We start from the raw sequence: 57671 nt of genomic DNA, 5'->3' as shown, positions 1-57671 counted from the left end.
CTATGGCCCGTACTACAATCTCTGGGTTACTTGTATTGCTGTTGGCAGGACCAACGGCATTCATGGCAAATGTCCTGAATTGTTCTGTGTTGTCCTGAAAGAAGCCGTCGATAATGGACTCTAAGGTTAGCCAACGTCCTATCATAAAATTGGTATTAATCCAATCTCTGTTTCGTTGCCATCCGGCAACATCAAAAGGATCAAACAAATCCTGGCCCAACAAACCGCTATAATTTATTAGGCTACCAATTGTAGTGTCATTATAGGTAAAACTTGTTTCGTTAATAATATTTAGATAAAGGTCGAACGGACTTTTAATAATAACCCCAATCGCTTCATCGTCAAAAAAATGTTGACTTTTAAAAAGTTGACTTAAGACTGGAGCCAATTCAAAACCACTGCTTACAAAGGTATTGGTTAGCCCATCAATAATTGTCTTGGCATTATTTGCTTCATCTGTGGAGTCTGGGTGTACAAAAAATTCATATAACTTTTTACATATGAAATACCCTATTTGGTCACCTCTTTCCTCAAAAAGAATGTCGATAACATCATCATATCCCCAATTGCCGGTTCTTCCGAATATAGTTTTGTTTTCAGTATTGAATTTAGTAGCATCGAACAATACTTGTTCACAGCCGATTTCTCCCCTTTCTACATAGCCAGAAATGGCCTTGGCAGTTTCAATGATATCCTCTTCGGTATATCCGTTTCCTTCGCCCAATGTAAATAGTTCGTACAGTTCACGTGCATAGTTCTCATTGGGATTGTTACCATTGTTGTAAACCCCATCCAAATAGTAGAGCATGGCACTGGTAAGGCCTATTTCACTAACAAAGGTTTTAAAATTGCCTATAGCATTCCGCTGAAGACAGTTGATATAATAATAGAGGAATGAATTACAATTGTAGACGTCCAATTCTGTTACAAAATGATTGCTCCAAAAGAAACTTAAACGATCTCTTAGATTATTGTTCAGCAATGAATTGGTATAGGCCAGCTTAAATTCTTCTTGTTGTGACCTTATTATTTGTCCCCGTTGGTCATCATCCTCAGGATAATTGCTGTTGTTCCAATTGGCCCAAACAGGGGCGGCCAATGTGGGCATGTTCTGTGCCCCGGTGATAAGTGAATTTACCAAGGTAGTGGCATTCTGGCCAGTGGCTTGATTAATAGTCTGCACAGAGGCACTAAAACCCAATCTTCTATATAGATGTGCGGCCCTTTGTGCATCCAGTGAGGTGGTGTAGGGGGCCAAACTAGAAGTATTACAGTTTATGAAATATTCCATAATTAATTCCGCATTTGATAGGTTACTAGTAAGGGGTCATTGCATAACGCACAATTAAATTGGAAATTATGTCCAATACAAATAATTCGTTATACTGCATAAAAAATTACGTGGATTGTTGAAATTTGGCCGACATTAGGTTGAATTTTTCGACCAAATGCACGTTTTTTGGTAAATAGAATTGGAATAGTATGGGGAAGCACAACGAATTTGGCAAAAAGGGAGAGCAATTGGCGGTGAACCATTTAACTAAAAATGGCTATAGGGTAGTTCATAGAAATTATAGGTATTTGAAAGCAGAAATCGATATTATTGCAAAAAAAGGAGATATTTTGGCAATTGTTGAGGTGAAATCGAGAAGTTCGGATTATATGCAATCCATTGCCGAGACGGTTACAGAAAAGAAAATTAAGCTACTTGTCATGGCTGCAGATCATTACATTATTAGTAAAGATCTTGATGTAGAGGCTAGGTTCGATATCATTACCGTACATAAAAATGGGGCTAATTTTAATATTGAACATCTAGAAAATGCATTTTATCATTTTTAATTACTTGTTTTATTTGTAACAATTTGTTATTTTTACCAAAATTTTAAGAAAATGAAGACTATTTCATCGGTCGTGGAAGACTACATTAAGAAGAAGCCATTTTTGCAAAGTGCTCTAGCTCAAGGTATTATTAATTTAACATCGCTTTCTAGGATAGTAAAACCAGAAATTGAAGGTGAGTTGGGTAAGGATATTCGCAACGGTGCAATTGTAATGGCTTTAAAACGCCTTTCCGATGATTTGGAGTTCCGTGCGACCCACAAAATAATTAAAGTCTTAAAAAATATAGGGGAGATTACGGTAAGGTCGTCCTTGACCGATTTTACCTTTTTGGTGTCCGAATCCATTTTGGAAAATCAGACTGTATTGTTGAAGGAAGTAAATAGGAATAAGGACGTTTTCTATACCTCCTCAAGAGGGGTCAACGAACTCAATATTGTTGTCAGCAATATTTTGGATGAGGCAGTGGAAGAGTTGTTCAAGAATGAGAAATGTACCCAGAAGGCTGAAAACCTTTCCTCCATTACCGTAAAATTACCGGCCGAGAACGTTTCTGTACCAGGAATTTATTACTTTATTTTTCAACGCTTGGCTTGGGAGGGGATCGTGTTATATGAAGTAATTTCCACAACCAACGAATTTACCATAATTGTTAACGATGAGCAGGTCGACGTTGCCTTTAAAACCATTAAGGACCTTAAAACTTTGTAGGACTTCAATGTTGTAATATAGCAATTAATCAATGTAGCAATTGGTTAATGTGCCAAGGTTCCAATGTGTTAACGTGAAAATGCGATATTTTGAAAACGCACTGACTCCAATTAAGGTGTGTTATTTGTCCTCTTTTAAAAATTTCACAACCTCTTCGTAATTCTCCGGGTTGGCTACAATGCGCTTTTCCCTATCCAAAATATAATAAGTAGGTGTTTGATGTATGTTGTATAGGGTTGTATACGGACTTTCCCATTTTCCCAAAGCAATACCATGAATAAAGGCCGGTAGTTTTGTAGATTCCTTTTTCCAAGTTTCATCATCATCTTCCAGGCCAATTGCGAGTACCTTTACTCCAGAAATGTCTTTTATTCTTTTATGAAGTTCGGGCAGTTGTTGTAGACAATGCGAACATGTGCTACTCCAAAAAACAACTACATAATATTTAGCCCTCGAAAGATCAGTAAGTTTTTTAACGGTACTACCTTCATTCCAAGAGATTTCCGGAGCCTTTGCCCCAAAACGCAGTCGATTATGGGTTTCAATGTTATTTAGGATGTCAGCCTTATTGGTTTCTGTGGCCAAATTTTTAAGGTAATTCCCATAAATATCATCTGCCAGGTTGTTATAGTTGTTGCTGGTTGCCTGTGTCCAAAGACGATTGAATAACTGTACCTTATTGGTTGCACTGACATTTTCCAATACACTCGCTAATTCCTTTACATTATTCTTCATTATCACCTCTTTTTCCTCAACCGACAGCTGTTGGGGGGGAAGAGCGGTAAACACATAATTTACGACTTTATCTGTCAAAAAGCCCGATCCCAATATCATCGTATCCTGAAAGTCCAAGGCATCAAAATAATGTTGCTTTTTTTGCTGCACATAGGTTTCAACGTCTACAAATCCAGCAGGAATATAGGGGCTATTTGCCGAAATAAAATGCCCAGAGATCATCCCTGCGGATTGGGTTTCATACGATTTTTGGACAGTGGCAAGTTTTTTAAAAAGTTCTTTGATTATATTTCGGTCCTTATTGCCATTGGAATAATATTGAACAATTTGTTTCTCCAGTTCATGAACTTCTTTAAAGTACTTGGTGTAGAGTGAATTTTCTTTTGAGCTAATAAAGAATAGACCTTTTTGGGAATCAAAGGATAGTATAATATCTTCCTTGCCATTGTATATCACATCAAAATAGAATTCTTCCTGTGGCACGGCATATACCAATCTATACATGCCGGTTTTGGCGTTTGCCGGAATGCTTAGCGAAAAAGCACCATTCTCTACGGCAGTGTCGGCTATATAATTTTGATGGTCAGGATTCAATTTATAAGCGATTAGCCATTTGTAATCTTCGGCCGGGGATAAATTCCCTGAAATGGTATGTTGGGCCTCCAAAATAAAAGTGAAGCTCAGGGTGAAAAGTAATAGGATATTTTTTAATAGCATCAACTTTAGGGTGTTTTTATGGAACCGTTATCCCTGGTTTTGGGATAAGGGAATCGAAGGGTTGAATGGATTTATAGGCTTTATCAATAGAATTTATATGTTCAAAGACCAGTAACAATCGCAATCCGTTGCGGGTCTGCTTTTCTTTAAGTTTCGCAAGCTTGGCATGGGCCTGTACAAATTGTAATACGGAGGTAAAGGAACTGCTTTGGTAAAAATCCGATTGTTGGTCCGCAATAAAATAGCCGATCATTTTGCCCTTTTTCATCACTATTTTCTCCAAGCCAATACTGTTGGCTATCCATTTGATGCGGACGGAGTTTAATAAATCCTCGGCCTGGGTAGGGAGGTCCCCAAATCTGTCGACCAATTCGGACTCGAACTTTTGTAAACCTTCCTCATCGGAAACCTGGTTGAGTTCTGTGTAGAGATTTAAACGTTCGGTAATATTGTTGATATAATCATCTGGAAAAAGCAATTCAAAATCGGAATCGATCTGGGTTTCTTTTACAAAGATTTTTGGTTTGCCTCCAATTTCTTCATACAGATCCTTGAATTCGTTTTCCTTTAGTTCGTCTATGGCTTCAGCCAATATTTTTTGATAGGCATCAAAGCCAATTTCGTTTATAAATCCACTTTGTTCTCCTCCCAATAAGTCCCCGGCACCTCTAATTTCCAAATCCTTCATGGCAATATTAAAACCACTGCCAAGATCAGTAAATTGTTCCAAGGCCTGAATTCTCTTTCGGGCATCATTGGTCATTACATCATAAGGAGGGGTAATAAAATAACAGAAAGCTTTTTTATTGCTTCGACCTACACGTCCCCGCATTTGATGCAAATCGCTAAGGCCAAAATTATTGGCATTGTTAATAAAAATGGTATTGGCATTGGTAACATCCAAGCCGCTTTCCACTATGGTGGTAGAGACCAATACATCGAACTCACCATTCATAAACGCCAACATAAGGGTCTCCAATTTTTTGCCCTCCATTTGCCCGTGCCCAATGCCTATTTTGGCATCCGGTACCAATCTTTGTATCATTCCGGCAACTTCCTTAATATTTTCAATTCTATTGTGGATAAAGAAAACTTGTCCGCCTCGTTGGATTTCATAGGAAATGGCATCGCGTATAGTCTCTTCGTTGAAGCGTATTACCTCGCTTTCTATGGGATATCTGTTGGGGGGTGCCGTATTGATAACCGATAGATCCCTTGCAGCCATTAAACTAAATTGAAGGGTTCTCGGAATGGGAGTTGCCGTTAGGGTAAGCACATCTACGTTTTCCTTAATGGATTTTAATTTGTCCTTTACGGATACGCCAAATTTTTGTTCCTCATCTACGACCAAAAGGCCTAGATCTTTAAATTTTACGTTTTTGTTCACCAATTGATGGGTGCCTATAATTATATCTACTTTTCCGGCTGCAAGATTTTCCAAAGTTTCCTTTTTCTCCTTGGCGGTCCTAAAGCGGTTTACATAATCTACGGTCACCGGCATTTCCTTCAGACGTTCCGAAAAAGTCCTGTGGTGTTGAAAGGCCAAAATAGTTGTTGGGACCAAAACGGCAACTTGTTTTCCGTTGTCCACGGCCTTAAAGGCAGCCCTTATGGCCACTTCCGTTTTACCAAAACCAACATCTCCACAGACAAGTCGGTCCATGGGCCTTTCACTTTCCATGTCTTTCTTGATGTCTTCCGTTGATTTACTTTGATCCGGGGTATCCTCGTAAATAAAGGAAGCTTCCAACTCGTGCTGTAAGTAGCTATCCGGACCGTATTGAAAGCCCTTTTCCAATCTGCGTTTGGCGTAGAGCTGTATAAGGTCGAATGCAATTTTTTTAACTCGGGATTTGGCCTTGTCCTTGATCTTTTTCCAGGCGCCAGAACCTAGTTTATATATTTTTGGGGGTGCCCCGTCCTTCCCATTGAATTTGGAAATTTTGTGTAGGGAATGTATGCTGACATAAAGAATGTCCCTTTCCCCGTACATTAACTTTATGGCTTCCTGTTTCTTTCCTTCAACATCTATCTTTTGAAGTCCGCCGAATTTTCCGATCCCATGGTCTATATGGGTAACGTAATCCCCAATTTCCAGTTTGTTCAGATCCTTTAAAGTAATGGCCTGCTTTTTGGCATAACCATTTTTCAAATGGAATTTTAGATAACGCTCAAAGATCTGATGGTCCGTATAGCAGGCAATCTTTAAATCCTGATCTATAAATCCTTGATATAGCGGAAGAACAATAGTTTTATAATGGACTTCCTTTCCTACTTCATCAAAAATATCATGGAAACGTTTGGCCTGCTGGTCCGTGGCACAAAACAGATAATTGGTGTAGCCATTTTTATAATTATCGTTTAGATTTTCAATTAACAAATCGAACTTTTTGTTAAAGGAAGGTTGTGGCTTTGTATTGAACACGATGGTTTCGGGGTCACTCGAAGCTTTTGTGCCTCCATCGATCTCTATCAAACCAAAATCGGCCAACTGATGTTTTAATAAGTCGGAATTGGTGAACAATTCCATAGGTTTGGCATGCTGTATTTCTTTGGATAGTTTAGTAAAGGCCTCTTCGGCCTTTTCAAAAAATGAATCTAACCTAGCATACAATAAACTCAGGTTTTTGCTAAAAATGAGGGTGTTTGGAGATATGTATTTAAGGAAGCTTTCCCTGTTTTCATCCAAAAATTTGTTTTCTACATTGGGGATGATGGTAATCTTTTTCACTTTTAGTGTAGACAACTGGGTTTCCACATCAAAGGTTCTAATACTCTCCACCTCGTCTCCAAAAAATTCAATCCTATAAGGTTCATCATGGCTAAAGGAAAATACGTCCATGATTCCACCGCGAACTGAAAATTCTCCTGGTTCAGTGACAAAATCGACCCGTTTAAATTTATATTCGAACAAAACCTCATTTAAAAAGTCGATCGAAAGGGTATCCTCCAGTTTAATTTTTAGGGTATTTTTCTCCAGTTCTTTCCTGGTTACCACTTTTTCAAAAAGGGCGTCAGCATAGGTAACGATGATCGCCGGTTTTTTTCTGGAGTTGATGCGGTTGAGGACTTCTGCACGCAAAAGCACATTGGCATTGTCCGTTTCCTCGATCTGGTATGGCCTTCTATAACTCCCTGGATAAAACAGTACGTCGCTATCCCCAATGAACTGTTCAAGGTCGTTCAAGTAATAGGCCGCTTCCTCCTTGTCGTTTAAAATAAATAAAAATGGTGATTCGGATTTGCGAAAGATTTCAGCTATTACAAAGGATAAAGCGGAACCTGTGAGTCCTTTGATATTGGTTCGGGTTGGGGAAGTCGTAGAGGTGTTATCTTTAAAATTGGCAATACGAGACCTCAGTATTCCCAGTTGGGGAGACTGTGCGAACAGTTGTAACATTGAAGATTTTGTCAACCGTAAATTTTATTGCAAATATAAAGCTTGATTATCCTTTTTACAAAAGATGGCAGGGAATTAAAAAATGAATATGTTCTAATTCACCAATTCTATAATTTTGGATACCGTTTCTTCATTGTTTACCCCCAAGCCTTCCTGCTGATAGGCCAATTCCCCTTCCTGATCAAAAACGCTAATAATGTTGGAATGTGAAAAATCCATAGGGGATATTTTTTTGTAGTTTACCGCCAGTACTGCCGAAAATTCACGGGTGTCCCCTTCGGAACCTCTTAGAAATATATTGTCAACTGTGCCTGGGCTTGACAGGATAAAAGGATAAAAAAAAGAATTTTAAGGGGTTTCTTTATTTTCATAATTGCTATGGTTGATTTTTTCCGAGGCAAAATTCAGGCGGTTATCTTTAATGGAATATGATATTTGTCATATGGAATAAGTTGAAATACATTCTTCACCTTTTGAAACTTGCCCATGTATATTTTGGCGCATTACTAGGGATACATATATTTATGATCTTGTAATTCTGAACATACTTATGCCCAATTTTAAATTCCTTAAAAAACGACCTATTTATTTCGGAAAAGTTCACGATATTGAAGCCTGCAAATAAGGATTGAGTGAAATACTCACAATAAAATGATGATTTATAAAAATGAATTCCACCCAAATATCATTAGGGAGGAACCAAAGTTTTGTAGATTCTTTAGAAACCCAAGAAATGGGTTTAATGCTGTGGTCTTTGGGAATATACCGATGAATTGGAGGTGGACGAAAGCTGTGTTCTAGTACTTAAAAATGTTGGGCCCAAAGGATATCCCGGAATGCCGGAAGTAGGTAATATGGGATTGCCCAAAAAACTTTTGGAAAAAGAAGTCAAGGATATGGTCCGTATTTCGGAAGGTCGTATGAGTGGAACCGGTTTTGGGACAGTAGTGCTACATGTTTCCCCGGAGGCTGCCATGGGCGGTAATTTTTCGGTAATTGAAAATGGGGATCTGACAACCCTTGATGTACACAGTAGTAGCCTGACTGTAGTAGTTAGTGATGAAGAATTGGAAAGGCGCAAGAAATAGAGGGCAGTGCCTCCACCAATAGTGGACAGGGGCTATGTAAATTTATATGTCGACCATGTACAACATGAACATTTGGGTGCGGATATGGACTTTTTATAGGGAAAATCGGGAAGTTAAGTCCCTAGGGATTCCCATTAATACTATTGATTGATTATGGATTTTAAGGGTAAAGTAGCCATTGTTACAGGAGCGGGACAGGGAATAGGCTTGGAGATTTGTAAACAATTGGTGGCCCATGGGGCCAATGTTCTTCTGAACGATTTGGATGCCACTTTAACGAAGGAAGCAGTGGCGGACATGGATGGTAACAATGGAAAATGTATTGGTCTTGCTGGGGATTCCAGTGATATGCAATTAATACAAAAAATGGTAGATACGGCAGTTACAGAATTCGGGAAACTGGATGTGGTGGTCGCCAATGCCGGGATTACCCTCTTTGGGGAATTCCTTACCTATACACCAGAATCTTTCTTTGAGGTAATGAAAGTAAATTTGGGAGGGAGTTTTTTTCTGGCACAGTCCGCAGCCAACCAAATGAAAAAGCAAGGTTCTGGCGGATCCATTCTTTTTATGTCTTCGGTAACAGGGCATCAGGCACATGAGAATTTAGCGGCCTATGGTATGAGTAAGGCGGCCTTGGAAATGCTGGCCAAGAATTTGGTCATAGAGTTATCGCCCTATAAAATAAACGTCAATACCGTGGCTCCTGGTGCTACCTTGACCGAGAGGACCTTGAAGGATAAAGACTATTTTGGGACTTGGGAAAGTATTACGCCCCTTGGCAGACCTGCATCTGTCAATGATATAGCCCAAGCTGTTTTGTTTTTGATCTCCGATAATGCCAAACACATAACGGGACAGAGTTTGGTAATCGATGGAGGTTGGACCTCGGTCAGTCCGTCTCCTTATAAGAAATAGGCGTTTCCCTAATGTTTAATAAATTTAATATGACCTTAATAGGTCTAGCAATAAAATGACAATTCTTACTATGAATCCAAAAGTTGTATGTGAAAAAATAAGCGAATTGGGGGAAGGCCCGTTGTGGAACCCTTCCAGAAAATTAATATGTTGGGTAGATATCCTAAATGGCCATATTCATGAATGGTCACCCGCATCCGAAACCCTTAACACCCTTCAGGTAGGTCAAATGATCGGGGCTATGGCAGTTTGTAACGATGGAAATTATATTGCTGCAATGAAGGATGGTTTTGGATTTGTGAATTGTAAAACTGGCAAAGTTGATATAGTTGCCAATCCAGAGAAACATTTACCGGAAAATAGGTTTAACGATGGTAAATGTGACCCCGCTGGTCGCTTTTGGGCCGGTACTATGCCAATTTCCGAGGATGAAGATTCAGGCAGTCTTTATATGCTGGGCGCTGGAAATAAAGTAGAAAAAAAAGAAAGCAATATTAGTATTTCCAATGGCTTGGCCTGGAGTATGGACCATAAGGTTTTGTATTTTATAGACACGCCCACGCTAAAGGTGGTAGGGTATGATTTCGATATTGAAACTGGACATATTTCCAATAAAAGAACCATAATCAATGTGCCTAAGGAGGAGGGATTCCCAGATGGAATGACCATAGATAACGAGGGAATGCTTTGGATAGCCCATTGGGGTGGATGGCAAGTTACCCGCTGGAATCCTATTACCGGGAAAAAATTATCAGCCATTAAATTACCAGTTTCCAACGTTACCTCATGTGCTTTCGGGGGCAAATCCATGGAGGATCTGTACATTACTTCGGCAAGGAAGGGGCTCAGTAAAGTGGAATTGGAAAAGCAACCCCTGGCCGGGTCGTTATTTGTTGTCAGACCATCTGGTTTTACTGGTGTCGAGGCATATACGTTTAAGAATTGAAATATGATAGATTTCTAACCATACCTAAATATTACAGTTTAAATAGTAAAACCAACTAAACCAAATTATAATGAAGGGATTGGACGTTCTGGATTGGGTCGTGATCACAGCCTATTTCGTAATACTACTTGGTGTTGCCTGGTGGGTAATAAAACAAAAGCAAAAAAATACAGAGGACTATTTTTTGGCCGGACGGAACATTGGGTGGTTTATGGTAGGGGCCTCTATTTTTGCTTCCAATATTGGGTCCGAGCATGTAGTTGGATTAGCAGGTAATGGGGCAGGCGATAAAATGCCATTATTGATTTATGAAATGCACGCCTGGATCGTTTTAATGTTGGGTTGGGTGTTTTTGCCATTTTATGCCAGAAGCGGGGTTTTTACAATGCCCGAATTTTTGGAAAAGAGATTCGATGCTCGTTCACGTTGGGTCCTTTCCATAGTATCTTTGATTGCCTATATCCTAACTAAGGTGTCCGTAACCATTTACGCAGGTGGGGTAGTGGTTTCGGCTTTATTGGGAATACCTTTTTGGATCGGTGCGGTAGCAACCGTGGCACTTACGGGTCTGTATACCATTTTGGGAGGAATGCGGGCTGTAGTCTATACGGAGACCATACAGGCCATTGTATTGGTGCTGGGGGCAGGAATCCTTAGTTTTATGGGACTTGAAGCCGTAGGGGGCTGGGGAGAGTTAAAGGAAACCATTGGGGTGGATTATTTTAATATGTGGCGGCCCAATTCGGATCCGGATTATCCATGGCTTCCATTATTTCTTACCAGTACCATCGTTGGTATCTGGTATTGGTGTACCGATCAAGTTATTGTACAAAGGGTGCTTACGGCCAAAAGTATAAAAGCTGGTAGAAGGGGCAGTATCTTTGGGGCACTTTTAAAACTAATGCCGGTTTTTCTTTTTCTGATTCCCGGAGTTGTGGCTTTGGGACTTAAAATGCAGGGAAAATTACATTGGGACAATCCTGATGAGGCCTTTCCAGTATTAATGAGCAACCTTTTGCCTTCCGGTCTCCGTGGTTTGGTAGCGGCGGGACTACTGGCGGCCTTGATGAGTTCCCTGGCTTCCGTATTTAATTCCTGCTCCACTTTGTTTACCTTGGATATCTATAAAAAACTGAAACCTGATAAACCAGAGGAGGAATTGGTAAAAACCGGTAGGACGGCAACTTTTTTCGTGGTTGGATTAGGGCTGTTGTGGATACCTGTAATTACAAGGCTCTCGGACGGACTTTATGAATACTTGCAGAACGTACAGGCCTACATTTCGCCACCGATAACTGCGGTATTCCTGTTGGGAATTTTTTACAAACGCATTAATGCCAACGGAGCCATAGCCACCTTGGTAGGTGGGTTGATTATAGGCTTTTCCAAACTGACCCTGGAAATTATGAAATCCAGTTTTATCGAGGGCAGTTTCCTGTTCAACTTGGCCGACATTAATTGGTTGGTATTTGCGGCTTATTTCTTTGCCCTCTGTATTGCCATCGCTGTTATAGTAAGTATGTTTTATCCAGCCCCATCGGCTGCACAATTGTCCGGCCTTACCTTTGGTACGGTTACGGATAAACAGAAGGATGAAAATAAGGCTAGCTATAATATTTGGGATATTATGGCCTCGGTACTGGTAGTGATCATAGTGGTGTATATTATGATATCTTTTAGTACGCTTTCCCTGTAATAACAGTTATAGTCCAAGCGATCAATTATTTTGCAAATTGAAATTGATCGCTTGGATCAATAAAGTGTTATTAAAAGTATTCTGACGAATCAGAAAGTTTTAAGTGCTGTTTATAGGCTTTCGTTCTGATTGGCCTTATCCTAGCTTTTCTTTAAAAAAATCGATTGTCCGTCCCCAGGCCAATTCAGCAGCTTCCCTGTCATACCTAGGTGTGGTATCATTGTGAAAACCATGGTTTGCATTGGGGTAGATATAGGCCTTATATTCTTTGCCATGTTTCTTTAAAGCTTCCTCATAGGCTGGCCAACCTTCATTGACGCGTTTGTCCAATTCGCCAAAATGGAGTAGCAAGGGAGCGTTTATTTTTTCAATACCTTCAGTTGGTTGTCCGCCGTAAAAAGGGACAGAAGCCCCCAAATTTGGCACTTTGACCGCCATCATATTGGAAATCCAACCACCAAAACAGAATCCTACTACACCAACCTTGCCGGAACATTCAGGGTGGGCTGTCAAGTGTTTAAAGGCCGCTATAAAATCTTCCAACATCTCATTGCGATCACGCTTGCCCTGTAGTTCGCGGCCGTCATCGTCGTTGCCGGGATAACCGCCCAAGGGCGTCAAGGCATCGGGAGCCAAGGAGATAAACCCTGCAAGTCCGGCCCTGCGTCCAACATCTTCGATATGCGGATTCAATCCACGGTTTTCGTGCACCACAATAATTCCTGGAAGTTTTACCTTGGCATCAGCGGGTCGTGATAGCAGACCCTTTATGGAACCTCCGCCTTTGGGCGAATTATAATGGATAAATTCCGATTTTAATTTGGGATCATTGGGCTGAATCTGGATTTTTTTCACATAATCTGGAGAGATAAAACTTAGAAGCGACGCCACCGTGAGCCCTCCGACCGCATAGGTGGATAATTTATCCATAAACAATCTTCTACTTACCCTATCGTGGGCATAATCATCATAAAGGTCAAAAACCTCTTGTTTAATGTCTTCTTTTTTTAATGGTTCCATGAGTGTAGTTTTATAATTGAACGTCCTTTTGGCCTATTTATAGTGTTGAGTACGGATGCCGAGCCAAGGTTTTGAGCAGAAGTTAAAGAACTTAATTTATTCTTTAACACCATGGGGAAAATTTGTAATAGGAAGGTCGCCATAAACCTGAACTTATTAAAAGTATAAAAATAGTTCCAACTATAGATGGAAATTATAAAGACAAGTCAACTTTTACCCATAATGATTAAAAAAATAGGTGTTTTGAACAGTATTCAGTCTTTATTCCATTCAGAGCCTAGTCAAAATTAACCTTGGTTTTGCAGGTAATTCCTTTAAAATAATTAAAATTAAAAAATGATTTATGAGATTTAATTTTACTTATATTTGGTTTTCAGTTTATTATTAAGCTGGACCTTTAAAACTTTCCCCCCAAATAGATTTATTGCGTATTGAGCTGTGCTTCCTTTCTAGCGCATGCTTTAACTATTAATAGCTTTTAATTTGCTTAAACGATTACTTTTAAAATTTGTCAAATACTACCTCCCAGTACTTATACTGAGTGTTTTTGCAGTTTTATGGATTTATCAAAAGGAGCACAACAATTTAACGTCCTTACAGCAAAAAGAACTTTCCAATAAGAAGCAACTGATCGTTGAACTTTTAAAACCCATGATAGCCAACCTCTATTATTGGGAACAATACCATTTTGATGAAAAGGACTTTGATCCGGAAACTAATGCCCATTTGGATAAAGAAATAGGTGATTTTTTAATTGGAATGGACAGTTACAGTCAATTTAGGCTCATTAACTTGGACGGAAAGGAAGTGTTTAGGCTAAATCGTAAAGAGAACGGGCAAATAGTCAAAAGTATTGAGCTCCAAGACAAGGCCGATCGTGATTATTATCAGGTGACCAGAAATCTAAGCAAAAATCAAATCTATTTGTCCCCATTAAATTTAAATCAAGAAAATGGCGTACTGGAAGTGCCATATACACCCATGATCCGTGGGGTAGCCCCCATATGGGATGGTTCAGGCAATAAATTGGGCATAGTTGTTATAAATTTTAGTGCAGTAAAACTCCTCGATTTGCTGAAAAAAGACAACCAATACCCGTTTATGTTGTTGGACCACCAAGGTAATTATTTGGTAAGTAAAGACGGGACCAAAGAGTTTGCACATTTAATTCCCGATGGCCGGAATATCACATTTAAGGAGGATCGCCCACAGGTATGGGATTCCCTGAATACCGAAGAATCCAAAACCTTGTTTCATAACGGAGATTTGTGGGTAAAAACCGGATTGGATTTTCCTAATGAACTTTCCCAGACACCCTTGTTTCAACACAAGTTTGCGGACATTAAAACCAACAATAAATGGGTGCTGTTAAAACATATAGATTCCCAGCTTTTAAATGTAGGAATTAAAAGGGAAATCTTCTCAGTATTGCTGATCAATGCATTGGTAATATTGGCCATTTTTTGCATGTCCTTTCTTGAAACAAAAACTGAAAATTCCGAAAGGGAATATTTTAAGGCGCTGGAATTGATGAACAACGAGCTGGAGATTAAAAGCTCGGAATTGGAAAATAAAAACAAGGCCTTGGCAATCATTCAGCATAAGCTGGAGGTGCGCAATGCCCAACTATTGGAGTATAACAATATTGTTGCCCACAATTTAAGAGCTCCCACAACGAGTGTTTCTGCCTTGGTGTCCATGCTAACGGAATCTAAAAATTACGAAGAGGCAAAAAGTTATTTTCCCAAATTGCATAAGGTAACCAATGCTATAAACACTTTAGTGGACGATCTTTTGGTGTATGTTAGGATACTTAATGATGACGATCAGATTAGATTGGAAAATATAGCTCTGGAACCGCTAATAATGGCCACCCTGGATCTATATGTGGAAACCTTGGACAAAGAAACCATTGAGGTGAAGACGGATCTTAGTGGATGGAAAGAAATAAAATTTTCAAAAATCTACTTGCAGAGTGTTACTCAGAACCTAATATCGAATGCCATAAAATATAGGGATCCGAACAAAAAGTCTGTTATTCATATCCGAACCTTATTGGAAAACAATAGGAAAGTATTGGTATTTGAGGACAATGGCATTGGGGTGGACCTGAACCGTTACGGCAGTGACATTTTTAAGCTATACAAAAGATTTCATCGTGGACTTTCCGGAAAAGGGATGGGTTTGTTTTTGGTGAAAACACAACTGGAATCGTTGAATGCGAGCATTGAAGTAACCAGTGAATTGGGTATAGGAACTACGTTTAAAATAATATTTGACAACTATGAATGAATTACATTTTTTTCTAATCGATGACGATGAGATTTTTCAGTTTATTATGAAGAATACAATTGCAGAAGTCAACCCGGATATAAAAATTCAATTTTTTTCTGATGGTGAAAAGGGCATCGATTTCTTAAAACAGAATCTGGGAGCTGCAAATAATCTTCCGGACATTATCTTATTGGATGTAAACATGCCTTTTATGGACGGATGGGAGTTTCTCAGTGAGTACAAGTCGTTCCAAACCGATATAAAGAAGGATATCAATATTTATCTTCTTACCTCGTCCAATAACCCTCAAGATATAGCCAAGGCACATGAAATTAGTACTCTTTCGGGTTATTTGGTTAAGCCGATATCGAAAGATGGAATCAAAAACCTAATTAGTCATTTTCCAACAAACGAGTGGTATCAAAACCAATTTTAGGTTTTAATACATTATTCTCGTTTGTGTGGATTTTGGTTGCATTCCAGGTGATAGGCATTGCCGGAAGTTCAATGGCCAAATAATCTATGAGTTGTTTTTTAATTGTTTTGTATTGTGGAACGGGTTATTGCTTTTTAGTTCAACTAGCTTCTGAAATTATATTATAATCCCAAAAAAGGTTCATTTTACGAAACTTTCTAGTATCGGCGAAAAAATGGACCTTTTGAACGCTTCCTAGTTAGAATTTTTATAAATGTAAAATTCAATTGGTGTATTTGTAATTAAGTTTTAAATCTTCTCATATTTACAGCGAATAAATTTACCACCAAAAATAGAATCGACAATTTGTTGTATAATAGATGTCAACTTAGTCTCGCAATTCGTGTCAAGATATTGTATAGAAAAATTCATTTTCTAATTGTAGGGATATAGTTTGTAACTGCGGAAGCGGTCTTAAACATGTCTGCGAATCCTTTACATAATGAAGAAGATGTGCCGTATTTAATATTCCTCGATTCGGTCATTCACTGTATGGACGGTTGGGAATTTCTCGATAAGCTAAAGACTGGTAGTAATATTTTACAAAAAACTAACATTTATCCTCTAATTCGTATGACCGGGCCAGTGCTAAGGAGCATGCGATGATAAAAGGGCATTTAGACAAACCACTTTCCAGAAGTATTGTGGAGAAGTTTCTGTATTCAAGAAAGTAGTAAACGAATAGTTTTTTGGGAACCGTACATTTTAGAATTGCAAAATAGCGTAAACTGTCATTAGAATTAGGAATAAATAATCTGTTTCATTATTCGGTTACTCAACATAGTTTGGAGATTCACACTTTTGCCAATACTCAACTATTGTCTTCATTGTACTTTTTAAACCTTGAAAACTCGAAGGCTTGACAAAAAACCCTTGAATAGATTTTGAGTATGCGTCAACAACCGCTTCTTGTTCAGCACTTGTTGTAAAAAATAAGTAGGGAATAGTTTTTAATCGTATATTCTCGTTTTCATGAATTTGCTTTCTTAGCTCCATGCCATTTAGCTTTGGCATATTGATGTCAGAAATAACAACGAAAGGCTCTACGGTTTTTCCGGTCAAATAGGTAAGTGCTTCTTGTCCGTCATTAAAAAACACAATTTCATTTTTATAATTAAGTTCTTTAAACACTTCACTGAACATCTCTTGGTCATCAGTGTCATCTTCAACGATAACAATTGCTCCGTTCTTATTCATTTTATTTTGTTTAAAATTTAATGTACAAATGTAATGTTTATTTTTTGCAGGGAGTTTCATTGAGTTTAGTAGTTTGTCCATGCATGACGACCAATCTGTTTGTATATGTTGAAAAATAACGGATGCGAAATAATCTATTCGGATATAGCGAGTGGTACTCGGGACGATAGAAAGGGTTTGAATGAAATGCTGAAGTATATGAGAAAAGGGGATACTATCTTGACCTATAAAAATGATAGGGTATTTCGTTCCCTAAAAAACAAGGTACAACTTATCGACCGGTTCAATGAATCTGGAGTGCATTTTAAAAGTCTTAGCGAACCCGAATTTAATACTAATTCTGCCAACGGTAAATGTTTACTTCAAATTTTTGCTGCTGTTGCAGAATTCGAGCGTAATCTTATAAGTGAGAGAACAAAAGTCGGCTTGAACAATGCCCGTAAACGTAATAAGCTTTTGGGTAGGCCTACTGTCTCTTACCTTATTGTGTTTTTTGTTTTCCTATATTGCCTTTATGAAGCGCGAAATACGATCTAGGAGATAGTGGGTTGCATGCTTATGGGAGGTGTACTATAAAGATAAATATTCTTTTTGTGGTACTGGGGGTTGCTTTTGCATAGCTGATCCCAGCTGTCTTGGATTGGTTATGGCTTATCGTTAAATTAGGATAACACGGATTGTCAGCAAAATATAAAACCCTGCGAACGTAAATTCACAGGGTTCATTTGTTGTACTCGAGGTGGGATTATTGTAAAGCTGTTCCGAACCATATTTATAAGAATTATAAAAGACTGGATTTGGAGTAAATATTGAAACCGTGGGCCATATTTTCCAGCTTATACTAACCAATTCTGTTTCCATGATAGAAAAGGGTTTTGTAGCGGAGACTGGAGGTGATTTTTTTAAGGGTGATATTCATTTCGGATTTAATATATCTCGGGCATTTCAGATAAATAAAACTTAGTCATATTTGTTTCACGCACAGGATACAGTTACTGAATGCGTGTGTCCGTCTCCTGAGGTAGAATCTACAGATATTGAACTGTTACTTTTTAATGAATTAAAATTTGCCGCAGTCAGGGTTACTTCATGATTATGACCTGAACTTCCCTGAATAGAATAAATTTTCTGTGCGCCAGCCTGTATATCGGCTGTTGATACAGTTAAACTGTGTCCGTGATTAGTGGCAATAGTACTTTTGGTTCCGTTAGCCAAACAGTTACCTTGTGGGTCTGGGTCTGGGTTTGGATCGGGATTCGTATCCGAATCATTGTCCGAACTAGAACAGCCGATCAGCGAATAAGCGGGTAAAGCAATAAGCATGGCCCCCATTGTTTTTTGAATAAAAGCTTTTCTGTCCATCTTTTCAAATTTCTATATAAGATACAAAAAATTAGCCAATTGAAAGGTTGTTATTGACTGAAATTAGGCTACTTAGGGACATGGATTTGTTATAGATAATATATTATTTAAATAATATGATCTTGACCTCCAAAATCCTTTAGATTAGCTTAATTGGATATATAAGCTAATCTAAAGGTATTCTATGGACTATCCATAACTTTACTGCGCAAGGATCCTATGGGATTTCTTTAGCGTTCAGATAGATAAGCGTTATGAAGAAAACCCAACGGGCGCAACTAAATGGATAATAGGTGTAACTAATTCAAATTAAATCAATGAGTTATCTGATAATATTGATCTAGTCATTTTATCGTTTTGTAATTATTGATTAGGTTGTGAGTACAAAATGTCTTCGGGTTTTAAAGGACTAAATAATTAATAATAATTTAATCACGAGGTGTCTTCAATCGCCTTTTTGTTTTTAAGAGATATAACTTGAGACCAGTTATAAACAGAGTTATTGGAATTAGACCAGAAATAAAAACCAGGATCCTACCCCATAAACCCGCAATTTCACCTATATGAACAGGATAGAATTGGGCAACGATCCGATTACTATTGGAATCTGTTTGAAAATCCGTCAGGCTAGTAATAGTTCCTTTTGGATCAATTTTCAATTCCTTGGTTTTTCTTGGCCCTTCCATTAGGAACCTATCCTGAATATATCTAAAATGATATCCGTCCTGGATATTTTTGGGAAGGATGACAGCACGAAGGTCGTATTCCTTGTCCGGATTACGCAAGTAATCTTGATAGGGTTTGGCGCTACTAATGGTCTGCTCTTCTAGGTCCAACTTGGTTTTATTGGAATCATCGAATATGCTAAGTACCGTTTTGTAGTAAGTACTATATGTAAAATAGGCACCGGTAAAAGCTATGACCATATGAGGGATAAAAAAGCTCGCTCCCAAAACCTTATGAAGGTCATAATTCAATTTCTTTTTCTTAGCTTTCCATTTTATTTTGAATCCCTTGGTAAAATTAGTACTATAGGTTTTCCACCACAAATAGGCACCAGAACTTAACAATAATAGAAAAAATAATATGGTACTGCCTCCAGTAATATATTTTCCAATTTTCGGAATCCCTAAGGTGCGGTGAAAGTTCAATAAATTTTCAAAAAATTCAATGGAACTTGATTTTTTACCCAAAAAAAAGCCAGAAATGGGATGATAATATTGGGTCTCACCATTCTTGTAGACAAGGGAAATAGTCTGTTGCTCCCGATAGGGCAGGTTTATTTTGGCTAGACTATCCCCGTGTTGTTCCATTAGATTGTAGGCCGTTGTGTACAGTCTAGTATCGGGTAAAGGGTTATTTTGCCCGATTGTCAATAGCTCGGGATTGAGTAAAGTTGTTATTTCGGGCTGCCAAATATATAGCGAACCGGTCAACCCGGAGATCGACGCGATCAGGCCACATGTTAGACCCAGCCAAAGATGTAAATTCCTGATAAGCCTGTTAAAAATAATCAAAGAAGATATTGTTTAAAATAGGCCCCATGTTTGAGAATAGTCAAACACGGGGTCCATGGTTTAAAAATTGTACCTGAGTCCTAGTTTTGCATTGGCTCCTTCCCCTGCTCCTGTAAAGGTTTTTAAAGGTGCGGCCCATTGCGATCTAGCAGGTAGATAGTATTCGTTCAATATATTGTTGACCCCTAAGGAAAGCGATAGGTTCGATTTTAATTGATATGCCATAGAAAGATTCAGTAAAGTATACCCACTCACAGGGAACTGTGTATGTCTATAGGCCCAAGTATCGTTGGCATCGATAAAGGGGTCAAATCGGTTTCTGTCACCTAGATGGGTCATTCTAAGCGATGTGTTTAATTTTTCTGTGGGCTGCCAGTTAATATATGTAGTCCATTTTGGAGCGGCTATAACATCACCTCCCAAGTAGGTCAAGTTATTTTCGTCACCCACACTATGTGTCAGCCCCTCTACGTAAGAATATGAGGTTCCTATTTGCCATTTTTTGTCCCAACTAAAATAATCCACGGATATCTCACCTCCATAAATTCGTTGTGGTTGTTTTGAGGGTACAAAAGAATTGATCTCATCCACAAATATAACGCCTGTGCCCAGATTGGAAGTACTGTAATAGCCCACTGCCTCCAGCTGAAAGTTATTGAATCTGGATATGAATCCAAATTCATAATTATTGGTGACCGCGGGTTCCAGCTGGATATCATTAATGTTCTCGGCTACGGCAGACCTTAGTATTGAGCCTAGATCAGCGATTGAAAATCCTTGGGAATAGCTTATGTAAGGGGTAAATTCTTGGTGCTCTATATACCGAACCCCTAAGTTAAAGGCCAGATTGTTGAAATTAAGTTTTCCTCCTTCCACAGCTACGGATGGACTGAAATTGCCATCGCTTTTAGCGGAATAGGGAAGGGTATTGTAATCTACGATATCCATATTCATATGGTCATATCGCAAACCTGCTTTAAGAACCCATTGGTTGTTAAGTTTTATGGTAGATTGCGCGTAGGGTGCCCAGTTGATCAATTCAATATTTGGCACCCACAATCTCCCATCCAAAAGCCCTTGATTTGTTTTGTCCTTTAAAAGGTCTACCCCATAGGTCAAGGATATATTTGTTGGGCCATATGAACCAAAACTGGTATTGAAGTTGGGTCTGATACCATATTTTTTGGCATTTATTACGGATTGTCCGCCATTTTCAAATTTGTCGGAATAGAAAAATACGTTCTCAGTGTTTTGATAATAAAGGTCCGTTTCAAAATTGGTAGTTCCCTGGAATATATTGTTGAGACTATATTTTAATTGTCCATTTACCAAGGTCGTCCCAGTAGGTTCTTCCCCGACAATGGTCCCCTTTACGCCGTAACCTGGAACAAGGGAATAATCCCCATCCTCATTAAAGACTTCTACCTCTGCCGCTACCGGAATGAAGGGGCTATCTTGAGCGGAATGGTAAATATTACCGCTAAGGGTAAGTTTTTGCCGATCTGATAATAAATATTCCAATTTTCCAAAGCTGCTATAGATGTCGGTGTTGTCAAACCCGTATGTTGGGAGTACGGGAATTCCATCGGCATCGTATTTGTTGCCGGTTTGTTCCAAACTACCGCTGATGTAATAGCTGAATCTATTTAGGTTGCCCTTGAGGGACTGATGTATGCCCCAGCCCAAGGCGTCATTGGTTTTGACTAAATTGGTTGATCCCCAGATATTGGTAGTGCCCTCAATTTTTTTCTCGGAAGTAGGATTTTTGGTAATATAGTTGATAAAACCACCATTGCCCCCATTACCGAAGATGGATGTGGCCCCTTTAATTACCTCTACACGGCTTATGTCATTAGGGTTTACGGATTTTACTCCCAATTGCCCATTTCTTAAAGGGGTAGATTGCGGAATGCCGTCGACCATGACCAATAGCGAACGCCCTCTTAGGGTTTGCCCCCAATTGGAAAAGGTACCTGTAGAAATGGCAAGTCCTGGAACAGTGAATTCCAGTATTTCGCTTATATTGGAGGTAGATTGTGTAAACTCTTCCAATTTAGCTAGTCCTACAACAGTTACTGAAGCAGGAATTTCCGAAAGATATTCGGAATGCCTACTAGCAGAAACCACGACTTCATCCAAATTGTTTAAATCTTCTTTTAAAACCACATCATAGGTCAAGGAAGCCTCTGGTCCAATGGTGATTTTTTTAGTTTGCAATTGGTATCCCAACATTCTCAGGATAATTGTCCATGATCCTTCCTTGATGTCCGAAATTTCGTATTCACCATTAAGGTCGGTCATGGTGCCTTTCTTCAATTCCTCAATATATACGGTGGCACCGGTAAGAGGTTGATTGGATTGATCAGTAATCTTACCTTTAATACTGGTTTGTGAGAATGCGTTAGAAGAGAGAAATAGGGCTACGGCCCAGGTCATGATTTTCATTCTATTCTTATTTAGATTAATTTAAAATAAGAGCAAATATAGAATCCAAATGAACAGTGACAAAGTAATTTTAATTTTTATTTTTCAAGTGAGGTTTTATTGTTGAAAGGGGAATTATTGCAGAAAGTTAAAAATGTATTATAATTTGAGGTATTTGTGGTGCGTAATTATTTATATGATACTATGTTAATTGGTATGAATTGACTCTTCGTTAAAATGTAGTTTTAGTACTGGTACCAGTCAATGGTTTCGGAAAGTTATCTGAGTCAGGCGCTATACAGGAAATTATGTTGGATTTAAATCAAAAAAAAACCGGGATGTGTATCCCGGCTTTTACTAAGTACTCGAGGTGGGAGTATCAAAAAACAGGTCTAATGCCATATTCTAGGGCATTCCCATTAATACGGTTTGGAGTGCGACCGAATTGCTTACCTTTAACAAAAGTTTAATATTTTTTGTTGTTTAGAGAAATAATATGAGTGGAAAATAATGACAAATCCTTTTCTGTAGGTTGTATTTTATCTTAATTGGAGTTAGTAATTAAGCCATTTTTTGAATTCAGCAACTTTGTTCTTGCTTATAACTATAGTTTTACTTGATGCTGGATTTAATTTAATCTTTAACTGGTTGTTGCCATATCTAAAGATTTCATAAATACCTTTGACTGAAATAATAAATTGTCTATTTGCCCTAAAGAAATATGAAGGGTCCAAGTTATTGATCAGTTCATCCAAGCTGGAAGTACTTGAATGTTTTTGACCATCCAAGCATGTAATTGTGGTCAATGAATTTTCAGTATTAATAAACGCAATTTCATCTACTCTAACCGAAATAAGTTTGTCTTTAGAATAGGTTAACAAACGATTCTTTATTCTGCCATCATCCTCCCCTTCGATATTTTTATCGTTTTTTTCATCTGTTTTGTTCAATTGATTTTTTAGATGGTACAGATCTGAATTCAATTTTGATAAGTTTAACACTTCTTCTGCCAATTTCTCATTTTTCAGCTCCAAAGATTTTTCGTAATAACTGCCTAAAAAACGAACCATTAGCAGGGCTAGAAGCGAAATTACAGAACTAGAAAGTAAATAAATTAGCAAAAAATTTAATCTTAGACCTCTTAGTTGTTCCTCAATTTTATCTAGATTGGTATGTGCAGCCATTATCCAATCAGAATTCTTTACGGGATATAGATAAATTATTTGTGAATTAGCATTTCCAATGGAAGTGTCAGTTTTTCGATTATTCTGTTTCTTATTACTGATAAGATCGTAAAATTCACTAGGATCTATTTCACTGTCCAAAGCTCTAGTATAAGATACATCTGGGTTATTTTTTTCACCGATTTTTTGCGGATCTGGATGGCAAATTTCCACACCTGACCAGTCCAACATACAGACAAACCCGGTTTCTAGTTGGGTTCCTTCTATATTTTTTTGGAAGTTATTAATTACTGTTTGTCGATCTATTCCATTATCCAATTGTGTAGATACCAGTCCAGCCAATTCCTTTGCTTCTCGTTTACTGGATTCTATCTGTATTAAAAGAATTTGGCTAGTACTTTCATTAAGCATATACCTCATGGCAAAATAACCTATAACGAACACTATAATTGAAATAGCAAGTAATGTAAATAAATATAGATTGTCTTTTTTCAAAAGAAGGGCGAACTTTTAAAGTTAATTTTTCCGTTTCAAACTCATTATTTTCCTCTTCACATAATTTTATTTGAAATTGAGGAATGTGGAGGGTAATTTACTTCTCAAATTAATCTTAACACATCACAAATTATGAAAAAAATACATTCCTTATGGTTCATCCTAAGCATAATGTGTATTGGATGTAGTAAAAATGATGATGGAGACCCCGATCCAATAGAACCAGAACCAATTGCCAATACGGTAAAATTGGCCACTAATGCTTCATTCGGCAAAATATTGACAGATTCCGATGGCGCAACCCTTTACTTTTTTTCCAAAGATACCAAAGCAACCTCGGAATGTTCAGGCGGATGCTTAGGAGTTTGGCCGATATTCTATACAGAAAAAATAACTGTAGATGTTGGTTTGGAATTGTCAGACTTTGCAACCATTACTCGTGTTGACGGGTCCAAGCAAACAACGTATAAAGGATGGCCGCTTTACTATTATTCAGAGGATGGTACTGTGGGAGACACTAAAGGTGACTCATTTAACAATATATGGTTCGTTGCCAAACCTGATTATTCTCTCATGTACGTACAGTCACAATTGGTTGGGCATGATGGAAAAAATTATCTGGATGATTATTCGGAAGGTGATGGGAATACTTTTTACCTTACAGATATTGAAGGGAGAACATTATATATTTTTATAAACGATACCAAAGACACTAATAGTTTCACAAATAACGATTTTTCGAATGATGCGGTTTGGCCCGTAGCAGAAATTTCGATGGAGAATGTTCCCAGTATTTTGGAAAGGACCGATTTCGGATCAATCGACGTATATGGAAAAACTCAGATTACTTATAAAGGATGGCCATTATATTACTTTGGTCAGGATACTGAACGTGGAGACAATAAGGGAATTAGTTTTCCTGCCCCTGGAATTTGGCCAATCGCCAATACTGATACTCCATTGGCTCCAGAACCACAACCAGTTGAAAATTCGATTAAATTGGCAGATAATGCCACTTTTGGTAAAATATTGACCGATTCCAATGGAGCCACACTTTATTTCTTTTCTAGGGATACTCAAGACACTTCAGTTTGTCTAGGTGGTTGTTTGGATGTATGGCCTATCTTTTATGCGGAAGATCTAACATTGGATGCTGGATTGGAAGAGATGGACTTTGCTACCATTGATCGCACGGACGGTTCAAAACAGACTACTTACAAAGGTTGGCCATTATATTACTACTCCAGTGATACTGCAGCTGGAGACACTAATGGAGATGCTTTCAATAATGTCTGGTATGTGGCAAAACCTGACTATTCCCTGATGTATGCCCGTGCTCAATTGATCGGGCATGACGGAAAAAATTATTTGGAGGATTATTCGGAAGGGGAGGGGCTTACATCATACTTAACCGACGACAATGGCAATACCCTATATATTTTTATAAACGATACTAAGGATATGAATAGTTATACAAATCCTGATTTTTCGAACAATTCGGTCTGGCCAATTGCGGAAATAGATTTGGAAAGTATCCCAAGTATTTTGGATGTAGGAGACTTTGGGTCAATTGAAGTATATGGAAGAACGCAGATCACTTATAAAGGTTGGCCTTTGTATTACTTTGGGCAGGACAGTTTACGTGGTGATAATAAAGGTGTAAGTTTTCCTGCTGCGGGTGTATGGCCTATCGCAAACGTAAATACAAGCTTAGCTCAATAATATAAGCTAATTGTCTGTGGGAGATGGTTGTATCGTCGATAATTACTAACAATAGGATTGGATGATAAGTACTCGGTACAATCATGACCAACACTTGTCTAACTGTAGGCAGGTCAATTAAAAAAACCTAATTTAAACAGATGAAAAAATTACTATCCATAAGAATTATTCTTTTCTTGGCAGTTGCACAAGCATCTTGCGAATACAATTATGAGGAAGAAACCGTGGATGGGGGGGTAAATAATTGTGATATAGAAGTTTCATATAAAGATTATATAAGGCCGTTGATCAATAACAATTGTATGCCCTGTCACAATGGTGACGGAAGTGAACCTTTTGCCCCTGATTTAAGAACGTTCAATGGTGTAAAGGGCATAGCAGAGCTTGTTAAAGAGGTGACTTTGAGCAGAAGAATGCCGAAGAGCGGCAGTCTTACGAATGAGCAAATAGCGTCCATAGGTTGCTGGGTAGACCAAGGTGCATTGAACAATTAAAGTTGAGATTAATGTCAGGTAAAAAATTTAATATAATCCTTAGTTTATTCATTCTGGTCATTATAGGTTTGGTTGTTTCTTTTTTATATTATAATAAACCCCATACCAATATTGAAAAATCGGAATACGATTATAGTTTAAAGGCTGAACAACTTATTAAGGAATATAAGGAACAAGGAATAGAGGCCGAAAAGAAATATGCTGAGCGCATTATCCAAGTTAAAGGGGAAATAAAAAACATTTCTACCCATAAAGGCAATAGTGTAATAACACTTATGGCATCTGATTCGGAATCAAGTGTAATCTGCCATATGTTGCCCGAGGAAAATGCAAAAGTTTTAAAACTGAAGAACGGCCAAGAGATTAATGTGAAGGGCAAGTGTACAGGATTTTTACTGGATGTTATTATGGTTAGATGTATCTTAGTTGAGTAAGAATATGAAGGAAATTTATATAATAATTATCAATTTATTGCTGCTAAATTGTGTGTCCGCCCAAGGAAAATTCCTTACTAAAGATGGTTATGTTTCATTTTTTTCCCATTCCGTTGTGGAAGATATAAAAGCAGATAATAATCAGGTCCTAAGTATTGTGGATAGTGAAACCGGCGAAATCGCGATTCAGCTTCTCATGCGATCATTTATGTTTAAAAAGGCATTGATGCAGGAGCATTTTAATGAGAATTATGTGGAATCATATAAGTATCCTAAAGCAACTTTTTCTGGAAAAATAATGAGATTTGATGAGTTGGAAGAGTTAGAAGGTGAAACGCAAATTGTGGGAACACTTACTGTTCATGGTCGTGACAAGGAAATTAGCGCAAGGGTCAATGTCGAAATTAATAAAAATGAGATTATACTGATCGGGGACTTTTATGTGGAAGTTGCAGACTTCGATATAAAAATTCCGGCAATTGTGGCAAATAACATTGCTAAAACCATTAAAGTTAATTTTGAACTTCGACATAAACCATATAAGATGTGATTAAAATCAATCTTAAAATTGAATTGAATTAGTTGCGAATTACATTTCGCCAATAACAAAACATAAATTTGAAAAGATGAAAAAAGCCTTATCATATATATTAATTATGCTTTGTGCCTATAATGGCGTTGCCCAGGATTTGGGGGATATTCTTGACCAACAAACATCGGATACGACTCTTTTGGTTGCAAGTACTTTTAATGGTACAAGGTTGTTGAATGGTCATTCTGTAGAAACCAGAAAGGAAGGTGTACTGGAATTTTTGATATCCCATCGTTTCGGTCGTATTAACTCCGGGTTCGAGCAGTTATTTGGATTGGATGACTCTAATATAAGGTTTGGTCTTGAATATGCAATTAACGACAGGCTAACTATGGCATTTGGAAGGAGTTCTTTTGAAAAAACATTTGATGTCTATGGGAAATATAGATTATTACAGCAAAAAACCGGACAAAACCCATTTCCTTTTGGTCTAACAGTTTTTGGAAGTGCCACACAAAAAACTATAAAAGATTATGAACCAGACGATAAACCTTCTTTTAGTGATCGATTGACTTATACAGGACAGCTATTGATAGCGCGAAAATTCAGCCCCAGCCTTTCTGTTCAATTGGCCCCAACTTTTGTTCATTTCAATACTGTTCCAGAATCTGTTGATCCCAATGATATTATCTCAATTGGCATAGGGACGCGTGTAAAGATTAGTAAAAGGGTTTCTCTCAACGGCGAATACTTTTACAATGTAAATCCATTTGAGTCTGTTAATGTTAAAAATTCACTGGCATTTGGTGTAGATATTGAAACAGGGGGCCATATTTTCCAACTTATTCTAACCAATTCAGTTTCTATGATAGAAAAGGGCTTTCTTGCAGAGACTGGAGGAGATTTTTTTAAGGGTGATATTCATTTTGGATTTAATATATCCCGAGCATTTCAGATAAAAAAAACGGATAGGCCTTAAATAGATTAAAAATTATTTAGGTTGCCAAAATCTCCAGACTTTGCGCTAAATATTTATGAATGCAATAGCCCTTTCATCACAAGGGCTATTATTTGTCTAACATAACTTCGTAATATGTGCCTTACGCACATGATACAGATACTGAATGTGTGTGTCCGTCTCCAGAAGTAGAGTCAACTGTTATTGAACTATTACTTTTTAATGAGTTAAAATTCGCAGCAGTGATCGTTACTTCATGATTATGACCTGAGCTTCCTTGAATAGAATAGATCTTCTGTGCACCGGCCTGTACATCAGCAGTTGATACAGTTAGGCTATGCCCGTGATTAGCGGCAATTGTACTTTTGGTTCCGTTAGCCAAACAGTTACCTTGTGGATCCGGATTAGGATTAGGGTCAGGATTAGTATCCGAATCATTATCAGAGCTAGAACAGCCGATCAGTGAATAGGCAGGCAAAGCAATAAGCATGGCCCCCATTGATTTTTGAATAAAAGCTTTTCTGTCCATCTTTTTATTTTCTATATAAGATACAAAAAATTAGCCAATTGAATGGTTGTTAATGACTGAAATTAGGCTACTTAGGGAGATGGATTTGTTATAGATAATATATTTATGAAAAAATATGACCTCGACCTCCCAAATCTTACCATAACTTAACTGCGCATGGATCCTGTGGGATTTCTTTAGCGTTCAGATAGATAAGCGTTTTGAAGAAATCCCATAGGGCGCGACTAAATTGGTAATAGGGGTAACTAATTCAATGATTTATCTGATAATATTGTTCTAGTAATTTTATCGTGCGTAAAAAATGTGTTGGGATTTTAAAGGACTAGATGATTAATAATAATTTAATCCCGAGGTGCCTTCAATCGCCTTTTTGTTTTTAAGAGATACAACTTTAGACCAGTTATAAAGAGAGTTATTGGAATTAGACCAGCGATGAATACCAGGATCCTTCCCCATAACCCTCCAATTTCCCCTATATGAACGGGATAGAATTGTGCTGCAATGCGGTTCCTGTTGGGATCTGTTTGAAAATCCGTCAGACTAGTAATAGATCCTTTTTGATCAATTTTCAGTTCCTTGGTTTTTCTTAGCCCTTCCATTAGGAATCTATCCTGAATATATCTAAAGTGATATCCTTCCTGTTTGTTTTTGGGAAGAATGACAGTGCGTAGGTCATAGTCTTTATCAGGATTTAGTAGATATTCTTTATGGCTGATTGGGCTTCCAATTTTAAGTTCGTTTTGCACTGACTTCGGTTGTGCTGAATCATCAAATATGCTTAGTGCCGTTTTATAATACGTATTATAGGTAAAGTAAGTGCCGGTAAAAGCTATGGCCATGAGAGGGATAAAAAAACTTGCACCTAATACTTTGTGAATGTCGTAATTTAATTTTCTTTTCTTAGCTGTCCATTTTATATTGAATCCCTTGATTAAATTAGTCCTATAGGTTTTCCACCACAAATAGGCACCAGAACTTAACAATAATAGGAAAAATAAAAGAGTGCTGCTTCCAGTAATATATTTTCCAATTTTCGGAATCCCCAAGGTTCTGTGAAAGTTCAATAAATTTTCAAAAAATTTAATGGAACTCGATTTTATGCCCAAAAGTGAGCCAGAAATGGGATGATAATAATAGGTCTCGCCATTGGTGTATTCCAGGGAAATAGTCTTTTGCTCCCGATAGGGCAAGTTTATTTTGGATAGACTATCCTTATGTTGTTCTACTAAGTTGTAAGCCGTCTTGTAGAGACTATTTTCATCAAAAGGTTTAATAGGCTCAATGGTCAATAACTCTGGGTTGAGCAGTGCGCTTAGTTCAGGTTGCCAAATATATAGCGAACCTGTCAACCCGGAGATAGAAGCTATTAGGCCACATGACAGACCCAGCCAAAGATGTAAATTCCTTATAAACCTGTTAAAATTGATCAAAGAAGCTATTGTTTAAAATAGGCCCCATGTTTGATGATAGCCAAACAAGGGGCCTATGGTTTAAAAATTGTACCTAAGTCCCAGTTTTGCGTTGGCTCCTTCTCCCACCCCTGTAAAGGTTTTTAAAGGGGCGGCCCACTGAGATCGGGCAGGTAGGTAGTATTCGTTCAATATATTGTTGACCCCTAATGAAAGGGATAAGTTCGATTTTAATTGATAGGCCATAGAAAGGTTCAGTAAAGTATAACCACTCACAGGGAATTGTGTATGTCTATAGGCCCAAGTATCGTTAGTATCGATAAAGGGATCGAATCGGTTTCTATCGCCCAGATTGGTCATTCTAAGCGATGTGTTTAATTTTTCTGTGGGATGCCAGTTAATATATGTGGTCCATTTTGGGGCGGCTATGACATCACCACCCAAATAAGTCAGGTTGTTTTCGTCATCTACACCATGGGTCAACCCTTCTACGTAAGAATATGACGTTCCTATTTGCCATTTCTTGTTCCAACTAAAATAATCCAAGGATACTTCGCCACCATAAATTCGTTGTGGTTGTTTTGAGGGCACAAATGAATTGATCTCATCCACAAATACAACACCTGTGCCCAAGTTCGAAGTACTGTAATAGCCGACGGCCTCTAGTTGAAAGTTATTGAACTTGGATATAAAGCCAAATTCATAGTTATTGGTTACCGCTGGTTCCAACTGTATGTCATTTATGTTATCGGCCACCGCAGACCGCAGTATAGAGCCTAGGTCGGCAATGGAAAATCCTTGGGAATAACTTATATAAGGTGTAAATTTCTGATGCTGTATATACCGGGCTCCTAAGTTGAAGGCCAGATTGTTGAATTTAAGTTGACCACCTTCCACAGCTACGGATGGACTGAAATTGCCGTCGCTTTTAGCTGAATAGGGAAGGGTGTTGTAATCTACAATGTCCATATTCATATCATCATATCTCAAACCAGCCTTAAAAACCCATTGGTTCTTAAGTTTTATAGTAGATTGCGCGTAGGGCGCCCAACTCATCAAATCGATATTTGGAACCCATAACCTTCCATCCAAAAGCCCTTGATTGGTTTTGTCCTTTAAAAAATCCACCCCGTAGGTCAAAGTTATATTTGTTGGTCCATATGAACCAAAACTGGTATTAAAGTTGGGTCTGATGCCATATTTTTTGGCATTTATTACGGATTGTCCGCCGTTTTCGAATTTATCGGAATAGAAAAATACATTCTCAGTGTCTTGGTAATATAGATCTGTTTCAAAATTGGTAGTTCCCTGGAATATATTGTTGAGACTATATTTTAATTGTCCGTTGACCAAGGTCGTCCCAGTAGGTTCTTCGCCAACAATGGTCCCCTTTACGCCATAACCAGGAACAAGCGTATAATCCCCATTCTCATTAAAGACTTCTACCTCCGCCGCTACCGGAATGAAGGGGCTATCTTGAGCGGAATGGTAGATATTACCACTTAGGGTCAGTTTTTGTTGATCCGTTAGTAAATATTCTAATTTTGCAAATGTGCTATAAATATCGGTGTTATCAAATCCATAAGTAGGGAGAACGGGAACTCCATCTGCATCGTATTTATTACCTGTCTGTTCCATACTTCCGCTGATGTAGTAACTGAATCTATTCAAGTTGCCCTTTAGGGACTGATGTATGCCCCAGCCCAATGCGTCATTGGTTTTAGCTAAATTGGTTGTCCCCCATAGATTGGTAGTACCTTCAATTTTTTCATTGGAAGTTGGATTTTTGGTGATATAATTGATAAAACCACCATTACCCCCATTACCGAAGATTGATGTGGCCCCTTTGATTACTTCTACACGGCTAATATCATTGGGATTTACGGATTTTATTCCCAGTTGTCCATTTCTTAATGGGGTGGATTGGGGAATGCCATCGACCATAACCAATAGTGAACGCCCTCTGAGGGTTTGCCCCCAATTCGAAAAGGTACCTGTAGAGGCGGCAAGACCCGGGACGGTAAATTCCAGTATTTCACTGATGTTGGAGGTAGATTGAGTAAACTCTTCCAATTTGGCTAGACCTACAACGGTAACGGAAGCAGGAATTTCAGACAGATATTCGGAATGCCTGCTCGCAGAAACCACTACTTCATCCAAATCGTTCAGATCTTCTTGTAAAACTACATCATAATTCAAGGAAGAATTCGTCTCTATCGTGATTTTTTTAGTTTGAGTTTGGTATCCAAGCATTCTCATGATAACCGTCCATGATCCTTCCTCAATGTCTCCAACTTCATAATCACCATTTAAGTCGGTCATGTTGCCCTTGTTCAATTCGGAAATATAAACGGTTGCACCTATAAGTGGTTGATTGGCTTCATCTGTAATTTTGCCTTTGATGCTTGCTTGCGGGAACGCGTAAAAAGAGAGTAATAAGGCTACGGCCCAGGTTATAATTTTCATTCTATTCTTATTTAGATTAATTTAAAACAAGGAGCAAATATAGAACCCAAATTAACAACGTCAAATTATTTTTAAATTTTATTTGTCTGAAGGGAGTTATAAAATTTTATGTGTGTGAAATTGTTTTAATTACAACCGAAATGTTAAAAGTCGGAATTACGGCACAGCTATGGCATTCTAAATTTATGCTGGTTTAATGGATCTAATACTGATAACATTTTTATTAGGTATTAAAAGCCTACTTTGTAATCTGCGACCGAAATAAAGCGTTCGCCCTATATCAGATACATAGTTCAATTGTTCATGGTTACTGCTGACAAATATTAATAATTCTGTTAGTTCCTTTAATCACGCTATTGAATAATAATGAGTGGTATTTTGTTAAAGCAGGATATTGAATTGGGATTTTTAATGTAAAAATTTGCATTAATAGGGGAGGTTCGGGTTGATTTACATTAAAAATAGTACAGTGTCGCTAATTAATATTTCAATTTGGCGTTAAAAATAAGGCATAATAAACCGTAACACCGCCTTGGCGTGTTACCCTCTTGCTTTACATTTTTCACTCAACTACGTTCGTTTCAAAACGTAAACATCCAAAAGGAACACCTACATTTCATAAAAGATCACAAACTAAAACTATCATATTATTCCATTGCCCTTCCCTCCTAAATTTTTTACTTTTTCGATACACTTCTCCCAACCGATATAGACTTAAAGAGGGTTTAAAAAGTAACGAGGAACAAGCCCGGTTATGCAATCCGATTATTAAGAAATCACACAAATTAGGTATCGGAAATGGAAAGTATAAGATTAAACTTCCCCATTGTACAAAGACAATTATTACGAATAACCTAACTTACCATTTGATGTCTTTTGATTGATTTTGACAAGAGCACTAACCACATAACCAAATCCAGAACAAGCAATGGGACAAGTGTTGGACAAGTTGTATACCCACACCATCCCAAAACGAGGACAAGCAATGGACAAGTAGTGGTACCATATATAAACTATATAAAACATTAATAAACAAAATAAAACTTATATAAATGGTTGGGCATTTTTTTTAAAAACGCCCACTGCCCCAATATTGAATTTTCATTTAAATCTTATATATATACATAGCCTTTTTTGGGATTTTAAGCATGATTTTAACGCTTTTCACCAGTGGTTAATAGTAGAGTTCATTTAGCTCCTAATTAAGTCGCCAAATGGCCTTAAAATACGTAATTAACTGACTGTCAGTGCGTTAATAGCATTTGTTGACATTTGCCTTCATTTGGTATGATATTAAATTTTTATAAAAAATAGGCAGTTGAAAAAAAAAACTGTTGAAAAACTGAAGCGGACTTAAGCCGTTTTCTTTTTCAAAAACGGCTTGTGTCCAAGACTTTTTTACGATGCGCTTTGGTCGAAATGTAATGGAGGGCAATGGGCGGAGATTCGCATTAAGCCCCTAATAAAATAAATTGACAATTTTCATGCACTAAACATTGAACTCTTATAATGTTAACAATAATTAGCTTAATGTCGACTGGGAGTAAAACTGCCCCCATAAATCATTCTTTTCTAGACTAATTTAATTTTGAAACAAATGGGCCTGGACAATATTCTCTACTGATAAGAAATTGTTCAATAACAAGTTTTAAATTTCATTTTAAATAAATATCTATCTACCTCTTATTGTTCCCTACATTAGTTAAAGTTTCAAGTACCTCCGAAACAAGCTTAAACTCCTCATCTACAAATTTGGTATCATAGGCATGTACCTTTTCATTCGAACTTAGTATAGCGTTCTTTACAGCTTCGTGATCACCATCCTTGTATCGGGCAACTGCCCATTCCAAATATTTGTTATCCCCAAGTTCTTTGGATATCTTTTGTAATAATTGTTGGATTTCATCTTTCCTTTTATACTTCTCAAGTACTATTAACTGGTAGTACAATTTTGAGCTTTCATTTAGGTAATCCGGAGTTTGATGTGACATAATCCTTTCAAAATACTTTTCAGCCTCTTCCGGCTCTCCTTTCTTCTTATAGGCCAGGGCCAAAAGATAATTATCCAGTCGCTCGTCCACATCGTAATGTTTCCCGACCCCCAGGTTTTTAGGCCATAATTTAGCTTTCTTAGCGTAAAGAATAGCCTCATCGTAGTCATTGGCCATCAAAGCCTGCATTGCTAAGCGCACACAGGTCTCATGGTAGACCGTCCTCCCCTCCGTCGCCCCTTCAAAAGGCAGTACATTAAAGTTTTCAAGAAAATGAAGGGCCGCCTTATACTCCTTTAATTCTAAAAGAATTTTTGCATAACGCATTCCCAATACCGCCTTCTCGGGATATATGGACAAGGCCTTTTTTGTCAGTTTTTTAGCGTCCTTCCATTGATCTGCTTCCATGTAACGTTCTATCCATGCAAGCTGCACCCGCCAATTTTCCTTTTCTAAATCAACTGCACGTTCTAGGGCTTCAAGTCTAGTAGACGCACTATCAGTGTACAATTTGATCTTTGCCAAATAAAAAGGAACATAATCTGGTTCATTGCCACATTCCATAAGCAGTTTCTTGGCCACTTCTATATTCCCCTTGCTCCATTGCTGTAATGCCAGGTAATACTTTAATTTCCAATGACTGTCTTTCTTTAAGAAGCTCCTTAATACCTTACCGGTCTCAGTTCTATGGGGAAATACCAAATCCGCATCCATAGCTAGCACCTCTTCCAATAGGTTTTGCTGATCTTCGCTGGCCAAATGGGCAATGAACAAGGCTACAATTGGATGTTGGGGCGACATTTTAAGTATTTGTAATGCATCCTTATGTGCCCCATAGGACATATATTGCAATGCTGCCTCTAAATAGGATTCATATGGCAGTTCGTTGGTGATCTTTGCCTGAACTTCTTTCTTGGTCAAAGCTCCCAAAAAGTAATTTTCGAAAGCATGGAATAAATTGGTGGCATCGTTCTCATAGATCTTGGCCAGTACTCTTCTCCCACCTTCTTCATTGTCCATTTTCCGGAACAATATGGCCCGAAGTTCCAATGCGGAAATGGTATTGGCATTATAGGTTAACGCCTTTTGCGTATATTCCAGCGCTTTGGCATGTTGCCCTTCTTTCAATAAAAGTTTTGCCAATTCTGTATAGGAGGCCGTTCTCAATGCTACTGATTGTGTGGCGATGGAAAATCCGCTTTTGGCATCTGCATGGTTGCCCAAAGATATATTGGCAAGTCCGTATAGGTAATTCGCCAAACCGTCATAGGTATCTACTGCCAAGGCCTTTTTGGAGAATTCCAATGCCATTGGCCAATCTTCCGATCGGTAGTAACTCAATCCCAATCTGCTCAAGGTAGGGACATGGGTAGCTTCTTTTTCATAGCTTTTCAAATAAGTTTCATGGGCTTCGGCATACCTCCGTTGTTTTTCCAGTTCCAATCCCTTTACATACAGTCCATAGGCAGATTCCCAATCGAATGCTGTTTCCGATTTATACGGACGATCTAGAAGAGCCAAAGCTTCATCGGAATTGTAGGTCAATAGATTATTTCCCAGAACCACTTGGATTTCCTGATCCTCTTCAATGGTCAAGGTCTCTGAATAAAGGTCTAGCGTGCTTAGCTGCAGATCCCTTTTAAAATGCGCTTTAGCTCCTGTACGGACTTCCATATAAGTGTCCAAGGGCTGAAGGGCACTTAAGCGAATTTCAACACTTGTTCCCTTTCTCATCACATTAAGCACCCCATATTCAGAGGCTGCCACCATCCCTTTGATCCCTTTAAGGGGAAACCATAGTTCCTTGGCTATATCCACATCATAGGGCATAAATTCGCTATGCTTGAATGGTGTAAAGGTGCTGCTGTTGGCGGCTTGGTTAAAGAGTTTTCCGGACTGATATTCTATATATTGTCCATTGGAATCGGTCAGCAGGTCTTCCCATATCATCCCTTGATCGGACAATCCCCATATCCAAATCTTCTTACCGGGCTTCTCCTCATAATTGGCATAATGCCCGAACCCAAAATCATCTTCGTGCCAGTAACCACCAAAATAGTCCGCATAATTATCTATTATATGGTACGACTTGTAGATTCCAAAATCGTTGTTTTCATATTTTGAAATATCCCTGCCAGAATCTAGGGGCCAATCCCCCAATTCTCCTCCATGACCTATCCTTTTGTTACCGGGGTAGATAAACTCCAGATTACCATCTGCTTTGGCCGCGGCATTCATCCAATGGTAATACGTTACCGGAACCTCGCTGGTGTTTGCCCATGTGGCGGTGGTTTCAAAATAGGCCCTGTCCGGGTGCAGTTTTATTTCCACGTTCCATTTGGTCCTGGAGGGCAGGTCCAGTGCACCGACCACACAGGATACACTTCCATCAGGATATTCCTTTAACGCGTAATCCACGGGGGTGGCACAGGTGGGGATATGTCCGATATCCCCAAAATTGTATTCCAATCCACCAGAGGTCCATGCTCCACGCATAGCTACATCCCTGAATTTTACTACCTCGTTAAAATACATGAATTCCTTTCCAGTGGATTTTTCTATGGCTCCCCATATCTTCCCCCCTACTTCCGGGGATACATAGACTTTGATATGGTCATTCTCCAACACCACCATTTTCCAATCACGATACTCCCCTTGGTCCGTATAACCGTCAAAACGAAAATAGGGATAGATACGGTTAATATTGGCCACAGGATCGGGGTCTCCAAACATATAGGTTTTCATGTTCAAATTTTCTTCCCGAACAGTTGCTTTTTGGGAATATAAGGCCTGCATTATAAAAAGTATAAAAAAAAGTAAATTCAAAAATTTCATGTTATTGTGATAGTTAACTCCTTATAAATGTCAATTTATGTAGCGCTATTACACGCTCTTTGTGACTTTGTTATTTCACTTACATTTAATAATACTCTGGAGACTATAGAAATCGAATAAGATATTCTGAATACACTCATTTAGAACATCCAAATGTCATTAATATTTACCCAGACTGCCATCCAGGTTTAAAACCTTCCCAGCATTCAAATCAAAACGAATTACCTCCTTATGATAGCGAATTTTAACAGTTTGATTATGATCAGATTTTAACACTAGCTTGTTTAGTTTGCCATGCGACCATTCAATATCCACTTCTATTCCCCCACGAGCTTTCAAGCCAGAAATCTTTCCTGTGGGCCATGCTTTTGGGACTGCAGGTAAAATGTGAATTTCTCCTGAATGCGATTGTAAAAGCATTTCAGCCATTCCTGCCGTAGCCCCCATATTCCCGTCTAACTGAAAAGGAGGATGTGTAGAAAATAGATTATTATATACACCTCCGCCATCTACCATATTTACACCATCAACCTGGGTTAGCTGCATGGCTCTATTGAGCAGTTTGTAGGAACGATCGCCATCTAACAAGCGTGCCCAAAAATTGATCTTCCAACCAATGGACCATCCTGTACCGTCATCTCCTCTGGCATTTAGGGATACTCTGGCAGCATCAACCAAATCCGGTGTTCTAACTGTGTTCACTTGAGTTCCCGGATATAAAGCGTACAGATGGGACACATGGCGATGTTTATTTGTAGGGTCATCAACGTCTTCCTTCCATTCTTGTAATTGCCCCCATTTTCCAATTTTTAATGGTAATAGCTTTGATTTTGCGGCAGCCAACTTTTCTTTAAATCGGTTGTCCACTCCTAGCTCTTCACAAGCCTTGATTGAGTTAGTGAAAATATCCCAAGCAATCTCGATGTCCATATAGGCCCCAGTGGAAATCCCACCATGTTCCGGAGAATATGAAGGAGAGGAAACCAAAAACCCGTCTTTATCTTTCGTAAGGTAATCCAACCAAAATTGGGCCGCCTCCTTCATTATAGGATAACCTTTAACTTTAAGATACTTACGGTCTCCCGAAAACTCGTAATGTTCCCACACATGTCGGCCATACCAAGCTGCACCACCCGGAAAAAACCCCCAAGGAAATCCCCATCCTGGAGCGGTATAGCCAAATGGATTGTTCATGGTATTGACTATCCATCCATCAGCATTAAAAAAATCTTTAGCCGATTTACGGCCTGGAGGCCTTAGCCTATCTATGTATTCTATAAGTGGTTCATGGCATTCGGATAAATTGGTGACCTCCGCGGGCCAATAGATCATTTGTATGTTGATATTGGCGTGGTAATCACTGGCCCAAGGAGGGTTTCCCATATTGTTCCACTTTCCTTGTAAATTAGCAGGCATGGTCCCGGGACGGGAACTACTGATAAGCAAGTATCTCCCGTATTGAAAGTACAAACTTTCCAAGGTGTGATCCTCTTCCCCATTTGCGTACAGCCTCAGCCTTTCATCTGTGGGTAAATTATCTTTATCCGCACCATCCAAAGTGAAATTTACTCGCGAAAATAAATTGGAATAATCCGTTATATGTTCCGACAAAAGCACGTCGTACCCCTTACATAAAACTATCTCAATTGTTTTTTTGTTCAACTCCTTATACTTTCTACCTGAATAATGTGGATATTCATTTATATAATCGGTAGAAGCGGTTAGGTACAATGTGAGGGTATTGGCAGCTTTCACAGTCAATTTCCCATCAATAAAAGGAAGGATTTTTCCATCAGATTCTACAACTAGCCTACTTTCAAATCCCATCCCATTGTTTTCAAGATACCCAGACATTATAAGCTGTCCACCTTTGAACGCCATGTCCACATTTTTATGTTCGGTTGTTTGTCTAAGGACGTAGTCAATCCCTTCTGGCTTATCATTGTGAAAACGGAAAACCAATGTTCTACTGGGGTAATTAGCAAAGTATTCCCGTTTATGATGAACACCATCATTCATATATTCAACGCTGGCAACCCCTTTATCAATATTAAGTTCCCTACGGTAGTTACTTACTGTTCCTGATGATTCAGGTCGTACATAAAGATCTCCAAATGGTTGATACGCCCCATAACCTTCCCATTCACTATTTCCTTTATCTGCTTTGATTACACCCGTGAGTTCCCTGTTCGCAAGTTGGTGCGCCTCTTCGTATTTTCCCAGGTCGAGCAGTCTTCTAACCTCGAGTAAGTGCTTATGTGCACCTTCCTTGTTTCCACCATTATATTCGTTCCACTCCCCCTTTCCCCCAGTCCAAAGGGTCTCTTCATTAAATTGGATATGTTCCTCTTCTACTCCTCCAAAAAGCATGGCCCCCAAGTACCCATTACCAATAGGCAAGGCTTCCTTCATCCAGGAATTGGCCGGTTGTTTATACCATAGTTTCTGATCTTTCGATTCCTGCCCAAATGAAAATACGGCATTTAGGAAAATAACAAATATGGTTAGAAGAAAAGTACATGTCGTTCTTTTTAAATTGCTGAATATCATATTAATTTACAGTTAATTATATTGACCTATGGCGGTTATTTTTTTATAAGAGTTATATTATCGTCAACTTCTGTTTCAAAAGTCAAGATATTTCCTTCTTTTTGATGTTTAGCAGAACTTTCAAAGCTATCCGTAAAGGGGTTTTGAACTTTTAGGGTACCACCTTTTAGGGATTTGATCTCTACTTTTTGAACCTCACCTGATTTCATTTGCGCTGAGACCAAAAAAGCGCCTTCAGTTCTTAGTTGATCAAATCCCACATTTTTCCAGTTTTCGGGAATGGCCGGAAAGATCTTTACCACACTGGTATGACTTTGAATTAGCATTTCTTGTATACCGGCTGCGAAGGCGAAATTCCCTTCTAACGTAAAAGGCCTATAGGTAAAATTGGATTTTCCAGTTCCCGATTGATCTCCATTTACATGAAAACTATTTGGAAGTACGAACGAAGTAGCAAAATCCTTAAGAGCCTCGGCCGCTCCTTCTCCGTCCAGAGCCCTTGCCTTAATATTCCCCAACCAACTAAAAGAGTACCCTGTCCATTGACTACTACCTATAGCCTCTAAATTTTCAATGGTTTTCTGAATTATCTCCATATCTTCCTCCCCATTGGAAGGGTCTATTAATCCAAGTGGATGAATGGCCATTAAATGTGAAAAGTGACGGTGTGATTCCTGATAAGGTAAATTAGGTGAGAACATAAGTCCGCTATCATCCACAGCATAATCCGGCCATGCTTTCAAATCGTTCTTCCATTTTAGGGCTTCTTCCTTAAGGCCTAGCTCCAATGCAAGTTCTGCCGCGTGCAAATACGTCCATCTGACAAGTGACAGATCAAAATTGGTCATTTCTCCAAACCAAGCTTCACGCGAATTGTTATGGATTTCCGGGCTTGAGCTCAAAGGGAGCTTTCTTTTGCCATCATCGCCTAAAACGGACAGTTCATTGAAATGTACTGCCACCTCCTTGATCCAGGGATAAGCTTCCTCTTTCAGAAAATCACGATCCATACTATAGCGCCAATGCCAATATAAATGCTGACCCAGCCATGCCCCTACCGTTGGACCAAAAGAATATTGTATCCATCCTCCCATTGGTTCCCCTGTCAATGTTGTAACCCCAGGCACATTGAGACCATTTGTACCGTAAAATTGTCTGGTAAATTTCTTAAACGTAGGTTTATACTCAATTAGCCAATCTATAAAACCCTGTTCCAAATCCAAATGATTTCCAGAATAGGTAGGCCAATAACTAAGCTGTGTATTTAAGTCATGATGAAAGTCCCCTTTCCATGGTGGAAGTTTTCCATTATCGGCAGTCCAAACACTCTGTAAGGATATTGGCGCAGCCCCTTGTCGGGCGGCAGATCCCAATTTGTACATTTCCATGTACCACTGATTCTGTAATATGGTATCGGGAATAGAAACACTAGATCGATTCCAAAATCTATACCACCATGATAAATGTGTCTCCATTGTATCTCCAAAATCCTTTAAAAAGGAATCCTCTACTATTTCTGTTGCTGGTGTTACAGTTTCATCATTTGTTTTTCGGGAACTAATACTCCAACTTCCCACAAGAGAGTCCAATCTGTTCTCCCATTTCGTATACACTTGAAATTTAAACTCGTCCCACCCTGTTTGATCATAGGTTATGGAATTGTCTTTATATAAAACCGTTCCTTCCTTATACCCCAATCTCCTGAGGTCTTGACCACTAACGGGATCGACCTCTGTGGATTCCTTAGCATCGAAATATGGAGGAGGCACAATAGTTGGGTGAATAGGTGTTGCTAAATTTTCAAATTGATACCAACCTATGGGTTCTGTGGCATGCACAAAAGTTTTTAGAATTGTTCCATTTTTCCATTCAACAGTACAAGTAGCAGTTGCTAGGTTAAGCTTAACGTTCTTAATTTCCCCAAGCGCGCTGATATCAAACTCTATTGCCCCACCTGGTATCTTGGACGGCGCAGGTGAGTTATCATAAGGGGCATCATATTTATCTTGAACATTTTTATAGGTTTCGTTTTTCCATTGATCATGCACCCACTTAAAGTCGAAATCCAGAAAATTCAAATTTTCCATGGGACGGAGATCCCAAAGGTCCGAGCGATCAAGTGAAAATCTAAGCTTTCCATCATTTTGCCATACCAATGCTCCCAGAATGGCGTTTCCCAATGGTATTCCTTCATCCCAAGTAGTTGCCAACCCATCAAACTCCAGCTCGTAATCGGGAAGTCTGTCGGGCTTAGCAGTTCTTTGCCGGTCTTCGGTACAGGAAGTTAATAAGGCCAAAGTCAATAGGCAATTTATAATTGTATTTAATGGCATCTTTCTAAGCATCTCTTAGTTTTACTATTCAACAATAAATAGCCAGCCTTTGGTTGGCTCGATTGGAAATTCTTCATCTTTTGAAAATGTTTTTTCGGGTTGGAAATCTTCAATTTTAGGAGCGATAATTCGAACCTTACCTTTATCTAACCCTACAGCTTGCCAATCTATATTCAACTTTACATCTACGGTTTCTTTTGCCCAACTTGCCACCGATATTAAAACCTTACCATCTTTTATATAAGCTGTGGCTTTTACATCGGGATTGGTGGTGCTTACCACAGTATTTTTCTCCCAATAACCTATCATCTTGGCATCGGCAATCCCAAATCGGTCCCACACCTTCCAAATATTTCGAGGGTCGCAGGATACACCCTCTGTGAACCATGGATATCGAACTGTCATGCCATAGACCATACCGCGCCATGGGTTGCCACCTGCGTGAAGCATATCGCCCATGTGCCCGAAAGGGATACCGGATACTTCCACTAGCCAATTTTCAGGGGGCATTGCATCATAATGAAATGATTCCCCGAACCACAATTTATCTAAATATGGGAAAAACTCTGCATATTGGTTGGCCGGGCCTTTAGAAAATCCAGTATTGGAATGAAGATCGATCATAGACCCGGGCTTCTCCCTGTCCAAGATTTTGCGCATCCTTTTTAAGATTCGTCTATCGTAAGTAACATCATCCAGATATAAACCGTCTATATCCATATTTTGCAACAACCAAGAAAGACCTTCCAAATAATAATTATACCAACGTGAATCCCCTGGAGCATTTATTATTGACGCATCAATACCATTTTCTAATGGAGAATACCATTGTGTATTATAATCGGTGACCAAATGCTCTTGCAACCAAGGGTATCCACCACCTTTTCCAGTTCCAAGAATTTCGTTGCCCAAACTTCTCAACGCCCATATTTCAGTGGCGTGGTTGGACAATTCCCTTATGGTATAATAAATCTTCACCTTAAGGTCCTTCTCATGCATTTCATCCACAAAACCGCGCATTTCCTTAGTGTTGATAAAAGGATAATTGATGAAGGGATTGTATTTATTGGCATGATGGACATTGATGATTTTCACCCCATCCGTTATCTCTTCCTCTTTTGGTTTGGGAGCCAAACCGTTATGGTAATATCTATTTGTAAACTGTGCCTTGCTGTCTACTTCCTTGACGGGTGTAATCAAAAAAGATAGTTCAAAAACCAATTCCTCTCCTTTCGTAAATGTCCGTTTTCCAGTAAATACGGTAGCAATGGTTTCTTCTTCTTTCTTCTCTATAGAGAATCCACCCTTACCATCATTATCCCAACTTTTGGCCGGTTCTGGCTTATAAAGATTTAATAATGGACCATGGTACTCCCCTCCACGTAGCTCAACATGCAAACCTCCATAGGTGTTTCCTACCCAAAAACTATCTTGGGGCCCACTCCATTTCGCTCGGTGTTGCCTAGGGACTTTTGTTCCCGGTAATCCCATACCCATCATATACTCCGCTACAGAGGACTGAAAGGGTATCTGTAATTTAATGTCTTCTAGGTTAACATCCGATTTGGCAAGTAATTTTATCTTATAATTAATATGCCCATCAAATTCTAAAGTGGATTCTGTTTGAATATCAAAATGCTGGGTATTCGATGAATATTTATTTACCGCTACTCCCGATTTGCTGATTTTGGATAATCGTTTTTCATTCTTAATATGCTCCCCATCCAAAACAAACTTAATAGGACCGGCTAATATTTCCGTGTCCCAAGCCTTTATGGCGGTCGGTAGCCCACCGTCACCGTATTCGATATTTTTACCCAAGAGCTTCACGGTATTGTCTTTCATATCCGTGCCAATGGGTGTATATGAAACAGTAGGCTCATCATCGATCCCAATGGTAGAATTTAACCAGCGTAACCTAGAGTGTCTCCATGGTTCATCATCACCACGATTAGCAATTATTTCATCATCTATATTTAATTCAACAGTGATGATTTGGTCAATTTGACCATCGGCTTTTACCGTTATATTCGCGGTATAGCGACCCGCCTTGGTATCTTTTGGAATATCTACCCCAACCCATAATGGCTGTACCTTTCCCTTAGCTACATCAACTTGCTTTGTAAAGGGGTTTCCATAAGGATCTACTCCATGGGTATTAAAACAAGTAAAAACACTTTCCGGAAACAGGTTTCCACTAGACGATTTCAGGCTAGAGAATTCCAATTCAATATTATTCACCGCCTTTTTGGCAGCGTAGACACCTATCTGAAAAGTATAGTATTCATGCCTTTTAGCACTTCCTTCAAAATGGTGTCCAATTCCATTCTTTATCCACTTCAAAGGCAGGTAATCCCGCATTTTGATTGGATTTTTTCTATCCTCACCAATAACAATGTAATCTGATTCTGCTTTACTAACAAAGCGTTCTAATTCTTCTTGGGTCGCTACAACCTCCATGGGGTAGAAGGAATCAAATTCCGTTCTCGCCTGTAATTCTAAACAAGTGGCCTTAGGCAACCTGCGTAGTATTCTTTCATTACCAAGCCTATTATCTGCGACCCACTGGGGATCAGGTGATTTTTCCTGATCAAGGTATCCGTACCTATAATACCCCCATTCCAGATCTGGTTTAAAAGGCAGGTAATAAAAGTAGTAATCCCCCTTTTCTGCTGGACCAAATACCAAGTCACATTTTTCGTTATTAACTTCTAATCGATGAATATTTTCAATGGTATCCCCTGTTTTGGCATTGACTATGATAAACCTTCGCTTCTCGATTGATTCGTCATGGCGCCTCCAATTAAATTTCAGTTTAACAGCTTCCGCTTTCTTGGGCACTTCGAATATGGCTCTATGATTTCCCAGACCTGCCTCCCATGGGATTTCGGCAATGCTATATGATACTTCAGACTGAGAGTAGCCTAAAAAACAAAATGCATTAATAAGGATAATAAACATTAATTGTCTGGAATGAATAGGAATTAAACCCATTATATTTTTCATTTATAAGATTGGTATTTGAAATTTCATGTAGATAGAATAAAACAATTGAAGGTTCATTGCTTAACTTTTCTTTCCCCTGTATGATCTACCCCTTTAGAACGTTCCAAAGCTATCATCGCCGTTGGCCGGAAATTCGTGATAATGGCACGCCTGTTATTGTCCGTAGAATTACCCCTACTGTAATGTAACGTACCTCCATGGTGAAAAACACATGATCCGGGAGTCAATTCTATACACATGGAATTTTCCTCGCTCCCCTCGCATCTAAGTGCTCCTTTGTTGCCCGTCTGCTCATGTTGCAACACTTCGGAGAGGTGAGATTTTGGGGTGTACCACATACAGCCGTTCTCCTTATAGGCATGATCAATGGCTACCCAGCAGCTTGCTGCGCGTTTATCGGGCATATCGATCCAATAGGCTGCATCTTGATGCCATGGGGTTATAGTATTGGTATTTGGGGCTTTATTGATTAGCATATCAAAGTCCAGTGCTATATCATCGCCCATCAGTTCTTGGGCCATTTTTAAGGTCTTAATATGCAGTACCTTTTCCAAAAGTTCCGGAACCAACTTACTGGGAACCATAATTTGCGTGATGTTTTCCTTAGTAGTATCATCTGATCCCGATAGATCGGACCGGTAATTAGAGGCATCGATTCTATTGTCCAAAAATGAATTATAGAGGTTACTATAGTAAGTTACCTCTGCCTCATTCAATAAATTTTCAATGACCAGATATCCCTCGTCCTCGAAAAAAGTTTTTTGCTGTGTAGATATTAATTTCATAATCGCTTTTATTTGTTACTATAAACAATATTCCTGCCTGGCAATTGCCGATACCACTGTTGTTTTATTCTTCAAGAATTAAAATCACTTTCCCTTTGGCTTGTGATTCACCCTGATTTCCATCTATTGTTACTTTCAGGGATGCACCGTTATTTGCTCTAACTCCTTCTGGCATCTCCAGGGAATATATACCGATAGAATTCGCTTTATTCAGAAGACTTTCATGTGAGCTTTTATATATCGGCTTACCATCGGCAATCAACGTTACCTCTTTTATATTCACAGCCGACTTCCCACTGGTATAAATGAATTTAATTTCTTTAATTTTAGGCAAATGCACTCTTTTAATGGGCCATTCCATGGAATTATCCCTTGAAGACCAGTCACCCACAACAATATCATCTTCTTTCACTATTATGGGAATAGGTCGTTCAATAGCTTGTTTCACCAACTGTCTAGCCGTTTCCAATGGATCTTCAAAAGGATCTATTTTACTAACCCCTTTTTTCTTTACCCAAGCATCTTCAAACGCTCTATTATCATATGTTTCGTTTAATCGTAAACTTTCCAATTTACCTGCCATTCTTTCACGATAATAATCACGGATAAGACCTCCCCACATTCTAGCGGCATAATCATTAACACCTAATTTTAATTTAGGTGGACCCCATACCGTCAGTATTCTTCTTGCATCCTCCTCATACTTATCCTGCTGCTTTGTATCCTTACTTGTTGCTCTGGCAAAGTCGATCCACCTTTGTAAATTTAATGTCGGATGGTTTTCTAACAATCTATCCGCATCAGTTAGTAATTGTAAGGCCCATTCACCAGCCATATCCCGAGTTTCAAAGTCTAAATTTTGATGCGCATTATATGCATAACCAAACCAGTCTTCAGCCTTATGGCATAAAACAGTTGCTGAAAACTCAAGAGCATCGGCTTTATAAAGTTCGGAATCCTTCAATTCGTCCGAACAGGAAAGGAATTTTTCTATAGCATCAAAAATACGGGCATCTTTGTTTATGGTACCTATAGACCACGAGCCACTATCTCCTTGAAACCCAAAGCGTGGATGATCCGTCATAGTTCCGTAACTGGTTTTTCTAAGTAGCTGCCATGCTTCTGCCATTGCTGTCGGACAGGCTCCGTAGCGGGCCTTGGAATAATCATTATACCATTTATCCAAATCGATGGCCTCTGTTGTCCATGCCATATCGGACACTAGTTCGAAGGTAACTTCGTTATTTTCGATACCCTCAGGGGCAAAACCGAAACCGGAATTACTCTTATTATATGGGGATCTTAAAAGTTCAATTGGGTTTGTGGCATAATAATCATGAACACCTGTATGGCCGGTTTTGCCCCCGCTATTTAGCATAAAACCATAAACCCAAGGTTTGTTATTATATCCTTCGAATACTTCATAGTTAAAACCGTTTTTATAAGCTATACCGTTATACTCATAAGCATAATCGAGAATCATCAATTTGTCATCAGGAATTTTACTGAAAAGTGCATTGGCTGTTTCCTTGTTCCAGATATTTCTTTGGTATGTGAACATCCATCCCTGTACTACCCAAACGGCATCCGTGTTTCCTGATTTAAGTGACTCATAGATAGAACTTCCATAATCAGCTAAAAGTTCGGTTACCGGTCTATCCGTTTTTGGAAGGTCCATTTCATTGAAACTGTCGGCTAGATAGTATTTGCCTTTTCCAAATTCACTTTCCCACTCCTCAATAAAAAGCTTTCCTATCTTTTCAAATAAGGGTGTTTTCGGACTAATGAGGTAGGCTTTATACTTTTCCGGAAAACCACCCCAACTTACTGGTAAAAGCTCATTTTCGGAATATAGTCTACTAATACCCTTAGGCACAAAACCAGCAAAGGCCGGCAGGATAGGATTCATGGAAAGTTCTTTCATCCTATTTAATATTTTGTGCTGAAGTGCTATTTGACCATTACGCCATTCTTCCGTCAACAATTCACCACCAAGACCATTTATATTTCCCATACGTTGCCATGGCAATAGTGATGGAGCCGTATAAAACTCATTAATTTCGTCCTGTGTTAACCCTAATTTTTTCCATACGCGTGTAGCGATTGCTTCATTGGCTACCAACGCCAAAGGGAAGTTCATTCCTCGTAAGGCCATCCAATCAATTTCCTTTTCCCACCTTTCCCAATTCCAGTACGGCGTAGTATAACCGAAAGCACAAACATTCATATAATATCTATTCTTGTATGGAGAAGTATTTGTCCTTTCTATTTCAGGCAATTCCGCAGGAATATTTATATTTTCGCCAGACCAACTTATCATGGAATTGGTGGCATATTTCAAGTAATCATAAGCTCCTCTGGTCAATGCTGTAGATGCATTGGCACTTACTATAACCTTATTGTTTTCCACTTGTACAACATAGGTATCCAAGGTGTCGTTCTCTGTGTAATTAAAGATAAACTTTGAAGCTTCTTCCTTTCCTAAAACTCTATTAAGTACATCTTGGGCCGCCGATTCTTCAGGACTTTGGCAACTATTTAAGTTACAAGAACCTATCATAAGAAGAATCGAAGTAATATATAATCTTAACATCTAGATAATCATTTAAATTTTAGCTATTGAGTGTTTGGTAAATGTAACAGCAGTGCCCTAGAATTTCCTTACGTACAAAATTGTTAATTTCCCACTGGTTCCGCATTGGTGATTTAGTATTGGGATAATACAACGAATAGGGATGAGGGCCGTATTCAGGTACAATGGTCATATATTCACGTTCAGTCGCTATGGCATTTTTCAACATGTCCCCCCACCATTTTAGGAACAAATCCAGTTCATTTTTATTATTTTCATCCCTTGGATCGATTACTTGCGGAGTTTGCGCGGAACCTACCCGAGCATGGATATGGTAGGTATGCTTAATTGCCTTTTGGATAGCTATTGTTTGATTTTCCAACATAGATTCTGCAACACAACACCAATGTGAAAAGTCCGAAGTCAGTTTTATAAAGGGGTATTCCTCCAAATAGGGCAGACAAGTGTGAGCTGCAAATGAGAATCGGGAACGATGAGTTTCATGTGTAATAGCAACTCCTGTCTCCTCTTCAATTGAATGAGCCATTTCCAATAATTTGGCATTTTGGGCGTAACTATAAAAATCCATCCCTGTATGAGAGTTAATCAATAAGGGCTTGGCTTCGGCTAGGTTATACAAATGTCTTTTTAGGTTATCCTGATGTTTTGTAAAATTGACTTCCTTGGTTTCCCAATGTTGGGCAACAAAATCCAATTCGAAATCCTTTAACAGACAGCAAATTTTTTTTTTCTGCAGAAGGTTAATAGGCAGGTCCATTTCCACACCGTGGTAGCCAGCTTCTTTCACTTTACCTAAGAAAGCAGGCCAATCAAGTTCCGAACTTCCCCAACGTGGATAAATAAATTTTAAATGCATGCACTAATTATTCTTATCGAGCTTTTACTGATAATTAATTATTCTGAACATTAATTAATTTAATAATCATAAGAATATTTTGATTAAAGAAACCCCGCCCTCAAACTAACTAATCAACTAACTCTTTGGAGCGGGGAATTCCTATAATCTTAAATAATTCAGTTAATAACCTGTATTTTGCTTTAATTTGGGGTTGTTGATCAATTCAAAATCAGGAATTGGCCAGACGTAATCCCTAGGAGCTGTAAATGTCCGGTCCTCCAGTGGCACAATTCCAACTGCTGGTTCATTCATGGTTTCATCCAACAATTTCCACCTATGGTAGTCATAATAAAGAATTCCCTCTGCCGCCAATTCAATAATCCTTTCCCTACGTATTATATCCCGAAAGGTTTCTTTAGTAAGACCTGCAAGTGCAATAGGAGGAACAATAATATCGGACCCATCTGCTGCGGCTCCTTTTCCTCCTCTAGTTCTTAACCCATTTATTAGGTCCAGCAGATCTTGGGATGGACCATTGACCTCGTTCATGGCTTCGACGTAATTAAGATATACTTCCCCCAGTCTGAAAACTATAAAGTCGATATGGCTTCTTTGCTCAGCTGTTTCTGCCGGATCGATCCATTTTCTAAAATTAAGCCAAGTGCCATTATTAACGAACATAGACCCTTCGTAGTCCACTTCTTCATTCCAATTAAAAATAGTCTGGTTCAATCGCGGATCTCTATTTATGAATGGCATATCCGAATCATACAAGGGACTCGTTGAAATATCCTCTCCGTTTATATCTGGATATCTTTCTACAAGGGCCTTTGTAGGAGAATAAGTGGTCCAAGATGCATGAAAACTAATGGGTCCAAGCCACTGACCTAAGGAATGATAACGCCCCTCAAGATCGGCATTTACCCGGGCGAGTATGATTTCTGAACTTCCTTCTCCTTCCGGTCTAAACAATTCTGTGTAACTTTCATGTAAACCAAAACCACCAGACATTATCACACTAGCTAAATCAGCGCTTTCGGTCAACATAGAATTATCTGATGCCAAAGTCCCCTCATAAAGTAGAATCCTTGATTTTAAGGCCATTACCGCCCATTTTGTAATCCTTCCATATTCTGGATTATAGTTTGATGAGGACAATTCTACTAAACTTTGATCAAGTTCTGACAGCACAAAATCAAGTACCGCATCTCTTGAAGTGGGCTCCACTTGCCCTTCATTGATAGCCAACAATTTAGTGACAACAGGAATATCCCCAAACTGATACATCAACTTATAATGAGCCCAAGCCCTAAAAAATCTTACTTGCCCTAGATATTGCGCTAATGCCGTATCGGACAAACCAGCTTTTCCGACATTCTCCATAAACCAATTGGCATCCCTTATGGTTGCATATTGACCCGTCCATAAACTATTGACCAAACTGGACCCCGGATTGATGCCCCCTGTAGAAATTTCCACGGAAGCTCCACTTTGACTGAACAATATCTCGGTTAATGCATCCCATTCTATTTGCCCCACATTGGATAATGACCCATAAAGTGCATTGGCAGCCTGCCGTACCTCATCTTCACTGTTCCAAAAAGCATCTTCGGACAGTGCTGTAACGGGTAGCTTGGTTATGTCATCTTCTGTACAACTATGAAGAGCTCCAAATGCAAAAATTAATACGTATATAGATTTAATGTAATTTTTCATATTATTTTTTTTTAGAAATTAATATTTACTCCCAGTGCAATGGACTTTAAAGGCGGGATTGACAACCCATTGGATTCAGGGTCGAAACCAGGCCTAAAATCAGATACCGTTAATAAATTTGTACCTGTACAATAAAGTCTAGCTCTTTGAATGTACTTATTGTCATTTATTGGAAGTGTATATCCTAATTGCAAATTCTTCAATCTTATATAAGAAGAATTAAATGCCCAATAGCTCGAATTAGTGTAAAAGTTTTGGAAATAGGTTTGTTGTCCAAAAAGTAGCAGCCTTGGATATGTTCCATCAGTATTAGTGGAACTCCAAGCGTCGTTTGCTTCTTCCGGAATCCACCCGGAATTACCAAATAAATCATTGGATCTATAATCTTTCGATTTACCTGTACCTTGGAAGAACATTTGTATATCGAAATTCTTCCACTCGGCATTCAAATTAATCCCATAGGTAATTTTAGGAAGTGTTTCCGCAATAGCCACATTGTCCTCGAAATTCAAAACACCATCACCATTTTGATCCACATAGCGAATGTCCCCCATGGTAGTATTAGGAGCAACCCCAGAGGTAATCCTTGCCTTATACTCATCGACCTCTCCTTGGGTAGACAATATACCATCCGCTATATACCCATAGACTGTGCCCAAGGCATCCCCAACTCTATAATTGGTGTCAAACTCCGAAAAGGCATCTGTCAATTCAGTTATCTTATTTGTGTTATAAGTTCCATTAACCGAAACTCCATAAGTCAATCCATTTGACAGCGTGTTTCTATGACTTAAAACCAACTCCAACCCTTTGTTCTGAACATTCCCTGCATTAATTGCCGGGCCGCTTCTAGCCGTCCCGACAGTTCCCGGAACCGGACTTGGCAATAAAATATCCTCAGTGTCTTTGATATAGTAATCAAATGAACCTGACAACAAGCCATTTTGCACGGAAAAGTCAAGACCTATGTTCGCTGTACTAGTCGTCTCCCATTTCAAATTTCTAAAAGGAACACCACCTTCAGCAGCCGTAGGCTCAACAATATCCCCCATCCCAAAGTAATAATTACCAAATGAAATATTAGAAAAATAACTTCCGGATACCCTATTGTTACCCGTAGTCCCATAAGAAATCCTCAATTTAAGCTGATCCAATGCCGAAGTATTAAAAAAATCTTCTTTACTGATCATCCAACCGGCCGATGCGGAAGGAAAAAAACCATATCGGTTTTCCGGGGCAAAAATCGATGAACCATCATACCTACCCGTTAGTTCCAGAAAATACTTTTCATCAAAATTGTAATTAATTCTTCCTACACCAGATTGCAAAGCGCTCTCACCAGTATTACTGCTCAATTCTGTTATATCATCATTATCCCCAGAATTAGGTGCGCTAAACTCTGTTAGCAAATTGTCAAATTGAAAGTTTCTTCTTCCTGCGCTGATAAAGGAGTCCTTATTGAACTGCACATCCCAACCTGCAAGAATCCCCAAATTATGCTTATTAAATACTTTATCAAAACTAACAAAGGTTTGAGCATTATATTGATTATTATCTCTCCAGGTCTGTCCTAAACTGTTCACATCTGAAAACCAGGTAGGCCCTCCTGTTGTCGATCTTTTATATATACTGGAAACAGATCTGCTAGTACCAGAAATTAACGAGTAGCGCCCTATAACCTTTAAACCTTCCACAAGTTCCCAAGTAAAATTAGTATTGGCAGTGAAAGCTTTGTTTTTCGTATTGGCCGTTCCAGCCTCCAATTCCCACAATACATTCCAAAATCCCCTTCCATAAGCACCAGCCTCATTAAAGAATTGGAAATCCCCATCAGCATTTCTTACTGGTAAAAAAGGAGCAGTACCATTCATATGCTGGTAGATATTATCTATACCGGCGTTGACATTTGGAGCTGTATTATTTGAAATATTATAACTCAAATTTATATCCAAATCGATATTATGTCTAAGTTGTGTCTTTAGGTTAGTTCTTAAATTGTATTGCTTTCTGTCAATTCCAGTTTTAACGATTCCATCCGCATTCCTATAACCTAATGAAAAATAATAGGAAGACTTTTCATTGCCGCCTGTAGCATTTAAAAAATATCTATTGGCAACTTCCGTCTTTAAAAATTCTTCTTTCCAATCCGTATTGGGATAAGCGGGATCAGTACCGGACTCGAATTTGGCAAAATCTTCTGGAGAAAATAACTCCTGTCCTCCGGAGTTCAAAGAAGCCTCATTCATAATGCGAGCTGACTCTATGGAATTGGCTGACTTTTGTGTAGTGGTCAGATCACTAAAACTTACAAAACTCTCAAAATTAAAGCTAGCCTTTTTATTTCTGCCCGTCTTGGTCTTTACTATAATCACCCCTGCAGCTGCCCTAGATCCATATATAGCGGAAGCCGCGCCATCTTTTAAAACAGAAATCGCCTCAATATCGTTGGGATCTACACTAAGTAAATCTTGTGGCACCCCATCAACTATATACAATGGAGCGTTGTTACCTATTGTTGTCGCCCCTCTCACCAATACGGATAAACCTTGATTGTACCCAGAATCACGTATATATAGACCAGGTGTACGCCCTTGTAGTGCTGCCGCGATATTGGAACTAGTAACGTTCCCTAATTCTTCAACATCCACGGATGAAACCGCGGAAGTAACGCTTGTAATTTTCTGTGTCCCATACCCAACCAATACTACTTCGTCCAGAGAACTAACGTCTTCTGTTAATTCAATATTGATGATTGTTTGATTGTTAACCTTGATTTCTTTTGTAACAAACCCAATGTAAGATGCCACTAAGATTGCATCTCCCGAAGCCACCTCTAAAGAGAAGTTTCCATCAAAATCGGATTGTGTTCCACGACTGGTTCCTTTTTCAACAATACTGGCACCGGGTAATGGTTGACCACTTTGATCCTGGATCGTACCCTTTATAGTATTCTGCCATTTTACATTCCCGGGATTAATACTAGAAGAAGGCTCCAATCTTTTAATTGGCTTCGTGTTCTTTTTCGTTAGAACGATTTGCTTGTCAATAATATCGAAGTCAATGTTGGTATTCTCAAACATTATTTTCAAGACTTCCTCAATGCGTTTCTTTTTTATTTTGAAGGTAACTTTCTTGCCCAAGTCCAAAGTGGAATTTTCATAAAAGAATTTAAAATCGGTTTCATGTTCTATTTTTTTAAACAGTATCGATTCAATACTTTCATTTTCAATATCTAATGTTAATTTGGTATTCTGGGAATAAGTACTGGCATTGATCTGAAACAAGCATGCAAATAATAGCAAAGTTGTCAGTTTCATTTTTAAATCAAATTTGAATACACCAAAGATGTAATGCTTTCCTGCATTTTTCATATTTTTGTTATGATTAAAAGGTTATTTAGTAGCTTTTTTTAATTGAATTGTGAATCGGGGGATGTTGGTACCATTTCCCGATTTTTCTTGTTTAGACTGGTCTATTTCATATTTTGTTAAGGTTTTATGGGTTAATAATAATATTGTTCTTCGTGATTATATAGTTGAAGTTATTTGATTTTTGAAAGGTTTTCAAGATTTGTTCAACGGATTCTATATCGAAGCGACCGGTAAATTTTTTCTCCTCCAGTGCTTTGTAATTATTTATTACTACCACATTATAATGCCGCTGCAATTTCTTAACGATGGACCTAAAATTTTCATTCTTAAAAAAGAGTGTTCCACTTATCCATGAAACATGCTCAGCAATATCAACCTGTTCAACGGAGATTTCCTCTCCCTTGGTTTTTGTTGCCATGTCATTGGGTTTCAACATTAAATCCGGTTGTAAACCAGACAGCCTCTTTGAGTTATCAGTTACACCTACACTACCTTCAATCAGAACTACAGAAGTAAATGAATCATCCCCATAAGAGGTTATGTTAAATTCGGTTCCAAAAACTTCAGTAGTTATTCCATTGGCATTTACTATAAAAGGGGAATTTTTATCTTTGCTTACCTTAAAATAGCCTTCTCCCTCCAATAGAACCTCTCTATCTTTTCCTTTCTGAAATTTATTGGGATATCGCAAACTAGACCCCGCGTTTAAGAAAACATGGGTTTGATCTGGCAACAATACTTCAAAAGTTTTTCCATATGGAACGCGAAGAACATTATACACAATTTCACCATCTTCGCTATTTATCCCCTGATAGTCCAAAGTGTTTTTATCTTGCTTCGCCAAGACCTCACCATCCTTACCAGTCAAATCTTTTGAAACAGAAGTATTGAGGACTTTTACACCACTACCTTCCACCTCCAGGGTAACTTGATCATCAGGCAGTTTAATGTCCGCATTTTGATTAGAATAAAAAATGGCATAACTCAAGGCAATTAAGACAACAAATACTGCTGCATACTTGAAAATAGTAGCCCGTAAACTCTTAAATCGGACTACAACACCTTTGTCCCATGTTGCATCTTCGAATAATTCAAAAGCCTTCTTTGTATCATAAGCTTTATTCTTATAATGAGAGTATATAAATTCTCTAAAATATTCTTGATTATCCTCCTTAGAAATCCAATCTTTAAGGTATTCTAAATCCTCAACTGAAATTGTATTTTGAAGATATTGCCTTATTATTATCTTTATGTTTTCTTTCACTTTAACTAATCTTGTTTACCTTATGACAATCAAAAAATGTAATACCATGCATTTTTTTTAAACTTTTTTTTAATTTCAATTATGCACGGAGAGTTCGATCAGATAATTTATGATGAGGATGTCATGCTGGATAAGATTCGGAAAGGCGATAAACAAACATATCGCTTACTTTTTGAGAACTTCTACAAGGTTCTTGTTTTGTATGCAATGAGTCTAACCAAAAATGAACCAAAGGCGGAAGACTTAGTGCAAAATGCTTTTATAAATCTTTGGACAAAAAGAGATACATTAGAAATTCGATCCTCCATTAAAAGTTATCTTTATAAATCCGTCCATAACTTATTTATTAATGAATATAGGAAAGCTTTGAGAAATGATGATGTTCTTGATAAAATTCAATATGAGGTATTGCAACAATCCATTGAAGAGGAGGAATATGCACTCAAGAGAAAGTTGGAATGGGTAAACAAAGAAATTGATCTATTACCTCCCAAATCCAAAGAAATATTTATAATGAATAAAAAAAGAGGTTTGACCTATAAGGAAATTGCAAAAATTTTAAATATTTCTGAAAACACTGTTGAAAGTCACATAAGTAGAGCCTTAAATAGAATTAGAAATAATATACCTAAAGCATTTTTTATATTTATAATAGGGCTTAAATTACATACACGTTCAAAAAAGTAACATCCTATCTTTGTAAAACCTAATATTGATTTATTAAAAATTACTTCAATTAAATCATACGTTTAAGTAACTTATAAAGTTCACAGTTATAACCACATATAAAAACATGAGTAGCGAAACTTTCTCCATTTTTCTTTATTCATAAGGTGTACCTGATAAAAAACAAAACTTATCCTTACAAAAAGTTACCTATTCGGTGAGCATAAAAAACGATTCCCTAAAAACCCCCTGTACACAAGGCTCTCCAACGGTAGGTTCTGGACTCCCCGGGACAATATTAAAAAAGGCAAAGTTTTAAGGGAATTGAAACATGTTTTGATTCGTCAAAAATTCAACAAGGGCAGGTGATATTGGTAGGGAATTTAACACTCACCAGTATATTTTACCTTTTCTTGATTTAATTTACAAGCGCATTAAATAAAACTAATGTTGTAAAGATAAAGATTTTGAGGCCGCCTTTCCTTCGAACTTAAATTTGGAATGGGATTATTCTCAAAAGTGTACTTTTTCTCTGGTCTTCTTTAGTTCAGAGGAATTATTTTTGTCTTCAAACCGTAATTGAAGCTTGTTCATATCCTCGGCAAGTTTTGTATCCAGAATTTTGGCGTAATGCTGGGTTGTCTTTAAAGATTTATGTCCCAGCATTTTACTCACGGATTCAATGGGAACGCCATTAGATAAAGTTATAGTAGTGGCAAAGGTATGTCTTGCAACATGAAAGGTTAAGTTTTTGGTTATTCCACATAGATCTGCTATTTCTTTTAGATAGCCATTTGTTTTTTGATTGCTATATACTGGTAATAATTGATATTTGTCACGATGTAAAGAGGAATACTTAGCGATGATTCTTTCTGCAATCGGTAATAGGGGAATACTACTTAAGGATTTGGTCTTGGTCCGCTTTAATTTGATCCATCGTTTCCCATCTATCCCGATTACGATATCGTTTGCATGGAGCTTGGCAACATCAATATAGGCCAGACCAGTGTAGCAGCTAAAAATGAAAACATCCCTGACCTGTTCCAATCTGGAAATGGAGAATTGTCTTTCCATAAGGGTATTAATTTCTTCTTTGTTTAAGAATTCCTTATCAATGGACTTCGGGCGAAGCTTAAAATTGTAAAAGGGGTCTTTATCGATCCATCCATTGGCGTAAG

Annotated in this window: 38 protein-coding genes and 2 pseudogenes (2 of these 40 cut by a window edge); 16 read left to right on the top strand and 24 right to left on the bottom strand. The window is 38.4% G+C overall.

Annotated features, from left to right (window positions below; genetic code table 11):
- Window positions 1-1291: the 5' portion of a DUF1800 domain-containing protein gene (locus tag H4O18_RS14105; protein ID WP_187585660.1), read on the bottom strand. The gene continues 218 nt to the left of window position 1, outside the view; the window shows 1291 of its 1509 coding nt (coding positions 1-1291); the start codon lies at window positions 1289-1291; its stop codon lies beyond the left edge, outside the window.
- 191 nt (window positions 1292-1482) lie between these two features.
- Here H4O18_RS14105 and H4O18_RS14100 point away from each other — a divergent pair, with 191 nt between their 5' ends.
- A complete protein-coding gene (locus H4O18_RS14100) occupies window positions 1483-1842 on the top strand; it encodes a YraN family protein (RefSeq protein WP_187585657.1) in 360 nt (119 codons plus the stop codon).
- A 51-nt stretch (window positions 1843-1893) separates the two neighbouring features.
- A complete protein-coding gene (locus H4O18_RS14095; protein WP_187585655.1) occupies window positions 1894-2553 on the top strand; it encodes an aspartate kinase in 660 nt (219 codons plus the stop codon).
- Window positions 2554-2673: 120 nt separating this feature from the next.
- Here H4O18_RS14095 and H4O18_RS14090 read toward each other — a convergent pair whose 3' ends face one another.
- The 3 genes and pseudogenes from H4O18_RS14090 to H4O18_RS14080 form a co-directional block, all read right to left on the bottom strand.
- A complete protein-coding gene (locus H4O18_RS14090; protein WP_187585680.1) occupies window positions 2674-4005 on the bottom strand; it encodes a TlpA disulfide reductase family protein in 1332 nt (443 codons plus the stop codon).
- 16 nt (window positions 4006-4021) lie between these two features.
- Complete coding sequence (mfd, locus tag H4O18_RS14085) at window positions 4022-7405, bottom strand: transcription-repair coupling factor (RefSeq protein WP_425489138.1); 3384 nt, start codon at window positions 7403-7405, stop codon at window positions 4022-4024.
- 93 nt (window positions 7406-7498) lie between these two features.
- Window positions 7499-7702 (bottom strand): annotated as a pseudogene (locus H4O18_RS14080) (SCO family protein); the annotation flags it as partial.
- Between the two features lie 482 nt (window positions 7703-8184).
- On the opposite strand from H4O18_RS14080, the gene H4O18_RS14075 reads away from it, so the two are divergent.
- The 4 genes from H4O18_RS14075 (at window position 8185) to H4O18_RS14060 (ending at window position 12053) form a co-directional block, all read left to right on the top strand.
- Window positions 8185-8493: a dihydroxy-acid dehydratase domain-containing protein gene (locus tag H4O18_RS14075; RefSeq protein WP_222942419.1), complete on the top strand. Its 309-nt coding sequence runs from the start codon at window positions 8185-8187 to the stop codon at window positions 8491-8493.
- Between the two features lie 153 nt (window positions 8494-8646).
- Entirely contained in the window at window positions 8647-9411 is a 765-nt protein-coding gene (locus H4O18_RS14070; protein WP_187585651.1) for an SDR family NAD(P)-dependent oxidoreductase, read from the top strand.
- A 70-nt stretch (window positions 9412-9481) separates the two neighbouring features.
- Window positions 9482-10357 carry an SMP-30/gluconolactonase/LRE family protein gene (locus tag H4O18_RS14065; protein ID WP_187585649.1) on the top strand — a complete coding sequence of 292 codons (876 nt, stop codon included), beginning with the start codon at window positions 9482-9484 and terminating at the stop codon, window positions 10355-10357.
- Window positions 10358-10427: 70 nt separating this feature from the next.
- The gene (locus tag H4O18_RS14060; protein WP_187585647.1) at window positions 10428-12053 is read left to right on the top strand and encodes a sodium:solute symporter; all 1626 of its coding nucleotides are present in this window, start codon (window positions 10428-10430) and stop codon (window positions 12051-12053) included.
- A 135-nt stretch (window positions 12054-12188) separates the two neighbouring features.
- On the opposite strand, the gene H4O18_RS14055 is transcribed toward H4O18_RS14060, so the two are convergent.
- Window positions 12189-13073 carry a dienelactone hydrolase family protein gene (locus tag H4O18_RS14055; protein ID WP_187585645.1) on the bottom strand — a complete coding sequence of 295 codons (885 nt, stop codon included), beginning with the start codon at window positions 13071-13073 and terminating at the stop codon, window positions 12189-12191.
- Between the two features lie 483 nt (window positions 13074-13556).
- Between H4O18_RS14055 and H4O18_RS14050 the strand changes: the two genes are divergently transcribed.
- On the top strand, window positions 13557-15365 hold the full coding sequence (locus H4O18_RS14050; protein WP_187585643.1) for a sensor histidine kinase: 1809 nt from the start codon (window positions 13557-13559) through the stop codon (window positions 15363-15365).
- Window positions 15358-15783, top strand: coding sequence for a response regulator (locus H4O18_RS14045; RefSeq protein WP_187585641.1), 426 nt, complete (start codon window positions 15358-15360; stop codon window positions 15781-15783). The genes H4O18_RS14050 and H4O18_RS14045 overlap by 8 nt, the downstream gene beginning before the upstream one ends.
- Window positions 15784-16593: 810 nt before the next feature.
- Here H4O18_RS14045 and H4O18_RS14040 read toward each other — a convergent pair.
- The gene (locus H4O18_RS14040) at window positions 16594-17079 is read right to left on the bottom strand and encodes a response regulator (RefSeq protein ID WP_246474285.1); all 486 of its coding nucleotides are present in this window, start codon (window positions 17077-17079) and stop codon (window positions 16594-16596) included.
- A gap of 45 nt (window positions 17080-17124) precedes the next feature.
- Between H4O18_RS14040 and H4O18_RS14035 the strand changes: the two genes are divergently transcribed.
- Window positions 17125-17556, top strand: a complete 432-nt coding sequence (locus H4O18_RS14035) for a recombinase family protein (protein WP_187585639.1) — start codon at window positions 17125-17127, stop codon at window positions 17554-17556.
- 265 nt (window positions 17557-17821) lie between these two features.
- Window positions 17822-17983: pseudogene (locus H4O18_RS21990) on the top strand (DUF5777 family beta-barrel protein); the annotation flags it as partial.
- Between the two features lie 11 nt (window positions 17984-17994).
- On the opposite strand, the gene H4O18_RS14030 reads toward H4O18_RS21990, so the two are convergent.
- The 4 genes from H4O18_RS14030 to H4O18_RS14015 form a co-directional block, all read right to left on the bottom strand.
- The gene (locus H4O18_RS14030) at window positions 17995-18381 is read right to left on the bottom strand and encodes a hypothetical protein (protein ID WP_103441677.1); all 387 of its coding nucleotides are present in this window, start codon (window positions 18379-18381) and stop codon (window positions 17995-17997) included.
- Between the two features lie 428 nt (window positions 18382-18809).
- Window positions 18810-19898: a PepSY-associated TM helix domain-containing protein gene (locus H4O18_RS14025; protein WP_187585637.1), complete on the bottom strand. Its 1089-nt coding sequence runs from the start codon at window positions 19896-19898 to the stop codon at window positions 18810-18812.
- Between the two features lie 60 nt (window positions 19899-19958).
- Window positions 19959-22343, bottom strand: coding sequence for a TonB-dependent receptor (locus H4O18_RS14020; protein ID WP_187585635.1), 2385 nt, complete (start codon window positions 22341-22343; stop codon window positions 19959-19961).
- 533 nt (window positions 22344-22876) lie between these two features.
- A complete protein-coding gene (locus tag H4O18_RS14015; RefSeq protein ID WP_187585633.1) occupies window positions 22877-24001 on the bottom strand; it encodes a LytTR family transcriptional regulator in 1125 nt (374 codons plus the stop codon).
- A gap of 132 nt (window positions 24002-24133) precedes the next feature.
- Between H4O18_RS14015 and H4O18_RS14010 the strand changes: the two genes are divergently transcribed.
- The 5 genes from H4O18_RS14010 (at window position 24134) to H4O18_RS13990 (ending at window position 28162) form a co-directional block, all read left to right on the top strand.
- A complete protein-coding gene (locus H4O18_RS14010; RefSeq protein ID WP_187585631.1) occupies window positions 24134-25723 on the top strand; it encodes a hypothetical protein in 1590 nt (529 codons plus the stop codon).
- A gap of 140 nt (window positions 25724-25863) precedes the next feature.
- Window positions 25864-26217 carry a c-type cytochrome gene (locus H4O18_RS14005; protein WP_187585629.1) on the top strand — a complete coding sequence of 118 codons (354 nt, stop codon included), beginning with the start codon at window positions 25864-25866 and terminating at the stop codon, window positions 26215-26217.
- 11 nt (window positions 26218-26228) lie between these two features.
- Complete coding sequence (locus tag H4O18_RS14000; protein ID WP_187585627.1) at window positions 26229-26651, top strand: OB-fold protein; 423 nt, start codon at window positions 26229-26231, stop codon at window positions 26649-26651.
- Between the two features lie 4 nt (window positions 26652-26655).
- Window positions 26656-27201 carry a YceI family protein gene (locus H4O18_RS13995; protein WP_187585625.1) on the top strand — a complete coding sequence of 182 codons (546 nt, stop codon included), beginning with the start codon at window positions 26656-26658 and terminating at the stop codon, window positions 27199-27201.
- A 76-nt stretch (window positions 27202-27277) separates the two neighbouring features.
- A complete protein-coding gene (locus H4O18_RS13990; protein WP_187585623.1) occupies window positions 27278-28162 on the top strand; it encodes a DUF5777 family beta-barrel protein in 885 nt (294 codons plus the stop codon).
- Window positions 28163-28283: 121 nt separating this feature from the next.
- Here H4O18_RS13990 and H4O18_RS13985 read toward each other — a convergent pair whose 3' ends face one another.
- From H4O18_RS13985 to H4O18_RS22495, 13 genes are all read right to left on the bottom strand, one after another.
- Window positions 28284-28670 carry a hypothetical protein gene (locus tag H4O18_RS13985; RefSeq protein ID WP_187585621.1) on the bottom strand — a complete coding sequence of 129 codons (387 nt, stop codon included), beginning with the start codon at window positions 28668-28670 and terminating at the stop codon, window positions 28284-28286.
- Between the two features lie 341 nt (window positions 28671-29011).
- Complete coding sequence (locus H4O18_RS13980) at window positions 29012-30100, bottom strand: PepSY-associated TM helix domain-containing protein (RefSeq protein ID WP_187585619.1); 1089 nt, start codon at window positions 30098-30100, stop codon at window positions 29012-29014.
- Between the two features lie 60 nt (window positions 30101-30160).
- The gene (locus H4O18_RS13975; RefSeq protein ID WP_187585617.1) at window positions 30161-32545 is read right to left on the bottom strand and encodes a TonB-dependent receptor; all 2385 of its coding nucleotides are present in this window, start codon (window positions 32543-32545) and stop codon (window positions 30161-30163) included.
- A gap of 1676 nt (window positions 32546-34221) precedes the next feature.
- Complete coding sequence (locus tag H4O18_RS13970; protein WP_222942418.1) at window positions 34222-37371, bottom strand: DUF5107 domain-containing protein; 3150 nt, start codon at window positions 37369-37371, stop codon at window positions 34222-34224.
- A 159-nt stretch (window positions 37372-37530) separates the two neighbouring features.
- Window positions 37531-39921, bottom strand: a complete 2391-nt coding sequence (locus H4O18_RS13965; protein ID WP_187585613.1) for a glycoside hydrolase family 95 protein — start codon at window positions 39919-39921, stop codon at window positions 37531-37533.
- Between the two features lie 35 nt (window positions 39922-39956).
- Window positions 39957-42266 (bottom strand): glycoside hydrolase family 95 protein, encoded by a 2310-nt coding sequence (locus H4O18_RS13960; protein WP_222942417.1) that lies wholly within the window; start codon window positions 42264-42266, stop codon window positions 39957-39959.
- 12 nt (window positions 42267-42278) lie between these two features.
- The gene (locus H4O18_RS13955) at window positions 42279-45260 is read right to left on the bottom strand and encodes a glycoside hydrolase domain-containing protein (protein ID WP_187585611.1); all 2982 of its coding nucleotides are present in this window, start codon (window positions 45258-45260) and stop codon (window positions 42279-42281) included.
- A gap of 53 nt (window positions 45261-45313) precedes the next feature.
- Entirely contained in the window at window positions 45314-46045 is a 732-nt protein-coding gene (locus H4O18_RS13950) for a phytanoyl-CoA dioxygenase family protein (protein ID WP_187585609.1), read from the bottom strand.
- 64 nt (window positions 46046-46109) lie between these two features.
- A complete protein-coding gene (locus H4O18_RS13945) occupies window positions 46110-48638 on the bottom strand; it encodes an alpha-N-acetylglucosaminidase (RefSeq protein WP_187585607.1) in 2529 nt (842 codons plus the stop codon).
- 19 nt (window positions 48639-48657) lie between these two features.
- The gene (locus H4O18_RS13940) at window positions 48658-49494 is read right to left on the bottom strand and encodes a sugar phosphate isomerase/epimerase family protein (protein WP_187585605.1); all 837 of its coding nucleotides are present in this window, start codon (window positions 49492-49494) and stop codon (window positions 48658-48660) included.
- Window positions 49495-49656: 162 nt separating this feature from the next.
- Window positions 49657-51192, bottom strand: coding sequence for a RagB/SusD family nutrient uptake outer membrane protein (locus H4O18_RS13935; protein WP_187585603.1), 1536 nt, complete (start codon window positions 51190-51192; stop codon window positions 49657-49659).
- Between the two features lie 11 nt (window positions 51193-51203).
- Window positions 51204-54509 (bottom strand): SusC/RagA family TonB-linked outer membrane protein, encoded by a 3306-nt coding sequence (locus tag H4O18_RS13930; RefSeq protein ID WP_187585601.1) that lies wholly within the window; start codon window positions 54507-54509, stop codon window positions 51204-51206.
- Window positions 54510-54687: 178 nt separating this feature from the next.
- Complete coding sequence (locus tag H4O18_RS22495) at window positions 54688-55827, bottom strand: FecR domain-containing protein (protein WP_187585600.1); 1140 nt, start codon at window positions 55825-55827, stop codon at window positions 54688-54690.
- An 81-nt stretch (window positions 55828-55908) separates the two neighbouring features.
- On the opposite strand from H4O18_RS22495, the gene H4O18_RS13920 reads away from it, so the two are divergent.
- On the top strand, window positions 55909-56514 hold the full coding sequence (locus H4O18_RS13920) for an RNA polymerase sigma factor (protein WP_187585598.1): 606 nt from the start codon (window positions 55909-55911) through the stop codon (window positions 56512-56514).
- Between the two features lie 492 nt (window positions 56515-57006).
- Here the strand turns inward: H4O18_RS13920 and H4O18_RS13915 are convergent, their stop codons facing one another.
- A protein-coding gene (locus tag H4O18_RS13915) for a site-specific integrase (protein ID WP_187585596.1) crosses the window boundary here: on the bottom strand, window positions 57007-57671 show its 3' portion. 595 nt of this gene lie beyond the right edge of the window; 665 of the gene's 1260 nt are visible here — the last part of the coding sequence; the start codon falls outside the window, past its right edge; it ends in the stop codon at window positions 57007-57009.

Source organism: Arenibacter arenosicollis, assembly GCF_014397245.1.
GTDB classification, from domain to species: Bacteria; Bacteroidota; Bacteroidia; order Flavobacteriales; family Flavobacteriaceae; genus Arenibacter; species Arenibacter arenosicollis.
The sequence above is the reverse complement of the archived record's forward strand: the minus strand, read 5'-3'. Positions and strand labels throughout refer to the sequence as shown.

Coding starts and splice junctions, on each gene's coding strand:
- H4O18_RS13960 (WP_222942417.1), bottom strand. CDS start 42,266: ATGCTTAGAAAGATGCCATTAAATACAATTATAAATTGCCTATTGACT.
- H4O18_RS14040 (WP_246474285.1), bottom strand. CDS start 17,079: ATGAAACTCCCTGCAAAAAATAAACATTACATTTGTACATTAAATTTT.
- H4O18_RS13935 (WP_187585603.1), bottom strand. CDS start 51,192: ATGAAAAATTACATTAAATCTATATACGTATTAATTTTTGCATTTGGA.
- H4O18_RS14070 (WP_187585651.1), top strand. CDS start 8,647: ATGGATTTTAAGGGTAAAGTAGCCATTGTTACAGGAGCGGGACAGGGA.
- H4O18_RS14100 (WP_187585657.1), top strand. CDS start 1,483: ATGGGGAAGCACAACGAATTTGGCAAAAAGGGAGAGCAATTGGCGGTG.
- H4O18_RS14055 (WP_187585645.1), bottom strand. CDS start 13,073: ATGGAACCATTAAAAAAAGAAGACATTAAACAAGAGGTTTTTGACCTT.
- H4O18_RS13940 (WP_187585605.1), bottom strand. CDS start 49,494: ATGCATTTAAAATTTATTTATCCACGTTGGGGAAGTTCGGAACTTGAT.
- H4O18_RS14060 (WP_187585647.1), top strand. CDS start 10,428: ATGAAGGGATTGGACGTTCTGGATTGGGTCGTGATCACAGCCTATTTC.
- H4O18_RS13990 (WP_187585623.1), top strand. CDS start 27,278: ATGAAAAAAGCCTTATCATATATATTAATTATGCTTTGTGCCTATAAT.
- H4O18_RS14095 (WP_187585655.1), top strand. CDS start 1,894: ATGAAGACTATTTCATCGGTCGTGGAAGACTACATTAAGAAGAAGCCA.
- H4O18_RS13945 (WP_187585607.1), bottom strand. CDS start 48,638: ATGTTAAGATTATATATTACTTCGATTCTTCTTATGATAGGTTCTTGT.
- H4O18_RS13975 (WP_187585617.1), bottom strand. CDS start 32,545: ATGAAAATTATAACCTGGGCCGTAGCCTTATTACTCTCTTTTTACGCG.
- H4O18_RS13930 (WP_187585601.1), bottom strand. CDS start 54,509: ATGAAACTGACAACTTTGCTATTATTTGCATGCTTGTTTCAGATCAAT.
- H4O18_RS13965 (WP_187585613.1), bottom strand. CDS start 39,921: ATGATATTCAGCAATTTAAAAAGAACGACATGTACTTTTCTTCTAACC.
- H4O18_RS14090 (WP_187585680.1), bottom strand. CDS start 4,005: ATGCTATTAAAAAATATCCTATTACTTTTCACCCTGAGCTTCACTTTT.
- H4O18_RS14045 (WP_187585641.1), top strand. CDS start 15,358: ATGAATGAATTACATTTTTTTCTAATCGATGACGATGAGATTTTTCAG.
- H4O18_RS14065 (WP_187585649.1), top strand. CDS start 9,482: ATGAATCCAAAAGTTGTATGTGAAAAAATAAGCGAATTGGGGGAAGGC.
- H4O18_RS13920 (WP_187585598.1), top strand. CDS start 55,909: ATGCACGGAGAGTTCGATCAGATAATTTATGATGAGGATGTCATGCTG.
- H4O18_RS14000 (WP_187585627.1), top strand. CDS start 26,229: ATGTCAGGTAAAAAATTTAATATAATCCTTAGTTTATTCATTCTGGTC.
- H4O18_RS14010 (WP_187585631.1), top strand. CDS start 24,134: ATGAAAAAAATACATTCCTTATGGTTCATCCTAAGCATAATGTGTATT.
- mfd (WP_425489138.1), bottom strand. CDS start 7,405: ATGTTACAACTGTTCGCACAGTCTCCCCAACTGGGAATACTGAGGTCT.
- H4O18_RS13955 (WP_187585611.1), bottom strand. CDS start 45,260: ATGAAAAATATAATGGGTTTAATTCCTATTCATTCCAGACAATTAATG.
- H4O18_RS14020 (WP_187585635.1), bottom strand. CDS start 22,343: ATGAAAATCATGACCTGGGCCGTAGCCCTATTTCTCTCTTCTAACGCA.
- H4O18_RS14005 (WP_187585629.1), top strand. CDS start 25,864: ATGAAAAAATTACTATCCATAAGAATTATTCTTTTCTTGGCAGTTGCA.
- H4O18_RS13950 (WP_187585609.1), bottom strand. CDS start 46,045: ATGAAATTAATATCTACACAGCAAAAAACTTTTTTCGAGGACGAGGGA.
- H4O18_RS14035 (WP_187585639.1), top strand. CDS start 17,125: ATGTTGAAAAATAACGGATGCGAAATAATCTATTCGGATATAGCGAGT.
- H4O18_RS14030 (WP_103441677.1), bottom strand. CDS start 18,381: ATGGACAGAAAAGCTTTTATTCAAAAAACAATGGGGGCCATGCTTATT.
- H4O18_RS13985 (WP_187585621.1), bottom strand. CDS start 28,670: ATGGACAGAAAAGCTTTTATTCAAAAATCAATGGGGGCCATGCTTATT.
- H4O18_RS13970 (WP_222942418.1), bottom strand. CDS start 37,371: ATGAAATTTTTGAATTTACTTTTTTTTATACTTTTTATAATGCAGGCC.
- H4O18_RS13995 (WP_187585625.1), top strand. CDS start 26,656: ATGAAGGAAATTTATATAATAATTATCAATTTATTGCTGCTAAATTGT.